At 41.9% G+C, this 57,671-nt stretch carries 48 protein-coding genes (1 of these 48 only partly in view); 39 read left to right on the forward strand and 9 right to left on the reverse strand.

Annotated elements, in window-relative coordinates; genetic code table 11:
* From pstB to ACI3E5_RS03910, 5 genes are all read left to right on the forward strand, one after another.
* Positions 1 to 729, forward strand: the 3' portion of a protein-coding gene (gene pstB, locus ACI3E5_RS03890; protein WP_005225784.1) for a phosphate ABC transporter ATP-binding protein PstB. Its footprint begins 30 nt before the window's first position; only the last 729 of its 759 coding nucleotides appear in the window; the start codon falls outside the window, past its left edge; it ends in the stop codon at positions 727 to 729.
* Between the two features lie 11 nt (positions 730 to 740).
* The gene (gene phoU, locus ACI3E5_RS03895; RefSeq protein ID WP_142972897.1) at positions 741 to 1,418 is read left to right on the forward strand and encodes a phosphate signaling complex protein PhoU; all 678 of its coding nucleotides are present in this window, start codon (positions 741 to 743) and stop codon (positions 1,416 to 1,418) included.
* 528 nt (positions 1,419 to 1,946) lie between these two features.
* The gene (liaX, locus tag ACI3E5_RS03900; RefSeq protein WP_142972898.1) at positions 1,947 to 3,509 is read left to right on the forward strand and encodes a daptomycin-sensing surface protein LiaX; all 1,563 of its coding nucleotides are present in this window, start codon (positions 1,947 to 1,949) and stop codon (positions 3,507 to 3,509) included.
* 49 nt (positions 3,510 to 3,558) lie between these two features.
* Entirely contained in the window at positions 3,559 to 3,867 is a 309-nt protein-coding gene (locus tag ACI3E5_RS03905; RefSeq protein ID WP_005225787.1) for a PspC domain-containing protein, read from the forward strand.
* Complete coding sequence (locus tag ACI3E5_RS03910; protein WP_005225788.1) at positions 3,867 to 4,226, forward strand: phage holin family protein; 360 nt, start codon at positions 3,867 to 3,869, stop codon at positions 4,224 to 4,226. The genes ACI3E5_RS03905 and ACI3E5_RS03910 overlap by 1 nt, the downstream gene beginning before the upstream one ends.
* A gap of 63 nt (positions 4,227 to 4,289) precedes the next feature.
* Here ACI3E5_RS03910 and ACI3E5_RS03915 read toward each other — a convergent pair whose 3' ends face one another.
* Complete coding sequence (locus ACI3E5_RS03915; RefSeq protein WP_142967236.1) at positions 4,290 to 5,990, reverse strand: M3 family oligoendopeptidase; 1,701 nt, start codon at positions 5,988 to 5,990, stop codon at positions 4,290 to 4,292.
* Positions 5,991 to 6,147: 157 nt separating this feature from the next.
* Here ACI3E5_RS03915 and hprK point away from each other — a divergent pair, with 157 nt between their 5' ends.
* The 6 genes from hprK to ACI3E5_RS03945 all read left to right on the forward strand — a co-directional run bounded on the left by hprK (position 6,148) and on the right by ACI3E5_RS03945 (position 11,248).
* Positions 6,148 to 7,083, forward strand: coding sequence for an HPr(Ser) kinase/phosphatase (gene hprK / locus ACI3E5_RS03920; RefSeq protein WP_005225790.1), 936 nt, complete (start codon positions 6,148 to 6,150; stop codon positions 7,081 to 7,083).
* Between the two features lie 14 nt (positions 7,084 to 7,097).
* Positions 7,098 to 7,928, forward strand: a complete 831-nt coding sequence (lgt, locus tag ACI3E5_RS03925; RefSeq protein ID WP_142972900.1) for a prolipoprotein diacylglyceryl transferase — start codon at positions 7,098 to 7,100, stop codon at positions 7,926 to 7,928.
* 75 nt (positions 7,929 to 8,003) lie between these two features.
* A complete protein-coding gene (locus tag ACI3E5_RS03930; protein ID WP_142972901.1) occupies positions 8,004 to 9,032 on the forward strand; it encodes an NAD(P)H-dependent glycerol-3-phosphate dehydrogenase in 1,029 nt (342 codons plus the stop codon).
* A 17-nt stretch (positions 9,033 to 9,049) separates the two neighbouring features.
* Positions 9,050 to 9,967: a UTP--glucose-1-phosphate uridylyltransferase GalU gene (gene galU / locus ACI3E5_RS03935; RefSeq protein WP_074931604.1), complete on the forward strand. Its 918-nt coding sequence runs from the start codon at positions 9,050 to 9,052 to the stop codon at positions 9,965 to 9,967.
* Positions 9,968 to 10,127: 160 nt separating this feature from the next.
* Positions 10,128 to 10,553, forward strand: coding sequence for a DUF948 domain-containing protein (locus ACI3E5_RS03940; protein WP_005235398.1), 426 nt, complete (start codon positions 10,128 to 10,130; stop codon positions 10,551 to 10,553).
* 14 nt (positions 10,554 to 10,567) lie between these two features.
* Positions 10,568 to 11,248, forward strand: a complete 681-nt coding sequence (locus tag ACI3E5_RS03945; RefSeq protein ID WP_016610287.1) for a YtxH domain-containing protein — start codon at positions 10,568 to 10,570, stop codon at positions 11,246 to 11,248.
* Positions 11,249 to 11,331: 83 nt separating this feature from the next.
* Here the strand turns inward: ACI3E5_RS03945 and ACI3E5_RS03950 are convergent, their stop codons facing one another.
* A complete protein-coding gene (locus ACI3E5_RS03950; RefSeq protein ID WP_142972902.1) occupies positions 11,332 to 12,210 on the reverse strand; it encodes an NAD-dependent epimerase/dehydratase family protein in 879 nt (292 codons plus the stop codon).
* Between the two features lie 54 nt (positions 12,211 to 12,264).
* Entirely contained in the window at positions 12,265 to 13,365 is a 1,101-nt protein-coding gene (locus ACI3E5_RS03955) for a M24 family metallopeptidase (RefSeq protein WP_142972903.1), read from the reverse strand.
* A gap of 194 nt (positions 13,366 to 13,559) precedes the next feature.
* On the opposite strand from ACI3E5_RS03955, the gene ccpA reads away from it, so the two are divergent.
* Positions 13,560 to 14,558, forward strand: coding sequence for a catabolite control protein A (gene ccpA, locus ACI3E5_RS03960; protein WP_005225798.1), 999 nt, complete (start codon positions 13,560 to 13,562; stop codon positions 14,556 to 14,558).
* Positions 14,559 to 14,700: 142 nt separating this feature from the next.
* On the opposite strand, the gene ACI3E5_RS03965 is transcribed toward ccpA, so the two are convergent.
* The gene (locus ACI3E5_RS03965) at positions 14,701 to 17,145 is read right to left on the reverse strand and encodes a transglycosylase domain-containing protein (protein WP_086338345.1); all 2,445 of its coding nucleotides are present in this window, start codon (positions 17,143 to 17,145) and stop codon (positions 14,701 to 14,703) included.
* A 262-nt stretch (positions 17,146 to 17,407) separates the two neighbouring features.
* Here ACI3E5_RS03965 and tyrS point away from each other — a divergent pair, with 262 nt between their 5' ends.
* The 4 genes from tyrS to ACI3E5_RS03985 all read left to right on the forward strand — a co-directional run bounded on the left by tyrS (position 17,408) and on the right by ACI3E5_RS03985 (position 21,065).
* Entirely contained in the window at positions 17,408 to 18,670 is a 1,263-nt protein-coding gene (gene tyrS / locus ACI3E5_RS03970; RefSeq protein ID WP_086338344.1) for a tyrosine--tRNA ligase, read from the forward strand.
* A 69-nt stretch (positions 18,671 to 18,739) separates the two neighbouring features.
* Complete coding sequence (locus ACI3E5_RS03975; protein ID WP_005225801.1) at positions 18,740 to 19,651, forward strand: AEC family transporter; 912 nt, start codon at positions 18,740 to 18,742, stop codon at positions 19,649 to 19,651.
* Positions 19,652 to 19,739: 88 nt separating this feature from the next.
* A complete protein-coding gene (locus ACI3E5_RS03980; protein WP_005225802.1) occupies positions 19,740 to 20,633 on the forward strand; it encodes a deoxyribonuclease IV in 894 nt (297 codons plus the stop codon).
* A 45-nt stretch (positions 20,634 to 20,678) separates the two neighbouring features.
* Positions 20,679 to 21,065 carry a cytidine deaminase family protein gene (locus ACI3E5_RS03985; protein ID WP_034858030.1) on the forward strand — a complete coding sequence of 129 codons (387 nt, stop codon included), beginning with the start codon at positions 20,679 to 20,681 and terminating at the stop codon, positions 21,063 to 21,065.
* Between the two features lie 135 nt (positions 21,066 to 21,200).
* On the opposite strand, the gene ACI3E5_RS03990 is transcribed toward ACI3E5_RS03985, so the two are convergent.
* Positions 21,201 to 21,818 (reverse strand): FMN-dependent NADH-azoreductase, encoded by a 618-nt coding sequence (locus ACI3E5_RS03990; RefSeq protein ID WP_005225804.1) that lies wholly within the window; start codon positions 21,816 to 21,818, stop codon positions 21,201 to 21,203.
* Positions 21,819 to 21,980: 162 nt separating this feature from the next.
* Between ACI3E5_RS03990 and ACI3E5_RS03995 the strand changes: the two genes are divergently transcribed.
* The 11 genes from ACI3E5_RS03995 to garR all read left to right on the forward strand — a co-directional run bounded on the left by ACI3E5_RS03995 (position 21,981) and on the right by garR (position 36,306).
* Positions 21,981 to 22,676 (forward strand): response regulator transcription factor, encoded by a 696-nt coding sequence (locus ACI3E5_RS03995; RefSeq protein ID WP_005225805.1) that lies wholly within the window; start codon positions 21,981 to 21,983, stop codon positions 22,674 to 22,676.
* Entirely contained in the window at positions 22,673 to 23,620 is a 948-nt protein-coding gene (locus tag ACI3E5_RS04000; RefSeq protein ID WP_086338343.1) for a sensor histidine kinase, read from the forward strand. Before ACI3E5_RS03995 ends, ACI3E5_RS04000 begins: the two co-directional genes overlap by 4 nt.
* Before the next feature lie 89 nt (positions 23,621 to 23,709).
* Positions 23,710 to 24,486, forward strand: coding sequence for an ABC transporter ATP-binding protein (locus ACI3E5_RS04005; RefSeq protein ID WP_016610278.1), 777 nt, complete (start codon positions 23,710 to 23,712; stop codon positions 24,484 to 24,486).
* Positions 24,458 to 26,548: an ABC transporter permease gene (locus tag ACI3E5_RS04010; protein ID WP_142972904.1), complete on the forward strand. Its 2,091-nt coding sequence runs from the start codon at positions 24,458 to 24,460 to the stop codon at positions 26,546 to 26,548. The genes ACI3E5_RS04005 and ACI3E5_RS04010 overlap by 29 nt, the downstream gene beginning before the upstream one ends.
* Positions 26,549 to 26,853: 305 nt before the next feature.
* Complete coding sequence (locus ACI3E5_RS04015) at positions 26,854 to 28,377, forward strand: Ig-like domain-containing protein (RefSeq protein WP_142972905.1); 1,524 nt, start codon at positions 26,854 to 26,856, stop codon at positions 28,375 to 28,377.
* A gap of 686 nt (positions 28,378 to 29,063) precedes the next feature.
* Positions 29,064 to 30,416 (forward strand): enolase C-terminal domain-like protein, encoded by a 1,353-nt coding sequence (locus ACI3E5_RS04020; RefSeq protein ID WP_498820839.1) that lies wholly within the window; start codon positions 29,064 to 29,066, stop codon positions 30,414 to 30,416.
* A 109-nt stretch (positions 30,417 to 30,525) separates the two neighbouring features.
* The gene (locus ACI3E5_RS04025; RefSeq protein WP_142972906.1) at positions 30,526 to 31,836 is read left to right on the forward strand and encodes an SLC13 family permease; all 1,311 of its coding nucleotides are present in this window, start codon (positions 30,526 to 30,528) and stop codon (positions 31,834 to 31,836) included.
* Between the two features lie 120 nt (positions 31,837 to 31,956).
* Positions 31,957 to 33,285: an enolase C-terminal domain-like protein gene (locus ACI3E5_RS04030; protein WP_185939941.1), complete on the forward strand. Its 1,329-nt coding sequence runs from the start codon at positions 31,957 to 31,959 to the stop codon at positions 33,283 to 33,285.
* A gap of 49 nt (positions 33,286 to 33,334) precedes the next feature.
* Complete coding sequence (locus tag ACI3E5_RS04035) at positions 33,335 to 34,231, forward strand: dihydrodipicolinate synthase family protein (RefSeq protein WP_086338337.1); 897 nt, start codon at positions 33,335 to 33,337, stop codon at positions 34,229 to 34,231.
* Positions 34,232 to 34,263: 32 nt separating this feature from the next.
* Positions 34,264 to 35,409 carry a glycerate kinase gene (locus tag ACI3E5_RS04040; RefSeq protein WP_498820840.1) on the forward strand — a complete coding sequence of 382 codons (1,146 nt, stop codon included), beginning with the start codon at positions 34,264 to 34,266 and terminating at the stop codon, positions 35,407 to 35,409.
* A 12-nt stretch (positions 35,410 to 35,421) separates the two neighbouring features.
* Positions 35,422 to 36,306 carry a 2-hydroxy-3-oxopropionate reductase gene (gene garR, locus ACI3E5_RS04045; RefSeq protein ID WP_498820841.1) on the forward strand — a complete coding sequence of 295 codons (885 nt, stop codon included), beginning with the start codon at positions 35,422 to 35,424 and terminating at the stop codon, positions 36,304 to 36,306.
* A 319-nt stretch (positions 36,307 to 36,625) separates the two neighbouring features.
* On the opposite strand, the gene ACI3E5_RS04050 is transcribed toward garR, so the two are convergent.
* Positions 36,626 to 37,753 (reverse strand): CdaR family transcriptional regulator, encoded by a 1,128-nt coding sequence (locus tag ACI3E5_RS04050; RefSeq protein WP_142972908.1) that lies wholly within the window; start codon positions 37,751 to 37,753, stop codon positions 36,626 to 36,628.
* Between the two features lie 303 nt (positions 37,754 to 38,056).
* Between ACI3E5_RS04050 and ACI3E5_RS04055 the strand changes: the two genes are divergently transcribed.
* From ACI3E5_RS04055 to ACI3E5_RS04095, 9 genes are all read left to right on the forward strand, one after another.
* On the forward strand, positions 38,057 to 39,109 hold the full coding sequence (locus ACI3E5_RS04055) for an LPXTG cell wall anchor domain-containing protein (RefSeq protein WP_208769552.1): 1,053 nt from the start codon (positions 38,057 to 38,059) through the stop codon (positions 39,107 to 39,109).
* Positions 39,110 to 39,406: 297 nt separating this feature from the next.
* Positions 39,407 to 40,930, forward strand: coding sequence for a helix-turn-helix domain-containing protein (locus tag ACI3E5_RS04060; RefSeq protein ID WP_142972910.1), 1,524 nt, complete (start codon positions 39,407 to 39,409; stop codon positions 40,928 to 40,930).
* A 240-nt stretch (positions 40,931 to 41,170) separates the two neighbouring features.
* Positions 41,171 to 42,079 carry an ABC transporter ATP-binding protein gene (locus tag ACI3E5_RS04065; RefSeq protein WP_142972911.1) on the forward strand — a complete coding sequence of 303 codons (909 nt, stop codon included), beginning with the start codon at positions 41,171 to 41,173 and terminating at the stop codon, positions 42,077 to 42,079.
* 2 nt (positions 42,080 to 42,081) lie between these two features.
* Entirely contained in the window at positions 42,082 to 42,885 is an 804-nt protein-coding gene (locus tag ACI3E5_RS04070; RefSeq protein ID WP_005225815.1) for an ABC transporter permease, read from the forward strand.
* Positions 42,886 to 42,992: 107 nt separating this feature from the next.
* Entirely contained in the window at positions 42,993 to 43,211 is a 219-nt protein-coding gene (locus ACI3E5_RS04075; RefSeq protein WP_005235432.1) for a YneF family protein, read from the forward strand.
* Between the two features lie 199 nt (positions 43,212 to 43,410).
* Positions 43,411 to 45,159, forward strand: coding sequence for an ABC transporter ATP-binding protein (locus ACI3E5_RS04080; protein ID WP_042890950.1), 1,749 nt, complete (start codon positions 43,411 to 43,413; stop codon positions 45,157 to 45,159).
* The gene (locus tag ACI3E5_RS04085) at positions 45,159 to 46,934 is read left to right on the forward strand and encodes an ABC transporter ATP-binding protein (protein WP_498820846.1); all 1,776 of its coding nucleotides are present in this window, start codon (positions 45,159 to 45,161) and stop codon (positions 46,932 to 46,934) included. The genes ACI3E5_RS04080 and ACI3E5_RS04085 overlap by 1 nt, the downstream gene beginning before the upstream one ends.
* Positions 46,935 to 47,239: 305 nt before the next feature.
* Entirely contained in the window at positions 47,240 to 48,082 is an 843-nt protein-coding gene (licT, locus tag ACI3E5_RS04090) for a BglG family transcription antiterminator LicT (protein WP_005225819.1), read from the forward strand.
* Positions 48,083 to 48,281: 199 nt separating this feature from the next.
* Positions 48,282 to 50,201: a beta-glucoside-specific PTS transporter subunit IIABC gene (locus ACI3E5_RS04095; RefSeq protein ID WP_498820849.1), complete on the forward strand. Its 1,920-nt coding sequence runs from the start codon at positions 48,282 to 48,284 to the stop codon at positions 50,199 to 50,201.
* A gap of 78 nt (positions 50,202 to 50,279) precedes the next feature.
* On the opposite strand, the gene ACI3E5_RS04100 is transcribed toward ACI3E5_RS04095, so the two are convergent.
* Positions 50,280 to 51,200, reverse strand: coding sequence for a MurR/RpiR family transcriptional regulator (locus ACI3E5_RS04100; RefSeq protein ID WP_498820851.1), 921 nt, complete (start codon positions 51,198 to 51,200; stop codon positions 50,280 to 50,282).
* A 260-nt stretch (positions 51,201 to 51,460) separates the two neighbouring features.
* On the opposite strand from ACI3E5_RS04100, the gene ACI3E5_RS04105 reads away from it, so the two are divergent.
* Both ACI3E5_RS04105 and ACI3E5_RS04110 read left to right on the forward strand, forming a co-directional pair.
* Positions 51,461 to 52,852 (forward strand): 6-phospho-beta-glucosidase, encoded by a 1,392-nt coding sequence (locus ACI3E5_RS04105; protein WP_005225822.1) that lies wholly within the window; start codon positions 51,461 to 51,463, stop codon positions 52,850 to 52,852.
* 20 nt (positions 52,853 to 52,872) lie between these two features.
* On the forward strand, positions 52,873 to 54,306 hold the full coding sequence (locus tag ACI3E5_RS04110) for a 6-phospho-beta-glucosidase (protein ID WP_008378424.1): 1,434 nt from the start codon (positions 52,873 to 52,875) through the stop codon (positions 54,304 to 54,306).
* Positions 54,307 to 54,542: 236 nt separating this feature from the next.
* On the opposite strand, the gene ACI3E5_RS04115 is transcribed toward ACI3E5_RS04110, so the two are convergent.
* Together ACI3E5_RS04115 and ACI3E5_RS04120 are read right to left on the reverse strand one after the other, a co-directional pair.
* The gene (locus tag ACI3E5_RS04115) at positions 54,543 to 55,013 is read right to left on the reverse strand and encodes a glutathione peroxidase (RefSeq protein WP_005225824.1); all 471 of its coding nucleotides are present in this window, start codon (positions 55,011 to 55,013) and stop codon (positions 54,543 to 54,545) included.
* Positions 55,014 to 55,165: 152 nt separating this feature from the next.
* On the reverse strand, positions 55,166 to 56,551 hold the full coding sequence (locus ACI3E5_RS04120; protein ID WP_498820854.1) for an MATE family efflux transporter: 1,386 nt from the start codon (positions 56,549 to 56,551) through the stop codon (positions 55,166 to 55,168).
* A gap of 185 nt (positions 56,552 to 56,736) precedes the next feature.
* Between ACI3E5_RS04120 and trxB the strand changes: the two genes are divergently transcribed.
* Positions 56,737 to 57,669: a thioredoxin-disulfide reductase gene (gene trxB / locus ACI3E5_RS04125; protein WP_194185278.1), complete on the forward strand. Its 933-nt coding sequence runs from the start codon at positions 56,737 to 56,739 to the stop codon at positions 57,667 to 57,669.
* The last annotated feature ends 2 nt before the right edge of the window (positions 57,670 to 57,671 follow it).

Raw genomic sequence — 57,671 nt, forward strand, 5'->3', positions numbered from 1 at the left:
CTGCATTTATACTACGGAAAAAAAGAAGCATTAAAAGGAATCGACCTTTCCATCAAAAAAGGCGAGATCACTGCAATGATCGGACCTTCAGGTTGTGGGAAATCGACCTACTTGCGTTCTCTTAATCGAATGAATGATTTGATCCCTGGTGTGACAATTACAGGAAGTGTTGTCTATAAAGGGAAAGACATTTATAGTCCAAAGCAAGACATCGTTGATTTGCGCAAAGAAATCGGGATGGTTTTTCAACAACCGAATCCTTTTCCCTTTTCAATTTACGAAAATGTGATTTATGGGTTAAAATTAAAAGGAGTCACGGACAAGGAGATTCTTGATAAGACGGTAGAAGAAAGCCTGAAAGCAGCTTCTGTCTGGGAAGATGTCAAAGACAAACTTCACCAAAGTGCGCTTTCTTTATCAGGTGGACAACAGCAGCGGGTTTGTATCGCTCGGGTATTGGCTGTCGATCCAGAAATCATTTTGCTGGATGAACCAACCAGTGCGTTAGACCCCATTTCATCAGGGAAAATCGAGAATACCCTTCTAGCACTGAAAGAACGCTACACCATGATCATCGTGACTCACAACATGTCACAAGCTTCAAGAATCTCAGATAAAACCGCGTTCTTTTTGGACGGCAACTTGATCGAGTTCAATGACACGAAAAAAGTGTTCCTAAGTCCAAGCAAAAAAGAAACAGAAGATTATATCTCAGGAAGATTTGGTTAGGAGGAAAAGGGATGTTGCGTACACAGTTTGAAGAAGAATTATTAAATTTACACAATCAATTTTATGAAATGGGGATGCTAGTCAGCAGTGCCATTCATAAATCTGTGCGAGCATATGTCAGACATGACAAAGAAATTGCGCACGAAGTAATTGAAAATGATTTGGCGATCAACAATATGGAAGTTCGTTTAGAAAAAAAGAGCTTTGAGATGATTGCTTTGCAACAACCAGTAACGACCGATCTACGAATGATCATTACTGTAATGAAAGCCAGCTCTGACTTGGAGCGGATGGGGGACCATGCGGTATCCATTGCGAAGTCAACGATTCGGGTCAAAGGCGAAACGCGGATCGCCGAAATCGAAAAAGAAATCTCAGATATGTCGGATTACGTCAAAAAAATGGTTGATAATGTCTTAGTGGCGTATGTAAAAACCGATCAAGATGATGCTCGCATGATCGCTCAAATGGACGATCGGGTCAATGAATATTACAAAGACATTTATTATAAAACGATCGAGAGTATGAAAGAAAATCCAGAAACAGTTGTCAGTGGGACCGATTATTTATCCGTTGCTCAATACTTGGAACGAATCGGTGACTACGTAACGAATATTTGTGAATGGATCGTGTATCTTGCTACTGGGAAAATCAGTGAATTGAATACAAACCGTACGGAAATGATTTAAGAAACCAGCTTGGGTTCTTGATCACATATCTCTTTTAAAAGAGATGGGACGGACCGTCGAAAGCAGTTGTCCTTTAAGGAGTAACTTCTCTCGGCGGTCTTTTTGATTTGAAAGAATCGCTTCAATCGATGACGTGAACAGGATAGGCAAATTAGAAAATGGCTCCTCCATAAAGATGGCCAATGGAAATCGATTCTATCGTCCCTGAAATTTACTAGTTGAGCCGTCTATTCTTTTCGTTGCTGACCTGCAGTGAAAGGAGCAATCACTCATTTACTCTAGCAGGCCTATTCCTTAAGAGTTCTACTAGCTGAAACTTTTGTTTCTATTGGTTTTTCGTGGTACTGTTAATAATAGGAAGATCGTTTTGAGCCTAGAGGAATGAAGAAAAAGTGTCGGTTTTGCTTGCCAATCTGCAGATTGAGAAAAACTTGGTACTTAAGACCTATGACACTTTTGCAAAAACAAGGCATAATAGGTTCGTAAGCTAAACTTGCAATCACACATTTGCTGAAGGAGGCAATTTCCATGAACGAAAGAGAACGTATATTGGATCTAGTAAAAAAAGGTGTGCTTTCTACAGAAGAAGCCTTGGATTTACTAGAAGGTATGGCAAAAGCCAAAGACGAAAAACAAATTAACAAAGCTGCTGCTGAGGTAACCGCGGATAAGAATGCGACAAGCCCATTTGATGATACTGAAAACGACGATGAGATGTTCACGTTTGACAGCGAAGAAAAACTTCGTCAAAACGAAGCGCAAGACAAAGAAAATCTTGAAAAGATTCTCGATGGTTTAGCAACGGAAGCCAACCAAGCATCTGCTGAGTTGGACGAAATCAATGCTGAAATTCTTGGCGTCAAAGAAGAATTAAAAGAAGCACAAGAAACACTGATGCAATTGAACACCAAAGAAGAGTTGGATCAATTGTCAAAAGATGAATTGGCTACGCGTCACGAAACAGAAGCGACCATTACTGCCTTGGAAGAAACCTTAGATGGTTTATCTGAAGAAAAAGCAGAATTGGAAGCAAAATTAAAAAATATTCGCAAAGACCAATGGTCTCAAACAAAAGAAAAAATTTCTCAAAAATTAGATATTCCAGAGGATTGGAAAGAGCAAGCGACTGACACCTTTAACCAAGTAAGTGAAAAAATGGTCGATGCCAGCACACACTTCGGACACTTCTTGAAGAAAACGGTTCGAGCAGTGACAGAGTCAGTCAATGACAACATGGAATGGAAAGACATCAACTTGAAAGTTCCTGGTGTTGCAGCGACAAAATTTGAGCACACATTCAGCTATGATGAAACGGCAGCGACATTGATCGATGTGAAATTGGCAAACGGCAATGTTTCCTTCCAATTATGGGATGAACCAGGTGTCAAAGTAGATGCCAAAATCAAACTATATGGTAAAATGGATGCGGCGGAGCCTTTCGATGCTTTTGAAGCAAGAAGCCAAATCAATGTCGATGATGAACGCATCTCTTTCCAAATTCCCAACAAACGCATTCGTGCCGATCTCGTTTTCTACTTGCCAAAACGTACCTATGATCATGTGGCAGTGAAATTGCTGAACGGCAATGTTACATTCAATGAATTGGATGCGAAAGATGTCTATACAAAATCAACAAACGGCAATATCGATTTCCGCAAAGTAAACGCATCGATGTTAGAGATTGAGGGCGTGAATGGAACGATCACTGTTCAAGAGGGTGAGATTTTAGATGCCATTATTGAAACGGTGAACGGCGACGTTACGTTGACAGCAACGCCACAAAATACCGGTATTTCTTTAGTTAACGGCAACATCCGTGTGACCTACAAAGAAGAAACGGTCCAAAAATTAAACGCCAGCTCTGTAAATGGGAATGTCAAAGTAGCATTACCGACAGGAATCGGTTTTGAAGGGATCGCAAAAACAAGTTTAGGTAGCATCAACAATCGTTTAAGCGAGATGGAAGTTGTGCGTGAGAAAAAAGAACGCCTAAACCAACTATTGCAATTCCGTCGAGTTGCCGATAAAGTCGCTCAAATCGATCTATCCACAACAACAGGAAATGTCTTTATCAAAGATACAGACAAATAAGAATCGCTGGGTTTACACTCATTAAAGAAAAGAAGGAAGGTGTAGATAAATGAACAAAAAATTAACAAAATCAGCCAATAACGTTGTCATTACAGGTACTCTAGGGGGTCTGGCAGAATACTTGCGAATCGATCCAACCATCGTTCGCGTGATCTATGTCTTTCTATCTTTAGTGACTGCTGGGTTCCCTGGAATCACTTTATATATCATCATGGCGGTCTTGATTCCTTCAGGACGCAAGAGCACCTCAGGATATGGCCACGACAATCACTACTACAAGCAAAACAAATACAATGAAGCAAATCGTCCCCGTAAAGAAGCGGAAAAGGTGGAGGATGAGGACTGGAGTGACTTCTAGTGTCTTATTTTCAACGGCTTATCATGAATACATTGACGTTTGTCACATTGGCGGTTCTATTACCAAATATGATCCATGTTCAAAGCATTATGACTGCAGTGATCGCCAGTTTCGTACTGTCGATCCTGAATGCTTTGATTAAACCAATTCTGATCGTCATTTCATTTCCATTGACTTTACTGACGCTTGGTTTCTTCACTTTTGTGATCAATGCGCTCATGCTGAATTTGACTTCATATTTTGTTGGGTCAGCCAACTTCGGCTTCTCCTCGTTTGGGGCAGCGCTATTAGTGGCACTGATCATGTCAGTGATCAATATGATCGTGACCGAACACCATATCGAAAAATATTCACGTTAAAAAGACGTTTCACGTTTTCTCCCACTAGCTATGAAGCTAGTGGAGAAACGGAAACGTCTTTTTTTAGTTTAACTGTTCTTCTTTGATAGCAGCAAGGTACGTATCTACTGCCTGTAACGTCTCATCAAGCGCCCCTTTTTCAAAAGGTGAACGCAAATGAGCAAGAGACAAGATCTCAAGGAATGTTTTCGTGCCGCCGACTTCGCAGATGGCCAAATAATCTTGCCAAGCGGTTTCGTCTTTTGCCACGATGAATCGATACCAAAATTGGAACGCACACACTTGCGCCAATGTATAATCGATATAATAGAAAGGTGATTCAAAAATATGCCCTTGTCTAAACCAATACAAGCCACGATCAAGGTCAGGATATTCTGAATAATCCCGTTCTGGGCAATACTGGCGCTCTAATTCCCGCCAACGGGCTTTGCGCTGTGCTGGTGACCACTCAGGGTGCTCATAAACGTCTTGTTGGAAGTGATCCACTAAAACGCCATAAGGCAAAAATTGCAGGCTGCTAGCAAGATGCGCAAATTTGTATTTTTCTGTTTCTTCTTCAAAAAAGGCATCCATCCATGGCCAGGCGATAAACTCCATCGACATTGAATGGATCTCGCAAGACTCATAATTGGGAAAGAGAATTTCCGGTTCTTTGATCCAACGAGAGCGAAAGGCTTGAAACGCGTGGCCAGCTTCGTGGGTCAAAACATCGACATCACCAGAAGTGCCGTTAAAGTTGGCAAAGATAAATGGCGATTGATAGTCTTGGATAAACGTACAATAGCCGCCAGATTGTTTGCCTTTTTTGCTTAGTAGATCAAGTAGGTCATGCTCGACCATAAAATCAAAAAATTCGCCAGTTTCAGGGGATAGTTCCTGATACATCACACGGGCTTTTTCTACTAGTTCTTCAGGTGTTCCTTTAGGCTCTGCGTTACCACTAGGATAAACAAGCGGCAGGTCGGTAAAGGTTGCCTGAGTCAATTGATTACGCTGCGCCTGTCTTTGGTACAGTTTTTGGGTAATTGGGACGACTTTTTCTAAAATTTCCCGACGATAGGTCTCGATCATTGAACGATCATAGTCCCAACGATTCATTTGGGTATCCGCAAAGGCAACATAATTTTCAAAGCCGAGCTTGTGGGCGATCTCGGTACGAACCTTGACCATCTCATCATAAATTTGATCAAAACGGTCTTCATTTTCCGTGAAGAAAGCCGTTTGTTTTTCAAACGCTTCTTTTCGAACACTGCGATCTTTGTTTTCGGTAAATGGTCGCAGTTGTGCGAGGGTATAGGTTTCTCCTTGGAAGTCGATTTGGGCAGAAGCGACCAATTTGCTGTAATCAGAAGCCAATTGGTTTTCTTTTTGAAATAATTCGATCAAGGCCTCATCAAAAAGCTTCACACGGCTTTCGGCAAATAAAAAAAGTGTTTCTGGATATTCGGCTTTTAATTCATCTAAGACAGGTGAAGCCAGAAGTGCTTGATAGAATTGAAAATCCAGAGCTTCAAAATGAGGCTGGTATTCATTCCAAAAAGTGTCTTCTGCTTCATAAAAGGCATCGTTGGTATCGATCGAATAGCGGATCGAAGCCAAGTTCATTGCAGTATCGATCGTTCCTCTTAGTTCGTTCAAAGCATCAAGGGCTTGCTTCGCCTCCGAGAAGGTATCGGCTGACTGAAGGTTTGCTAATGCTTTTTTGAATGTTTCTTGATAAACTGGAAAATCAGGGCGTTGATACTTGTATGCTGAAAATTTCATTAAAAATCCCTCCTTAGTAAAATAATAACACAAACGAAAAAGAATGAGGACTTCTATCGGCGAAGGTAGTAACTTTACTGATAGAATGATAAAATAGAACCAGAGTGTCGTTTATAAGAAACAGCGGCAAGAATCATTGAGAAAAGAGGGAAAACCTATGGCAGAAACCGTCAAAGTCAGCGAGCTGGCGGAGGCTTTAAATTTAGAGATAGTTGAAGGAACTGAAAACAGTTTAGAAAGAGAAATCATTACCGGCGATATTTCCCGACCTGGTTTGGAATTGACGGGTTATTTTAATTACTATTCCCATGATCGTCTGCAATTATTCGGCAGCAAAGAGATCACCTTTGCGGAACGGATGATGCCAGAAGAACGCTTGATGGTGATGCGCAAAATGTGTGCCGAGGATACCCCAGGGTTTATCGTTTCTCGCGGCTTGGAAGTACCAGCAGAAATGATTCAAGCCTGCAAAGAACATGAGATCACAATTTTGCGTTCGCCCATCTCAACCTCACGTCTGCAAGGAGAGCTTTCTAGTTTCCTCGATGGGCGCTTAGCCACAAGAACCAGTGTCCATGGGGTATTAGTGGATGTCTATGGGCTAGGTGTTTTGATTCAAGGCGATAGCGGAATTGGGAAAAGCGAAACAGCCTTAGAGTTAATCAAACGTGGGCATCGGTTGATCGCTGACGATCGGGTGGATGTGTATAAGCAAGATGAATTGACTTTGGTAGGGGAACCGCCGAAAATCTTGCAACACTTGATCGAGATCCGCGGAATCGGAATCATCGATGTCATGAATCTTTTTGGTGCCAGTGCCGTACGAGGTTATATGCAGGTTCAAGTAGCGGTGTATTTAGAAGCTTGGGCGAAAGACAAAAAGTATGATCGACTAGGAACCGATGATACGACGGTTGAAATTGGTGGCGTCGATGTACCACAAATCAAGATCCCCGTAAAAACTGGTCGAAATGTTGCGATCATTATCGAAGTCGCTGCCATGAATTTCCGAGCGAAAACGATGGGCTACGATGCAACGAAGACCTTTGAAAATCGATTGACGCAATTGATCGAAGAAAATTCTGGAAACTAGAGAGGATAAGATAGATGATAGGTTTAGTAAATCGAGTCGCATTTGAACTATTTGGTTTGCCGATTTATTGGTATGCGATCATTATCGTATCAGGCGTGATCATTGCTATGTGGTTAAGCACGAGAGAGGCGGTTCGTGTCGGGCTCAAGCCAGATGATGTGACTGATTTTATGTTGATTGGATTGCCAGTAGCGATCATTGGTGCGCGGCTTTATTATATTCTGTTTGACTTGCAATACTACATTGATGACCCAAGTCAAATTTTCAATATTCGCTCTGGTGGGATCGCGATCTACGGCGCACTGATCGCCGGGGGGATTTGGCTATACTTTTTCTGCCAACGAAATTTTATTTCTCCCTGGACCTTCTTAGACATCGCCGCACCAAGTGTCTTATTGGCACAAGGCATCGGGCGTTGGGGCAACTTTATGAACCATGAAGCATTTGGCGCTGAAGTCAGCCGCTCCTTCTTAGAAAGTTTGTATATACCGAAATTCATTATCGATAATATGTATATCGATGAAGCGTATCGGCAGCCGACCTTTCTTTATGAATCGGTTTGGAACGTGATTGGATTTATCGTTTTGATCTTCTTGCGTAAGAAAACTGGGTTATTAAAAGAAGGCGAAGTCTTCTTGAGCTACTTGATTTGGTATGGATTCGGGCGCTTCTTTATTGAAGGAATGCGTACTGATAGTTTATACTTATTTGGTGGAATCCGTGTGTCACAGGCACTTTCCGCTTTATTGTTCTTCGGAGCGATCGCTTTAATGATCTGGCGCAGGAAAAAACAAGCGTTAAAGGATTACAACCGCAGCTTTGGTAAGAACCAAACGATTATCTAAACAGTTATTTTATCGAAATTATGGTAAAATGATGAAGTGCATGAATTTGCGAAAAGGATAGAGGAGGTTTCCATAGTGAAACAGAAAATCGCCGTCTTAGGTCCCGGATCATGGGGGACTGCTTTGGCACAAGTCTTGTCTGAAAATGGACATGAAGTGACTATTTGGGGGAACAATCCCGCCCAAATCGATGAAATCAATACGTATCATACGAATCGGCATTATTTGCCAGATCTGAAATTACCTGAAAATATTTTAGGCTGTAAAGATTTAGAAGAGGCGATCCAAGGGGCAGATGCCGTCTTGTTTGTCGTACCAACCAAAGCGATTCGTGCCGTGGCACAAGAGTTCGCTGAAAAGACAACTGGCAAGCCAGTCATCATCCATGCCTCAAAAGGGTTAGAACAAGGCAGTCACAAACGAATCTCAGAAGTACTTGCCGAAGAGATCCCAGCTGATAAACGGCAAGAAATCGTTGTCTTGTCAGGACCATCTCATGCCGAAGAAGTCGCTGTCCATGATATCACCACGATCACGGCAGCTTCAGAAAATGAAGCGGCTGCTAAGTATGTACAAGAGCTATTTATGAATGATTACTTTAGAATCTACACGAATAACGATGTGATCGGTGTCGAAACTGGCGCCGCTTTGAAAAACATCATCGCCATTGGTGCCGGTGCTATCGCAGGGCTAGGCTTTGGGGATGATGCGAAGGCTGCAATCATGACCCGTGGGTTAGCTGAAATCAGTCGTCTTGGTGTGGCAATGGGTGCCAATCCTTTAACCTTTATCGGATTGAGTGGGGTTGGCGATTTGATCGTCACTTGTACCAGTGTCCATTCGCGGAATTGGCGTGCAGGAAACCTATTAGGAAAAGGCCATAGCTTAGATGAAGTGTTAGACAATATGGGGATGATCGTTGAAGGAGTTTCAACCACCAAAGCTGCCCGCGAATTAGCAGAAGCTTTGTCGGTGGAAATGCCAATCACAGAAACGATTTATTCGGTCTTGTATGAAGGCAAAGACATCAAGCAAGCAGCTAAAGATATTATGTTGCGAGACGGCAAAGAAGAAAACGAATTTACGGTAGATCAATCATTATGATTAAAGGAGCGAGTCACATGAATGTTAAAAAAGCAGTTATCCCAGCAGCTGGTCTAGGTACCCGATTTTTGCCAGCTACAAAGGCAATGGCAAAGGAAATGTTGCCGATCGTTGACAAACCAACGATCCAATTTATCGTGGAAGAAGCTTTACAATCAGGGATCGAAGATATTTTGATCGTAACAGGGAAAGCAAAGCGTCCGATCGAAGACCATTTCGATGCCAATTTAGAATTAGAGATGAATCTAAAAGAAAAAGGCAAGACGGAGCTTTTGAAATTAGTGGAAGAAACAACTGACGTAAATCTTCATTTCATTCGCCAATCTCATCCGAAAGGACTAGGCCATGCCGTATTACAGGCTCGGGCATTTGTCGGAAACGAACCGTTCGTAGTTATGCTAGGTGATGACTTGATGGAAGATCAAGTACCATTGACGAAACAGCTGATCGATAATTATGAAAAAACGCATGCATCAACGATCGCTGTCATGGATGTTCCTCATGAAGATACATCAAAATACGGGATCATTGATCCTGGTATGGAAGTTGAAAAAGGCTTGTTCAATGTCAAAAACTTTGTGGAAAAACCAGCGCCAGAAAATGCGCCAAGTGATTTAGCAATTATTGGCCGCTACTTACTGACCCCTGAAATTTTTGATATTTTAGCCAATCAAGAACCAGGTGCTGGTGGTGAGATCCAATTGACGGATGCCATCGACACATTAAACAAAACTCAACGCGTCTTTGCTCATCAATTTACCGGCAAGCGTTACGATGTAGGAGATAAATTCGGTTTCTTAAAAACAAGTATCGAGTATGGTCTAGTGCACCCTGAAGTCAAAGACAACTTGAAAGAGTATTTGATCGAGTTAGGAAAAGAACTAGCTCCGGCTCAAAAAGAAGTCAAAGAAGCACCGAAAGCGTCAAAAAAATAACAAAAACTCCTAAGCAAGGCGATTTCTGATGAAATTGCTTTGTTTTTCTATTATTTCCTGTTGAAAGCGGATAATTTTCTTAAAAATGCAGTCTTTTATTTGTAGAAAGTGCAGTGAAATGCTATTCTTAATATAAGTAAATGGGGAAAGGAGCCATTCTATGTCAGGAGGAGAACTAGCTGCATTGATTGCTGCGATCGCATTTGTCGTATTGGTCATTTTCGTCGTTCGTTTGTTGATGCAAGTCAGTAAGACAATGACCAAAGTAGACAAAACGGTCGAAGAGGCAAACACAACCATCCGTGTCATTACCAAAGACGTTGATATTCTTTCAAAAGAGGTTGAAGGTCTTTTGGTAAAAACGAATGAGCTTTTACAAGATGTGAACGGAAAAGTCGCAACCATCGATCCTTTGTTCACAGCAGTTGCAGATCTAAGTACCAGTGTTTCAGAACTAAATGTTTCTGGAAAAAATTTAATTACGCGCGTGGGTAGTCTTGGCCGGACCACTGCCAAAGCAACGGTAGCTGGAAAAGTCGGTCAAACAGCCATGAAATTTTTCAAAGACAAAAATAACCAAAAATAAAAGGAGGACTTTCAATGAGTAAAAAAGGCGGATTTTTATTAGGAGCAATCATCGGAGGAACAGCGGCAGCAGCAGCAGCACTTTTGTTGGCGCCAGAATCTGGTAAAACATTAAGAAATAAATTAGCAAAACAAGCAGACGATTTATTAGATAAAGCATCTGATTATGGTGATTTAGCCAAAGAAAGAAGTACGGATCTTGTCGATATCGCTAAAGATAAAGCGGCAAAACTAAGCGAGCAAGCATCTGACTTCACCGGTTCTTTAACAGCGAAAGTCGATGACTTAAAAGAAACAGCAGCTGGTTCATCAGAAGAAACCGTTGAAGAGTTAAAGAAACAAGCAGGTGATCTATCAGAACGCTTCAAAAAATCAGCGAACGAGGTCAAAGAATCAGCGAAAGATGCCAAAGTAGACGCTGATGACACGGTGCAAGATATCATCATTGATGCAAAATCTTCTGCAGCGGATATGAAACAAACCGTCAAAGAAGGGGCACAAGAAGCAAAACCTGTAGTTGAAGAAGCCAAAAAAGACGGTCAAGCAGCCGCAGCTGATTTGAAAAAAGAAGCTGGAAAAGCAGCAGATGATGCCAAAAAAACAGCGAAAGCAGAAACAAAAGATGCCAAAGCTGACTTAGAAGATGCGAAAGAAGAATTAAAAGATACATTAGAAAAAAACAATCCTGAAGCATAAGTAAGGATACAAAAATTTGATTACTTCAAAAGATAAAACGTTCGCCAGTTAAATCGGCGAACGTTTTTTTGTGATTTGGGTAGTTATTCGCTTGATGCTTGGGTGACTTCCCAATCGCAAAGTTGATAGAGCCAATCCTGCAGGTGACTGAATGGAAAGCCAATTTCCTCAGCGAGACCAACATTGATCGAATAAGCAGGTGTACCATTATAAGGGCCTTGATCGCCTGTTTCTGAAAAGAGCGGGGAAAGACCAGTTTTTTTCGTTACGTATTGCAGCACTTCTTCTAAGGAAACTGTACCTTTTGACGCACCATTGATGGGTCCGGTGAACGAGCTAGTACCTAGAAACGCTAAAAATTTACCAGCCTCTTGGGCATCCACAAAGCCCATTTGATGCGTTAGATTATCGACAGCCATTGGCTTTTGCTTTATCAGATGGTCAATGTAAAAGGTAAAACGTTTTGTGTAATCATCTGCACCGATCACATAAGGAAAGCGGACAAAAACGGACGGGATTTGACTGTATTTTTGGGTCAGGATCTCTTCCACGGTTCGCTTGCCTTGTGCATAATCGACCTCCTCAGAGCCAGCCAGTCTGAAGGGTTCTTTAGCAGGGTCAAAATCCGCTTCAATCAAATTGAAGTGTAATTCATGGTACGCAGACATTGAGCTAGTAACGATGTAGCGCTTCGGTGTGACATGACGCAGTAGAATCTCAATGTCGTTGGAAGTATAAGCAATATTGTCGTAAATGACCTCATAGGTTTCTTTTGTTAATGCCGTTTTGATACTTTCTTCGTCGGTGCGATCGAAGATGATTCTGTTGACTTGATCGCCAAAAGAATCTTTCGTGTTCCCTCGGGTAGCGATCGTCACGTCCAATCCTTGATCAATTAGTGATTGGACCAAATATTTACCGAAAAAACGCGTGCCGCCTAAAACCAACACTTTTTTACTCATAAGAACACTCCTTTTCATGTAATGCCAACATGTTGCGCCGTTTCATTAGGAAAATCAAGATAAGATCAATAATTCTTTTGCTGTCTTGGTAAAAGGTACACAGCCATCTGCAGTGACATACACACAGTCTTCAATGCGGACACCGACCTGATCTGGTAAATAAATGCCTGGTTCGATAGAGAAGCACATGCCTTCTTCGATCACTAAATCATTGCCAGTGATCAAAGAGGGGAACTCATGAACCGTGGTCCCGATGCCGTGACCTAGACGATGGTTGAAGTAGTCGCCGTAGCCATAGCCAGTAATCACATCACGAGCAATCTTGTCTAATTCTCCAGCGGTAATCCCAGGTTTGACCGCTGCTTGCGCTGCTAGTTCAGCTTCAAGAACGATGTCATAAATTTTTCTTTGTAATGCAGTCGGTTCTTTATAGGCAACCGTTCTGGTTGCATCACTGCAATATCCTTTCCAAACGACCCCTAGGTCAAACAAGACGAGTTCATTGGCAGTCACTTTGCGGTCACCAGATACGCCATGAGGACTTGCTGCATTGGCACCAGCTAACACCGTCGTATCGAAGGACATATGGGAAACCCCACGCTTTTTCAACTCGTACTCAATTTCCGCAACGATTGACATTTCGCTGACGCCTTCTTTGATGGCAGCAAATCCAATCTCAAAAGCAACGTCTGCCCACTTGCCAGCTTCTAGCAAGGTGTCAATTTCAGCAGCCGTTTTGGTTAACTGCATTTTTTGAATGACCGGAGTCACATCTAAAGAAAAATCGGTCTGTGGCAAAAACCGTTTCAATGCTTCATAGCGCTCGACGGAAAGGTCATTTTTTTCTAGTGCCAAGGAAGAAACTTGGTAACGAGAGGTCAATTCCTGACAGATTTTCGCCCAAGGGTCTTCGCTATCGAGATAACCGATAATGTCAAAGGGCCAGCCACTATTTTTTGCTTCTTCTACTTCCAGAGCTGGTGTGAAAAGAAAGGGATCTTTTCCAGGTGCGACAAACAAAGCAAGGACCCGTTCATGAGGTTCACTTTTAAAACCTGAAAAATAAGCGATCGTTGCTGGATTAGAAATATAGGCAACATCTGCGCCATTGGTTTTCAACCAGCCATTTAACTCATTGATTTTTTTATCATTCATTTGAAAAAACCTTCTTTCAAGTATTCTTTTTCTATTTTATCATGCTTTAGAAGAGAATAGGGGCGGGGAAAGTAGGAAATTGCTAAGTTTTCATGAAAACAAAATTAAAACGGTTGCAAATGCGGAAAAAATTTGCTATCCTAACAAAGAAATGTAAATAAGATTTTCTGAAAATAGAATAAGGGAGATATATCATGGAAAAACAAACAATTACGATTTATGATGTTGCACGGGAAGCGAATGTATCGATGGCAACTGTTTCACGGGTAGTCAACGGAAATCCAAATGTAAAACCAGCAACTCGTAAGAAAGTGCTGGAAGTGATCGACCGCTTGGATTATCGTCCAAACGCAGTTGCTCGAGGGTTAGCAAGTAAAAAGACCACGACTGTTGGTGTCATCATTCCTGATGTCAGCAATATGTTCTTCTCATCACTTGCTCGTGGGATCGATGATGTAGCGACCATGTATAAATACAATATCATCTTAGCCAACTCTGATGGCGATACAATGAAAGAAGTCAACGTTTTGAACAACTTGTTAGCAAAACAAGTGGACGGCGTTATCTTCATGGGTCATCGCATCACGGATGAAATTCGCGGGGAATTCTCTCGCTCAAAAACACCAGTCGTTTTAGCTGGTTCGATCGATCCTGATGAACAAGTAGGAAGTGTCAATATCGATTACACAGCAGCTGCCAAAGATGCTGTTTCATTATTGGCGAAAAACAATCAAAAAATCGCTTTTGTCAGCGGTGCTTTGATCGATCCAATCAATGGCCAAAACCGCTTGAAAGGCTATAAAGAAGCCTTGAAAGAAAACAACCTTGAATATTCTGAAGGGTTGATCTTTGAATCACCATACAGCTTTAAAGAAGGCTTAGCCTTAGTTGATCGCATCATCAACAGTGGTGCAACAGCAGCTTATGTCACAGACGATGAGTTAGCCATCGGCGTCTTAGATGGTTTGTTAGACAAAGGTGTTAAAGTTCCTGAAGATTTCGAGATCATCACCAGCAACAATTCATTATTGGCTGAAGCAGCTCGTCCACGCTTATCAAGCGTGACGCAACCATTGTATGATATGGGTGCCGTTGCGATGCGTCTATTGACAAAAATGATGAACAAAGAAGATGTAGAACAAAAAACGATCGTCTTGCCTTACGGTATTTCAGAAAAAAGCTCTACGAAATAAGCAGCGATTTGATCAAACGATCAGTGGAACAACGCCTTGTTGTTCCACTTTTTGCTTCAACGATCGTTCGTGTGGGGAGAAAATCTATGGATTTTCTCCTCACACTTTTTTTGCATAAAAAAACTGATCAGCACAAGGCTGATCAGTCATCATTATTGTTGGTATTTTGTTGATTATTGTCTTGCTGTTCCTCATCGTCATCCTCATCATTTGCCGTAGGTGTAACATTGTTGGATGTGTTATTCGATGATGTATTCGACGAACGATTTGTTGAACGGCTAGAAGATGCTTTTCTCCAATAGTCAGCGTAGTTTGCATCTGAACCACCGAGTCCAAATTTGAAATCGACCGTATCTGGTCCGCCAGTGGCCCAATACGAAGTAACGGTACTGCTTGGATTGGTATAGGTTCGATTATCGACTCGCACGGTTCCTCCTGGTTGGGTACCAGTAAACTTGGAAACTTGAGCTTTTTTGACATCACTAGAAAGTTCAAACTTCTGATTCACACCAAAGACTTCTTGGTTTGTTTGATAAATACGATTGATCAAGTAAGCCATATAGTTGGCTGTCCGAGTTCCTGCAGCGCTATCGGTCCCTTTATTGTCATCTCGACCTGACCAGCTGCTGATGGTGATCGATGGGGTGGAGACGACTAGCCAAGAGTCCGACCAGTTGTTGGTGGAACCAGTTTTTCCGACCCAATCGGCATTTCCGAGGTTCCAATCCAATCCGCTGATAACCGATTTAAAGGAACTGGTTTTTTGCTCATCGATGACACTGCGCATCATGTCGGTCATGATGGAAGCCGTCGCTTCTGAAAAGACTTGGACAGGTTTGGCTTCATGCTGGTAAAGCACTTCGCCTTCATTATCTTTGATTGATTCGATGATATAGCCTTGCTGATAAACACCATTATTGGCAAATGTTTGGAAGCCATTCGTTTGATTCAAGACTGTGACATCTGTAACCCCTAATGGCGCTGATTCATACGCCCAGCTATTATCTTCGGGATAGCCCATTTTGCTTAAATAATTTGTGTAGGCATAAAAATGATCGCCTTCTTTTTCCCAAAGATCTTGGAAAATATTTGTCGCTGCGATATTACTGGAAACCTCCAATGATTCACGAATCGACATGAAGGTATTGGTTCCACGGTTTGTGGCATTGACGATCGGCTCACCGGCGTTTTCTCCTGTCCGCCATTTTGCGGCATAGTCAGAAACCATCGATTCAGAGCCCATTAAGCCACTTTCGATCGCCGGTCCGTAAACCAGCATGGGTTTGATACTTGAACCTGCTTGGCGTTTGGCATCAAAGGCATGGTTGAATTGATTGTCAGCATAGTTACGTCCGCCAATAAAGCCTAGTACTTTCCCAGTGGCGTTGTCCATCATGACATTGCCGACTTCGATGGTGGAGTCACCCCAGTTGTCTAGCATATAGCCGTATTTGTCGACGGCATCTTGCATCGCATTATAAATATCTTTATCGATCGTTGATGTGACGGTATAGCCGCCATTAACAAGTTTTTGCTGCGCCAATTCGAAGTATTTTTGATAGGTTTCCTCTTTGGCGTATTCTTCGTCACTGACATCATCTTCATCTGCCAGCTGTTTGGCAATAATGTCTTTTGCTTCATTTAACACAGTGTAATAAAGGAAGCTTTGATCCGTTTGTTCAATGGCTTCTTGTTTTTTGAAGTCTTGCTTCAAGTCATAATTAAGCGCCTCTTCGTATTCTTCTTTCGTGATATCGTGGTTACGATACATACTGAAGAGCACGAAGTCTTTCCGTTCTAAGCCAGCGGTCAAGTTTTCCTTGATCTCACCCGTATTTGTATAAGGGCTGTAGACGATCGGGCTTTGTGGCAGACCCGCAATAAAGGCTGCTTGCGGTAAAGACAGGTCAGCTGCGTTGACGCCAAAAATTCCTTGCGCCGCTTCTTGCACACCTGCGATATTTTGCCCTTTATTGTTTCGACCAAAAGGGGAGATGTTTAAATACATGGTGACGATCTCATCTTTATCGAAAAATTTCTCCACTTCCATGGCTAATAAAATCTCATTGGCTTTGCGTTTAAAGGTCGTTTCACTGGAAAGGATTTGTTGTTTTACCAGCTGCTGGGTCAAAGTGGAACCCCCGCTGCCGCCAAAGCCTGTCGCTTCTGATAATAATGCTCGCACGACTGCTTTTGGTACGACCCCATTATGAATATTAAAATATTCGTCCTCTGTTGCGATGATCGCTTTTTTCAAATAATCTGAAATTTGATCGGAATTAACCGACGTTCGCATTAGGTCCGAGCGAATCGTTGCGATTTTGCTGCCATCAGCGTATGCGAGTTGAGAAGTCTCTGTGATGTCGGTCAATTCTTTTTGTAACTCATCTTTAGAAGGAGCTGCGGTATCTTCCACAAGAAAAGCAAAGTAGCCGGCACCGATCCCTAAGGCTAAAGAACCGCCTAGAACCAGCAAAGAAATAGCAACTAAGAACAAGGCATGTAAAACCCTAAGACTGATGTTGAAATAGAACCAGCCTCTATTTTTGTTTTCTGTATTCTTTTGATTTTTCGTTTTCTGGGACAAAAAGAGTCACCTCAATAAATTAGAATAGATTCCGTGTAATTATAGCAAAAAACAAGGCACTTGGGTAGCACCCTATCTGTTATCGAAAGAAGTGTGGGAGAAAATGCCAGTTGGTGTTTGTATTGAACCAGCGATAATAAAGGAAAATGAACGGATTTGCCTAAAAGTTTCTTTTTTGGTAAAGGACTTTGAGAGAAAGACTTTTCATTGACCTCTTTTTCAGTTAAGATGAACAATGAAGCAATTATTAGGAGGAGAAAGAATGAGTACAGACTTTTTTGAAGAGCTAAAGCAACGCGGATTAGTTCATCAGACCACAGACGAAGCAGCCTTGACCCAACAATTAAATGAAGAGTCTGTGAAACTATATATCGGCTTTGATCCTACCGCAGATAGCCTGCATATTGGTCATTTATTGCCTATTTTGATGTTGCGCCGTTTCCAACAAAACGGACATGTGCCGATCGCATTAGTAGGCGGCGGTACAGGAATGATCGGTGACCCATCCTTTAAAGATCAAGAACGTCAATTAAACACACTAGATACCGTTTTAGAATGGTCACAAAGTATCAAGAGCCAATTATCTCGCTTCATTGATTTTGATGACCAAGAAAATCCTGCCATCATTGCCAATAACTATGAGTGGCTAGGGGAATTGAAACTGATTGATTTCTTGCGTGACACTGGGAAAAACTTTACGATCAATTACATGATGAGCAAAGAAAGTGTCAAACGTCGGATCGAAACTGGGATCTCCTACACGGAATTTGCATACCAGCTATTACAAGCCTATGACTTTTTGAATCTTTACGACAACCACGGTTGCTTGTTGCAATTAGGCGGTAGCGATCAATGGGGGAATATCACCTCTGGGATCGAATTATTACGTCGTGAGCGTGAAGTCCAAGGGTTCGGTTTGACTATGCCATTGATCACAAAAGCAGATGGAACGAAATTTGGGAAAACAGAAGGCAATGCGGTTTGGCTAGATGCCAAGAAAACGACGCCTTACGAGTTCTACCAATTCTGGATCAATACGGATGATCGTGATGCAGTCAAATTCTTGAAATATTTCACCTTCTTATCATTAGAAGAAATCGCTGCGATCGAAGCAGAGTTTAACGCTGCACCAGAATCTCGAGCAGCACAAAAAGCTTTGGCAAAAGAAGTCACTACTTTGGTTCATGGGGCAGAGGCTTATGAACAAGCCGTACGTATCTCAGCAAGTTTATTCAGTGGCAATATCAAAGAATTGAACGCTGAAGAGATCGAACAAGGCTTCAAAGGGGTGCCAAGCCATCAGGTAACAGCAGATGATTCTTTGAACATCGTTGAAGTGTTGACGACTGCTAAAATCGAACCATCAAAACGTCAAGCAAGAGAAGACGTTCAAAATGGTGCCATCTACATTAATGGGGAACGCGTCCAAGACCTAACGTACGAGCTCCAAGCAAGTGATCGGATCGGTGGAAAATACGTCGTGATTCGTCGTGGCAAGAAAAAATATTTCTTATTAACATTTTAATCGCAAAAAGCGAACCGCCTTGTTGGTTCGCTTTTTTCAAATTTTTGTAGAGGAAGGGTTTTTGTTGGAATGGGAAATATAGTGTTGAATGCCGCCGGTTTATTTGCCATGATCTTCTTAGGGTATTTTCTTAAGCGGCTAAATGTCCTTTCAAAAGCGGATGGCTCGATCTTATCCAAAATTATTTTGAATGTGACGTTACCGGCAGCAATCATTTTGAATTTAGCTTCAATGCAAGTACAAGTCAGTGCGCTTAGTTTGATTGTGATCGCGTTGATCATTACGATCGTCCAGATCCTCTTCGCATTTTTCTTGACCAAAAAAGAATCGAACACGCTGCAGCAGTTTGCGATGTACTGCGGTTCAGGCTTTAATATCGGCAATTTTGCGATTCCTTTTGCCCAAAGCTTTTATCCTTTAGGGATTCCGCTGATTTCGCTGTTTGATATGGGGAACAGTATCATGTTGGCAGGGGGAACGACGATTTTCATCGAATTCTTGATTGGAAAGCGGACGACGTTTGAACCAGGGAAAATCTTTTTGAATCTCCTGCGTTCGCCAACGTTTACTATTTATCTAGTGATGCTGATTATCCGCAGTGCGGATTGGAGGATTCCCGAAGCGGCATTGGCGCTTGTCCAACCAATCGGGATCGCAAATACGTTTTTGTCCATGTTTATGATTGGCTTATTTTTGGATTTCCGCTTACCGAAGCACACCACCCAAACCGTGATCAAAATTTTAAGCTTGCGGTACGGACTGGCATTCGTGCTGTTCGCAGCTTTCTATGTTTTACCAATCCCAGTTTTATTAAAGCCAGTTCTTTGTTTGTTAGTGTTTGCTCCAATTCCTTTATTCGGTGTCATTAATTCCGTGATTGCTGGAATGGAGGAAGAAGCGGTGGGGTTCGTTTCTTCCATTAGCTTTTTGATAAGTATGCCGCTAATGACGGGTGTCCTGATGTTATTTGGACTCGCTTGATAAAAAAATACGGCAATGAGCAAAATAATCGCTTTACAAGGCGCTTTTATCGATAATAGAGAAGACTAGATTTAGGAGGAAAAGAAAAATGTTGATTGGTTCACACGTTTCAATGAGCGGCAAAAAAATGCTTTTAGGGGCAGCAGAAGAGGCAGCTAGCTATCAAGCTACTACGTTTATGATCTATACCGGAGCTCCGCAAAACACGCGGCGCAAACCGATCGAAGAGATGCAGATCGCAGCTGGACAAGATTTTATGACGGAAAAAGGAATTTCGAATATCGTCGTCCATGCCCCGTACATCATTAATTTAGGCAATACCATTAAACCAGAAAACTTTGGCTTTGCTGTTTCGTTCTTACAAGAAGAAATCCAACGAGCCCAAGCTTTAGGTGCAACTCAAATCACATTGCACCCCGGTGCCCATGTCGGTGCAGGACCAGAAGCTGGGATCAAGCAGATCATTAAAGGCTTGAACGAGGTCCTTGAAAAAAATCAAACTGCCCAGATCGCATTAGAAACAATGGCAGGTAAAGGCACCGAGATTGGTCGCAGCTTTGAAGAATTGGCAGCAATTATCGATGGTGTCACCTTAAATGAAAAATTATCCGTTACACTAGATACTTGTCACACGAATGATGCTGGCTACAATGTCAAAGAAGACTTTGACGGCGTGTTAAACGAGTTTGACAAAATCATCGGGTTGGATCGCTTGAAGGTCATCCATGTCAATGATTCAAAAAATCCACAGGGCAGCCACAAAGACCGACATGCGAATATTGGTTTTGGCACGATCGGCTTTGAAGCCTTGAATAAGATCGTTCATCATGAGCAATTATCAGCGTTACCGAAAATTTTGGAAACACCCTATGTTGGCGAAGACAAAAAGAATAAAAAAGCCCCTTATGGCTATGAAATCGCGATGCTGCGGGAAAAGACCTTTGATCCTGAGCTATTGACGAAAATCATGGCGGGTGCTTAAACGGTTCATTTAACCATGAGCCAGCTTATTATTGGAGGAAGAAAAATGGACTTTCAGTTGCTGATCGATGCCGCGAAGCAAAAACTGGGATTCAGACAGCTCTCTCAATTTGCAGAAGCAGGGAGTGTCGCGGCAGCTCTGGCTACTGCAGATGGACAGATTTATACAGGGATCTGTATCGATACCAGCTGTTCTATGGGTTTTTGCGCCGAACAGGCTGCGGCTGCGCAAATGATCACCGATGGTCAGCAGCGGGTGTTACAGATGGTTGCAATCAATTCGGCAGGTGAGCCGATCCCACCTTGTGGTCGTTGCCGTGAATTCATCAGCCAGCTGGATCCTGCCAACCATAACACGCAGGTCATGATCGCAGCAGGAAAAATTATGACGCTAGAAGAGCTGTTGCCTGTTGATTGGAAAGCATCAAAATAAAAAGAGTCCCCTTAGACCGCTGTGTTCTAAGGGGACTCTTTATTTTATCGATCCCATGGACGAGCTACGCTTTTGGATAAAAAAACTCCTCAACAAGCAATAGCGCTTTGTTGAGGAGTTGATCGATAGCAATGATTAGAATTTTTTCGCAGCAGCTGCTACGCGTTCTAAACCTTCAGCAATGATTTCTGCTGTTTTAGAAGGATCTGCATTGTGGCCTTCAATGATTACTTCTTCTGTGATGTTCATGCCGAACATACCACCGAAAACTTTTTCCATAAAGGTTACAGCGTTTTCCATTGCGCTCATTTCGCCTGAGTAAACACCACCACGGGCATTCAATAGAACGATTTCTTTGTCTTTCAATAATTGGTTCATTGAACCATCTTCGTTATAAGAAAAAGTAAAGCCAGCTTGGAAGATATAGTCGATGAATGTGTGCAAGGCAGCAGGAATCGTTAAGTTCCACATTGGGAAAGCGAAAACGATGGTATCCGCTGCTGCGAATTTGTTCATCACGTCTTGACGGACAGTCATCAATTCTTGTTCTTCTTGGTTTAATTCTTGTTCTTGTGAAAGTTTGCCAAATGCTTCAAATAACGTTTGACCGATATAAGGCATTGGTTGTGCGTACACATCAAAGGTTACAACGTCCACATTGTTGGTATCAAGATTTTCAACGAACGTATCAAACATTTTTGCAGATACTCCATCAGGACGGTTATTGGCTTTAACAACTAAAATATTTTTCATTTTTTTCCACCTTTACTTTAAGTAAGTTTTAATCACAAAACGTAGTATACTATAAAATAATTTTGCTTACAATAAATAAGTACACTTTTTTTAAAAAAGCTGGAATTTTACAGTTTTTTTCACACAGATTTGGTAAACTTTAGAGAAAACAGGAGGATTTCTATGAAAATATTCGTGGTCGAAGATGACAAATCGTTAGTCAAAATGATGGAAAACCAATTATCCCGCTATGCGTATCAAACCTTTGTTCCTGAAAATTTCGCTGCAGTTTTAGATGAATTCTTGATGATCCAACCTGATTTGGTTTTGTTGGATGTCAATCTACCTTATTATGATGGGTTTTATTGGTGCCAAAAAATCAGGGAACGTTCGTTGGTTCCAATTCTCTTCATCTCCGCCCGTGACGGCAATATGGACCAAGTGATGGCTCTAGAATATGGTGCTGATGATTATCTAGTCAAACCTTTTTCTTATGACTTGCTGCTGGCAAAAGTAAAAAGCCACATTCGCAGAGTCTACGGGGATTATGCACAGTCTGATCGGGCGAGAAGTTTGAAAGCCGGCGAATTGATCTACTATCCCGAAGCATTGAAGATGGTCTATCGTGAAGCCAGTGAATGGCTGACTGTTCGAGAAGGAGAATTATTGACCCTGTTAATGTCGGCACACCCAGAGATGGTCAAACGGGAACGGATCTTAAATCTATTATGGGATGATGAACGCTTCGTTGATGACAATACGCTTTCTGTTAATGTCGGCCGTTTGCGAAAAAAACTGGCGGCAATGGGCATCAATGATCCGATCCAAACGATTCGCGGAAAGGGCTACGCTTTATCAGTGATAGGTACGGAAGAATGAAAGCATATGCAAGTGTTCATTTACCTAAACTACTCGTTACCTTCTTAGCCATTTCATTGTTCGTTTTAGTGATTTGGTTGGATGGCTATCGAAATTACCTCGTAATTGGTTATGGTCTGCTTCTATTTGGGCTGTTCATTGTTCTTGTTTATTTGGTAGATTACCTTTCCAATACTGCGTTTTATCAGTATATCAAGCATGGAAGAGCGACACACCGAAGCAATGGCTACCTTTCCAAGCAATGGCGCAAGCAGTTCGATGCCCATGAACAGAAAGAGCAAGAGCGGCTGACAGAATTAGATCAGCACCATCAAAATCATATTCGTTTCATGAATATCTGGGTTCATCAAATGAAAACACCTGTCTCAGTTTTGGCGCTAATGGCTGAAAGTGAAGAAGTCGATAGCTATGATCTTTTGGCTGAAACAGATCGCTTAAAAAGTGGCTTGGCGACTGCGCTGAATTTTGTGCGCTTGGAAGATTTCACGGAGGACTTCGTTATCGAATCAGCCTCATTGTTGGAATTGTTAAAACACAGTATCGGTGACCAGAAGCGAAATTTTATTCGCAGTGAAGTCTATCCGAAGCTGATGAGTGAAGCAGATATCACGGTGACAACAGACAAAAAATGGCTAGGTATTTTGCTCTTTCAACTCATCAGCAACGCCATCAAGTACTCAAAGCCAGACAGTAAAGTCTATTTTGAGATCGATCCTTTTTCTAGAAGCTTAACGATCGCAGATGAAGGCTGCGGGATTGCAACAGCGGATCTCCCGCGAGTTTTCCGCCCCTTTTATACAGGTCAGAATGGGCGGCAAACAGGAGAGGCAACTGGGATCGGTCTTTATTTAGTTGAAACGATCAGTACGCAATTAGATATCGATGTGGCGCTTGCCTCTAAGGAGAATCAAGGCACGACAGTTACCTTAACATTTCGGAGGTGAAGGCTTTCTTACAATTTTGTAAGCTTTCTATCATGAAATCGATAACTGATTGCGGTGCCGCCTGCTAAACTGGTAGCAAAGGAGTGAAGATGATGGCTTTACTAGAATTGAAAAATGTATCGAAAACCTATACAGGGGAAGTGTCTGTTGAGGTTTTACAACAAATCGATCTCAAAGTGCCAGAAGGAGAATTTATCAGCATTATGGGTCCATCTGGCAGTGGCAAGACCACCATGCTGAATTTGGTGGCAACATTGGATAAACCGACTTCAGGTTCGGTGATCCTCAAGGGAGAGCAGCCACTAGAATTATCTAAGCAAAAACTCGCGGAGTTTCGTCGTCGGCAACTAGGCTTTGTTTTTCAAAACTACAATTTACTTTCGCCATTGAGCGTGCTTGAGAATGTGATTTTACCACTGACATTGGATCGGGTGGCAGTTCCTGAGATGAAAGAACGTTCGGAGCAGCTATTACGTGAACTTGGGATCTATGAGAAAAAAGACAAACGCATCTATCAGCTTTCCGGTGGAGAGCAGCAGCGAGTTGCGATTGCTAGAGCTTTGATCCATCAACCAGAATTGCTTTTAGCAGACGAACCGACGGGTAATCTTGATTCCAAGGCAGCACGAGATGTCATGGAAATACTAAGTCAGATGAACAAACAGCGAAAAGTCACCACTATGATGGTCACCCATGATCCGTATTCCGCCAGCTTTTCTGATCGGGTCGTTTTCATCAAAGACGGAAAGCTGTATAACGAAGTCTATCGTGGTGCTGATCAACAGCAATTTTATCAAAAAATTCTTGAAGTCCTAGCACATTTAGGAGGTCGCCGTCATGAATTTCAGACAGTTGATCATTCGTAATCTGCGGGGGAATTTTCGAACCTATGCAGCATACTTCGTCAGCAGCGCCTTTGCGGCGATGGTGTTTTATATCTTTAGTCTTTTGCTCTTTCATCCGCAATTGGAAGAAAACTTATCTAATAGCGATACAATTTCAAGCTTAGCTAAGGTTGGTCTATCCGTCGCACTCGTGGTGATCGCCTTACTGTCGCTGTTGTTTTTATGGTATACATTTGTGGTCTTTTTGAAACGACGCAAACGTGATCTGGCGATCTACTTGATTTTGGGGATCGAAGAAAAAGATCTGCGAAAGATTTTGTTTGTCGAAAATGCCCTTTTAGGAACATGTGCCACAGTATCTGGTATTGGGTTAGGGATTTTAGTGACGAAATTGTTGCTGCTGATTGCGCAAAATGTCATGTATCTAACAGAAGGACTGAAATTTATGGTTCCTCTGGAAGGTTTAGGATTGACCTTTGGGATCTATGTCTTTATTTTCCTCTTGATCTCCTTTTTCAGTACTCGGGCCTTGCAAGGAGAACAGATCATCTCATTGATCAAGGAAAATGAAAAACCACGTCCTGAGCCAAAAAGTCATTGGGCATTGGCATTTTCAGGAATTATATTATTGGTGGCGGGCTATGGATCGGTCTTTTATTTTAGCTACCAAACATACTCAATGCTGCCACTTATGCTAGGAGTCTTGTTGACTGTTGCAGGCACGATCTTGTCATTCCATCAGTTCAGCGTATTTCTATTGAAACGATTAAAAAAACGCCCGACCTTCTTACGTGGGACTCGGATGCTGACTATCAGCGAATGGATCTTTCGCATGCGAGACAATGCGGCGATGTACAGTCTGATCGCTATTAGTACCTCCGTGGCATTCGTTGGGATCTCCGTGATGCTGGCGATCGGCAGTTCTTCTTTTTCTTCAATCCAAGGAATCAGTGTAGCCTATGTGTTTCCGTGGTCTGGGCCAGAAGACCTCGATCATTCTGAGGGGAAAATGAATGAAATTAAAACTGCCATAGAAGAAAAAGGGTACTCACCTGTAACGGATAGTGTTTCCTTACTATGGGCCTATGCAAATCTTGATGAATCTGCAGTTATGAATGATTCATTTTATACGACGAATGGCTTTTCAATTATGCGAGAAAGTGACTATCAGAAAATGATGAAACAAATCGGTGAGGAAGCTGATTCCGTTGCAGATAATCAAATAATGACACTTAGTGCTAATTATTCACGTCGAAAACAGCTTCTAGAAGTCCCTGAGAACGAACGCACAAGTATCTATCCACTTGAATTAGGTTCAGAAACCGGTATAAAAAAGGATATTACGATTGTCCACAGCCCCTCAATGCTTTCTCTGAATCACTTTGGTTTGTCAGTTGTGACAGATAAGACCTTTGAGGAATGGCAAGCTCTCTTACAAGAATCTAACGATGATATGGAATCTGGTTTTATTTGGTTAGACTATCCAGAATGGGCTGAAACACCTGAATTGGTATCTGATTTCAATGGAAAGTTAGATAAAGAAAATGCCTTGATCGATCAGCAATACGAAGAACTCAGTCGGGAGTTTGAAGCCAAAGGTGACTATACAGATGAAGAGTGGTCAGAAGCGGCAAAAGACATTCCGATGCGTACGTCTTATACCTCGAAATACCAAGTTTTCCAAGAAAATCGTCAAGGAAATGGCATCATTTTAATGATCACGGTATTACTAGGTTCGGTTTTCTTTATTTTCTCCGCTTCGATTATCTATTTCCGTTTATTTGCAGATTTAGATAAAGATGGTGCGTATCATCGTTCCTTGCATATTTTAGGTGTGTCGCCGAAGGAGCGTCACAACGTTCTGAGACGCCAGCTGCAAGTGATGTACTTCTTGCCAACAGTTGTGGCAATGATCCATTTTGCGGTGGCAATGACCGCTTTGCGTATTTTAGTAGAATTGCCTGTTTGGCAATACTATGGTGTGATCGTTAGTCTCTTTTTGATTTTCCAAATCGTTTTTTACTTTGTTTGTCAGTATCGGTACTTCCAGCAAATTGATCGGATCGCCGATCCGACAGAGTGATTTATTTTTTAGCCAAATCCCTTTCAATCAACACAGATTGGGATTTGGTTTTTTTGTTTGCTGCATTGTTATTTTCTTTCACCAATGAAGCGTTTTAATTGTGTAAATCACCGAAAAGCCGATAAAATTAGTTAACACTGATTCTATTAGGCAGTCGCGGATACCCTGCAAGAATGTGGCAACTGGAAGTCTATTTTTCTCACCGTGAAACGAAAAGACAACTGTTAATGAAAATATTCATGTCGAGTACAGTAATTGCTGTGACCGATGGGTTTAGCTAAGCGATCACTTAAGGGAGGAAACCAATGATCAAACGTTTAGGAAAAGCATTTGCTGTCTTGCTGCTGTTGATTCCTGTTTTTGCTGGTATGCGGGTTGTTTATGGGGAAACCGATGTGGGTGCCAAGCTGATCACCAATGTATCGATCGTTAATAGCCACAACGAGGTCATCACAAGTATTGAAAAGGATGATTCCTTCAAAATAGATATGACCTGGAGTTTGGAGGACTTAGGTGATTTAAAAGCAGGTGACAAAGCGACCGTCACCTTGCCAGCTGAGATTGAAGGCGTTAATAATACGTATGCTTTATACGATGAAAATAACAACTTAGTGGTCAATGTTACCCAAGTTGGCAATCAGCTGACCTTTGTTTTCACGGAATTTGTCGAACAAAATACCAATGTACATGGGGACTTTTATTTTTGGACAAAGTTCAGTGATGACGTGATAGAAAACCAGATCAACAACATCAACTTTGAAACGGCAAATGGGACGCAATCGGTGCCTATTTTTATTCAAGCAGTGGATGATTCAGGGGAGGGTGCCTTACTCACCAAACAAGGACTGTATTTAGGTACGCAAGAACCCAAACGGATCATTGATTGGCGAGTGTATATCAACTCGTTTGACACGGACCAAGTGACGATCAAAGATGGAACGTTTATTGACTTTTTAGGTCCTCATCAGACACTAGTCAGTACGAGTGCTCGAGTGGTCTATGGACCCAGCGTTTCCAACCCAACGTATGTCGAGCAAGTACCGATCGTTTTAAATAGTGACGGCTCCTTTGAAATTCCTTTGCGGGATACAGAGGAACGGATCTACATTACCTACAAAACAGAAACGGATGGTTCATTGGAACAATATACCAATCGGGGCATCCTTGATGCTTTGGTCAATGATGTGCCAAGAACAAGCAGTATTACTGGCTATACGCCACGCTATGGTGGCGGTGGTGGCGGAACCGGTGAACCAGGAGAGTCCAGTAGTACGGAACCAAGTAGTGAAAGCAGCACCAGCAGTAGCACGGAACCAAGTAGTGAAAGCAGCACTAGTAGCAGCACGGAACCAAGTAGTGAGAGTAGCACAAGTAGCAGCACGGAACCAAGTAGCGAAAGCAGCACAAGTAGCAGCACGGAACCAAGTACTGAAAGTAGCACCAGTAGCAGCACGGAACCAAGTAGCGAAAGCAGCACAAGTAGCAGTACGGAACCAAATAGCGAAAGCAGCACAAGTAGCAGCACGGAACCAAGTAGCGAAAGCAGTACAAGTAGCAGTGCGGAACCAAGTAGTGAAAGTAGCACCAGCAGTAGCACGGAACCAAGAAGTACAAGCAATACAGTGGAAGGTTTGCTAAATAATAGTGGGTCAAGTCACTCTTCCAGCTCGGCAAGAAGTGATGGTGCCAACCATAATAAGCAGAAGCTTCTCCCGCAGACGGATGAAGTCTTGAATGATCGGTTGATTTTCTTAGGGATAGTCATACTGTCTATCATTACCTATATGACGCTAAAAAAATCAATGGGGAAAAGTCCCTTCAACAGATAACAAAAGTCTACAACGGGCAAAAACAAACATTATTATCCAATGGGGACTTGGGTTAGCAGAAAACAGAATAAAAAGTAGCGACAAAACCGTTCATGTGTTTTGATCGACTGATTCAGTAAAATTTAGTTTTTTTTGCTGAAAGAGGTCATCAAGGGCATTATCGGTTTTTTTTTGCTATTTTCTCGATGGGTTGACCTACCGTTTTTACGCTTGTAGCCCGTCGATTACAGAAAAAATTTGGCTGTTTTGGAATTCATAAAATGGTTTCTGTAACATTTATCAAGCAGAAACGATGCGGATAACTATCTCACATACCCTTTTTATTCGCGAAGAATATTTGTATTCTTAGAGCAAGTTAATGATCATAAACCGCTTCCATACGCTGACGCTTTTTCGACATATGACTGGAAATGTGCGAGAAATATCAGAAGTTCCCTTAGTCTAGTTAGTGTTTCGGACCCTTTTTTCTAGAAACTGATTTTTGTTTCGATTGCTCGAAAAATGAGCAGAATTCTTCAAAAACATTTACTGACCAATGAATTGTGATTTTGTTAACAAGAATGAGCGAAGAAGGGTTTAGTGGTATGCACAAGAAGCAATTTATAAAAACCTAAAGCGTTTTGATTACGAAGCAAGTTTTTCTTCAAACTGAACAAACCAAAAATAATAGAGAAGGTGGAATGAATATGAGTAAAAATGGTTCTCCAAAAGTGACAAAGATGCAGGTGTTTCCGATTGCTGGGTATGACAGTCCGACCCTTACCTTAAGCGGGTGTCATGCACCTTATTTTACGAGGAATATTGTTGTATTAGAAGACGAAACTGGGAATAGAGGCATTGGTGAGATCCATGGCGGTGAAGACATCACCAAAATGCTGGAGAGTTACATTCCTTTTGTCGTGGGTCAAGAAATTGCCAATTATCGTAATGTGATTACAACGATTCGCAAAAATGCAGCGGCGATGAAAGGAAATGATGGGGAAGGACTTCAAGGGTTGGATTTAAAAAATCTGAAATTTGTCGTCCAAGCGGAGGCAGCGGTTGAATGTGCGATGCTGGATCTGCTTGGCAAGTTTCTAAATAAACCGATGTGTGCATTATTAGGTGATGGTCAGCAGCGTAATGAAGTTGAAGTGTTGGGGTATTTGTTTTATATCGCCGATGCAGGGAAAACCGATCTGCCTTATCGCATAGAGGAAGAGCCAAAAGATGAGTGGGAGCGCATTAGAAGACAGGAAACCTTAACACCAGAGGGAATGGTGCAGCAAGCAAAAGCACTTGAGGCACGCTATGGGTTCAAAAATTTCAAAGTCAAAGGTGGCGTGCTGAAGGGAACAGAGGAAATGGAAGCAGTAGTTGCTTTACATGAGGCGTTTCCAGAAGCGCGAATCAATATTGATCCTAATGGTGCTTGGTCGTTAGCAGAGGCAATCGAGCTTTGCAAAGACAAATTAGACACGATTTCTTATGTGGAGGATCCATGTGGTCCTGAAGCAGGTTTTTCAAGTCGTGAGATCATGAATGAATTCAAAACAGCCACGAGACATCAAGTGGCAACAAATATGATTGCGACCAACTGGCGACAATTTTATCATGCATTAAATTCAAAAGCAGTAGATATCGTTTTGGCTGATCCGCATTTCTGGACATTAAACGGAAGTGTTCGCATGGCCCAAATCTTGAATGACTGGGGATTGACTTGGGGTTCTCACTTAAATAACCATTTTGATATTACGTTGGCAACGTTCGCACAGTGTGCCGCAGCTGCACCAGGAAATATTACACCAATCGATACACACTGGATTTGGCAGGATGGACAAGAACTTTGCGATGACACTGTCTTGATTCAAGATGGCGTGATCAAAATCACCGATAAACCTGGCCTAGGTATTGAAATCAATATGGAGAAATTGCTGGAAGCACATCAATTGTACCAGTCAATGGACCCCAAATACCGTGATCGTGATGATTCAATTGCGATGCAATACTTTATTGAAGATTGGCAGTTTGACTCAAAAAAACCTTGCTTTGTGCGCTAAAGGTATTTATTGAAGGACTACTTGATGTCAGAGATATAGCTGAAATTTTTGATTGAAGTTTCGGCTATATTCCTCTTTGACTGATCTATTATTCGGAGGGATATAAAAAATGAGCTATTTAGCTATTCTTGGCTTTGTCATGATGACATTGATCACGGGGTTATTACTAAGAAATAAAATTAATATACTTGTCTGTTTTGCATTGATACCTGTCGCATTTTCTTTCTTAAGCGGGGCAAGCTGGACAGCGACGGAAGGATATATCGCTGACGGTCTTGATATGACACGAGACATCTTTTTGATGATCATGTTTTCATTACCTTATTTTTCTCTGATATCTGATGCAGCAGTCTTCGATATTATGGTATTCAAGTTTTTGAAAAAAGTAAAAATCAAAGCGCCGATTCTCTGCAGCTTGACTGTGTTTATTTCGGTGATCACCACATTAGATGGAAGTGTCATGTCGACCTATCTAATTGCGATCCCGTTGTTTTTGCCGCTATTTAAGAAGTTGAAAATCGATCCGGTGATACTCGTCTTTCTTTGCTCAGTCGGTATCATGTTAGGATCGATCACACCATGGAACGCACGGATCTTACGAGCTGCAAGTCTGCTTCCAGATGTACCTAATGCACCGATGACCTTATTTACCACCTTGCTACCTGTTTGGATCACTGTCTTTATCGGAACGATGATCCTTGGTTATTTCTTAGGTCTAGGTGTCCACAAAAAGCATATGGCAAATGGAGAAAAATTTGAAGGGATCGCTGATTCATTAGCGAAAGAGCAAAACTATGGACCGCTTGCTCGTCCCAAGCTATTTTGGTTCAATCTGATCTTGACCATCCTCTTAGTGATCGCTTTGTCGTTTTCAAACCTGCCTTCTTACTATATTTTCGCAGCTGGTTTGATCATCGCTTTATGCGTGAACTATCCAGACTTCAAAGATCAAAATCAATTGATCAGTAAATATGCTTCAAAAACATATCCGATTGCGCCCATCGTTTTGCTTTCTGGGGTTGTCGTAGGGATCTTGCAAGGAACGGGCATGATGGATGCGATGGTTCAAGTTCTCGTGAATATTATTCCCGCAGCTGTTGGTCCCTATGTTCATATTGCGATCGCTATCTTTAGCACGCCATTGATGCTGTTGTTTACCAACGATACTTGTTTTTTTGCGCTCATTCCGATCATTGCAGCTTTAGCAGGAGAATATGGTGTTGCTCCAGATATTGTTGCCTTGACATTATTCTTTAATATTGGTGCGTTTGCTTCACTGATTGCCCAACCACAAATCATCATGGCTTGTGATTTAGGGGAAACCAATGTACGAAAATTCTTGCGTTATTCCTTCTTTAAATTCTGGGGAATCAGCTTGGCATGGACGCTAGTAGGGATCGTATTGGGGATCTTTATTTAAAAATGTTCTTTAGCACATAAATTCACTGTTTTTCGACGAAAAGTCTGCACTCGATACTCTGTATTCTTTTTTGGGGAAACAGTATATTAAAAACTATCAATTTGACTAGGAGAGATTTTGATGATTCCAAAAATCGTAAAAATGGAAGTTGTCCCTGTAGCAGGACATGACAGTATGCTATTAAATCTAAGTGGAGCCCATAGCCCTTTCTTTACTAGAAATATCGTTATTTTAACTGATGACACAGGTAATACAGGTTTAGGAGAAGTGCCAGGTGGTGAGAAAATTCGTCAGACATTGGAAGACTGCCGTGAATTAGTTGTGGGTCGGACTTTGGGCGAATACAAAAACATCGTAAAAGAGATTCACGAACGTTATGCGCAGTTGGATGCTGGTGGGCGCGGGAACCAAACATTTGATTTACGAACGACGGTTCATGTTATGACTGCTGTTGAAGCGCCATTGTTGGATTTACTAGGACAGCACATGCAGGTGCCCGTTGCCGCTTTGTTAGGTGAAGGACAAGTGCGCGAATCAGTGAAGTTTTTAGGTTATCTGTTTTATGTAGCAGATCGCAACAAAACAGACTTGCCTTATGCTTCTGACAATACGCTCGATGATTCATGGGGAGCACTACGTCGTGAAGAAGCGATGACCCCAGAAGCAATCGTCAAGTTAGCGAAAGCTGCCTATGAGCGCTATGGTTTTGAGGACTTTAAATTAAAAGGCGGCGTGTTATCAGGGCAAGAAGAAGTACAAACCGTCAAAGCGTTGAAAAAAGAATTTCCCAATGCTCGGATTACCCTTGATCCGAATGGCGGATGGTTACTAGATGATGCAATTGCGCTTTGCAAAGACCTTCACGGCGTATTAGCGTATGTAGAAGATCCTTGTGGTGCAGAAGGTCGCTTCTCTGGTAGAGAAACGATGGCAGAATTCCGCCGAAAAACAGGATTGCCGACGGCGACGAATATGGTAGCAACGGATTGGCGAGAAATGAAAGCAGCGATTCGCTTAGATAGTGTGACGATTCCGCTGGCAGATCCGCATTTTTGGACGATGCAAGGCAGTGTACGTGTGGCGCAGTTATGTCATGACTTAGATTTGACTTGGGGTGTGCATTCCAATAATCATTTTGATATTTCTTTGGCGATGGTCGCTCATACTGCAGCGGCAGCACCTGGGGAAGTAAATGCCGCAGATACCCACTGGATTTGGCAAGATGGCGAAGGCTTGACCAAAAATCCGCATCAAATCAAAAACGGTGAAATTACCATTCCAAGAAATTCCCATGGCCTTGGGCTGGAACTTGACCGAGAAAAGCTAGATGCGGCGCATCAACTGTATTTAAAAGAAGGCTTAGGGGCGCGCAATGATGCGATTGCCATGCAGTACTTGATTCCTGGCTGGACATTTGACAATAAGAAACCAGCTTTAGTCAGAGAGTAATCGAGAGAATACAAATTAATCGAAGCTTTGAGTGAGAGGATTGACCATAATGGAAAAAGAAAAGATTAAAGGGATCATTGTTCCTTTACTCACGCCAGTGAATGAAGAAGAAATGATTTGCGAAACTAAGTTGCGAAAGATCGTACGGCATGTGATCGATCATGGTGTTCATGGCATTTTGGCTTTTGGCAGTAATAGTGAGTTTTATATGTTCGAACATGATGAAATGCTTGCAGCAACAGAAATCATTTTAGATGAAGCCGCTGGAAAAGTACCTGTTTTCTTTGGGATGGGCCCAATACGTACGAAACATGCGGTGGCACTTGCCAAACGGGCAGCAAAATTGCCGATCGCTGGTATTTCCGTTTTACACCCAATGTTCATCAAACCCACAGAAGAAGCACTGTACAATCATTTTAAAGCAATCGCAGACGCGGTTTCCGATACGATGGTGCTTTTGTATAACAATCCAGCAAGAGCTGGGTATTCGTTGAGTCAACCATTGATCGAAAAGCTGGCGCATACCGTTGAGAATATCGTAGGGATCAAAGATTCAAGCGGAGATTTGACCTTCCTAAGCGAATTGGTTCGACGGAATGCTGATGTTGGCTTTCGGGTGATTGCAGGAAAAGATACCATTGTTTATCCTTCACTCTGTGTGGGAGCAGTCGGCGGTGTGTGTTCAACGGCAAATATTTATCCTGAATTGGTTTGCGGTATTTATGACCAGTACGTATCTGGTGATTTTCAAGGCGCGCTAAAGAACCAATTTACCCTGAACCCGATCCGTTTATCGCAAGATGCAGCAAGTTTCCCTTCAGCTACCAAAGATATGGCAAACTTGATGGGCTTGAATGTGGGACCTTCGATCTTGCCGACGGAAGCAAGTAAGGGCGTTGTCTTAGACAAGATGATTGATGAAATGAAGAAGGCGGGTTTCTTATAATCAAGCCTAACTATAGAAAAGGGGGTGGATTCATGGAAGAACAGCGAATTGTGATTGCAGCAGATTCTTTCAAAGGAAGTGCCTCCAGTAAAGATATCTCAATGTGGTTAGAAAAAGGGATTCGTCGGGTTTTGCCCCATAGTCCTATCGATAAATTTTCAGTCGCCGATGGTGGAGAAGGCACAGTCGAAGCTTTAGTTGATGCCTTGGCAGGAAAACGAAAAAGGATAACTGTTCAAAATCCATTGGGAAATCCTGTGAAGGCGCAATATGGTGTTTTACCTAATCAAATCGTCGTATTAGAAATGGCAGAAGCAAGTGGGATTACTTTAATCGAGCAAAATGCTGAGAATGCCTTAAACGCTTCGACTTACGGGGTAGGGGAGTTGCTTTTGGCTGCCCTCGATGAAGGCGCAAAAGAGATCTACCTTGGCATAGGCGGCAGTGCAACGAGTGATGGCGGGACTGGAATGGCAAAAGCATTAGGAGTCTCCTTTTACGACGATCAAGGAAAGGACATCCCGAGAGGATTAGCTGGATTAGCAAAGCTTGCTTCGATAGATATTTCTAAAATCGATCCACGATTAAAGGATGTAAAAATCAATATTTTATCGGATGTAACGAATCCGTTAGTCGGTGAAAAAGGTGCCATTGCTATCTATGGTCCTCAAAAAGGCATTCCGATTGACCAAACGAAAACCTATGATCAGTGGATGAAACATTATGCCTCTGTGATCAAAAAAGAGATGCAGATTGATATTGCTGACGCACCAGGTGCAGGGGCAGCAGGCGGTCTAGGGGCTGCATTGCAAGTGTTTTGCCAAGCCAAAACGTGCAACGGTATTGAAACGATCTTAGATTTAGTAGAAATTGAAAAGAAAATTGCCCAAGCTGCTCTCGTCATAACTGGCGAAGGCAAGCTTGACCAGCAATCGCTGAACGGCAAAGTTCCTGTGGGGATTGCCGAGCTAGCCAAAAAGCACCATAAACCGGTGATTGCTGTGGTCGGTAGTCGGGAGAAAGAGGTTTCGGCAGCTTATGCCGCTGGAATTAACCTTATTTTGCCAATTATCCATCGACCAATGAGTTTGCAAGAAGCAATGACACAAGTAGAGGAAAATGTGGTGATCGCTGGAGAAACCGCGATCCGAGCATATTTATTAAATCAACGAAAGTAGGAGATGGTATTGATGAAAGTAGGATTTGTCGGTTTAGGAATCATGGGAAAACCAATGGTGAAAAATATAGTAAAGAATGGCTATGAGGTTATTGTGTTTGATTTTAACCAATCCGCAATCGATGAAGTTGCTTCAGCTGGTGCACATGCAGCCGAGTCAGGCGCCAAGGTGGCAGAAGCAGCAGAAGTGATCATTACGATGCTGCCGAATTCTCCAAACGTAGAAGCGGCACTATTCAATCCTGGAGGGATCGCTGAAGGCTTGTCAGCTGGTAAAACAGTCATTGATATGAGTTCAATTGCGCCAAAAGCCAGCCAAGACTTTGCGGCTCGTTTGAAAGAACAAGGAGTCCATTTTATTGATGCGCCTGTCTCTGGTGGAGAACCAAAAGCCATTGATGGGACGATCGCGGTAATGGTTGGCGGAGAAAAAGCAGTTTTTGAGAAATATGAAGCTTTATTGAAGACGATGGCTTCTTCTGTGACACGAGTCGGTGAAGTAGGAGCTGGAAATATTACGAAACTTGCCAATCAAATGATTGTAGCAATCAACATCGCAGCTATTTCTGAAGCTTATTGTCTAGCCAAAAAAGCAGGTGTTTCTCCTGAAGCAGTTTATCAAGCCATTCGGACAGGTTTGGCAGGAAGCACAGTCATGGATCAAAAATCAGAAAAGATTTTTTCTGGTAACTTCGATCCTGGTTTCCGTATCGAATTGCATATCAAGGACTTGCAAAATGCATTAGACACCTCACATGATAGTAATGTTTCTACACCATTTACAGCATCTGCAATGGAGATTATGCAATCATTGAAAGCCTACGGATTAGAAAAAAGGGATCATTCTGCAATCGCAAACTATTATGAAACGATCAATGATTTAAAATTGCAAGGTTAACAGTAACAAATCGAGGTCATTTGTTTTCTTTTTCATTGAAAAGAGAGCACAAACTGCTCACAACTAAAAGACATAATAAAAGAGCGTTTCTTCTCAGAGGAACGCTCTTTTTGTTGCGTGTATTGAAACTCAAAAATACAGTGTAAAAACAATTTTGCGTCCACTGGAAGACAGAAAACAGGGAAACGTTGCTGGTGCTATGAGTTAGGCTGTTGATGGATGCTCAGGCTGATTGGAAACAGATGACTTGAACAAGAAATGATACCATCGATTTTAAATGCGAAGTTTGTTACGCTGAAGCATTTGCTTGTTCAACAAATCATCTCTCTAGATTAGACAAGCGATAACTCATAAAAGCAGCCGACAACACAGTAAAATCACTCAAATTACGTGGATTGTAGCCCGTCTTTTCCGTGATGCGATTCAGTTTGTTTTGAAAAGTATTCTTGTGTAAAAAAAGTGCCTCGGCACACTTCATAATACTACCATTGTAGCGTTTATACGTTTCAAAGATCAATTGGAACTGCTCAATCTCCTCAACTGTCAGACTGCCAAGCACTTTCTTTTGCAATTGTTTATTATCTTCTGCAGAAATCCCGACAAAGAGCAACCCATAATCCATTTCTTGATAAGAAGAGATGGTCGCACTTTTTTGATTGATCAACCAATTGACGGTTTTTTGCGCCTTTTCATAACTAGACCAATACTCATCGGTGGTTTCTGCTAAACCGCCGATCCCAAAGGACATTTGACGATCAAAACGCTTAGAAATATCCTTTTGCATTTGCATCAGTAGGGGGATCAGCGAAGCTTCTTCCTGCTTTTCGAAAAACAGGCAAATTTCTTGATTGATCAGCGAGAAGAAACTACCTGGAAAAATGTGCAAGTGCGATTGGATGGTATGGAGCAGTTTTTCATAATTCAGATTATTTTTTTCTCTAGTAAAAAGGAATTTCCCTATCACGAGGATGCGCGGTCGTTCCAAATCAATGTCCAAGAGCGAGGCTAAATAAGCCACCAAGCTATCATCTCTTTGAGGAGCGATCAGCATCGTAGCTAGACTGTGGTAGTTTTGCCGTTGATGGAAATTTGTCAATTGAATCCAGTTTTCTCGGATCAAAATCTCCGTCATTTTTTTGATAATATTCCCCAAAGGTTCTACCTTTGTACGCTCGCCAGTAATTCCAATAATTGCTACAACGGATTGATTAAAAAGGACCGGGATATTGATTCCTTTTTTTGCTCCTTTAAACTGATTGTCATGTTCAATCGTTAATGTCTGTTGATTTTTGGCTGCTAAACGGGCGCCTTCATGACTGGTACCAATCCGCACGGTATCTGTACTAGCTATGATCGTACCCGAGGTATCAAAAAGATTGATTTCATGGTTGATGATATCTTTTAAGCTTTTAACAATCAATTTTGCTACTTTTGGCTCTAATTCCATCGATCACGTACTCCTAAAGATTGATTTGCTTATACTTGAATTTTAGCACAAAAATGGTCATATATTATATATAATATATATTTAAATGATAAATATTAAACTGTTTTGTTGGCGGAGGTAAAAGTTCGAGAGAGTTTCAAATGCGGAAGAGGGTGGTAAATATCTTTTCTATGTATAATACTCGAAATTAAAGATGCCATTTTATGGCCACTTTCCTTTTTTTTTCGGCGCATGTTTTCTCTGAGAATTTATTATAATTTCCTTATCAAGTTATCTTGAAATATTCATTTAGGAAGTGAGGAAATGAGAAAACTGGTTGGAATTGTGTTGATTTTGCTGTTAGCGGGATTATTGCTGCTGGTGTTTGGTTTCGATCATTCTTCAGCAAAAGAACGAGCCGGAGGGAATTTATCGTTTTCTGTCCAAACGAATCGAGTGATCTATGATGAAACCTTGAAAGTCATTACGATCCCGGTACGGCCGAACAAAACGCTGACTTCACAAAACGTTTGTATCCGTTTAACTTATGGTTGGGATGGCAATGGACACAGTGAAAAGGTGATTGGTGAAACGTATCTAACAAATGTCGATTGGTTTTCAGGTGTTGAAAACTACTTAAGGATCTATGCTGAGATGGCCATCGATGAGATCAAAAGTGTGGATAAAGTAGATTTAGTTGTGATTTATGACGGTGAAACAACGATTACTGAAAACTTGAAGCCTAGTCAATGGCAGGTAATAACACCCCCGAGCTCTAGTGAGACCACGAACTCTGAGATAAGCGCAAGCTCTAAGGTGTCTGAAGAAACAAGCTCTTCCTTTAGTAGTATCGAACCAAAATTTAGCGACTCTCAATCGACGGATCCAAGGACTTCTACTACGGAAAACACAAGTCAGGATTCTCAAAGTATCGAAAGTAGTCACAATGCAAGTGAGTCAGAAAACTTCAACACCCAACCAGTTAGTGAGAGTGAATCGACTCAGATAACTAGGAGTCGAGAAACCACCGCAACAACAGGAACAACGACCGTTAGTGAAGCGGCATCTGAGAATCTTTCAGATTCAGAAACGAAACCAAACAAATTAGCGCCGAACCAAAGTCAGTCAAGCAAGCGAAGTGTTTCCTCCAATGATCCCGCAGGCAAACAACTCGCTAAAGCATCGTCTTCAGTGAAAATGGAACAGGAACAACGTACGGAGACAAGCAGTGCTAAGGAGGTCAATGGAGCCTTACTACCGAAAACCGGCAGCAAAAATACGAGTATTCGCTATTTACTCTTTGGTCTAGGCGTGGTTATCCTTACTGTCTTCCTTTACTGGCTGAATCGAAAGTTATTTTCTGATGAGAGACAGTAAAGAAAAAAGCCGAGGATAATGAGAGAATTGATAACCCACGATTGGAATTTTCTTCCCCAGAAAGCACAATCACGTTTTGTTTTACCGTTTTTAACAAAAAGTCTGACGATCGTTTTGAGGCGTCAGACTTTTTTTATGAAAATATACAGATAACGAAAGGAAAATTTGTTAAAAGTGATTTGACAGAAAAGAGCGCACGGTGGTACGATCACCAAACACTGCCAGCTTACAATTTTGTAAGATGACAAATTTAGGATAAAAACAGCGTTTGCTGATTATACGAGCGAGGGAAATTTCATGTTACAGGCACTTTTGGATACGACAGAAAAACAAATTTATGCGTTTCTAAGTTATTGTTACGAAACGAACAAGAAAGACTATACAATTAAAGAGCTCTCAGGTGTTTTCGATAGGAAAACCAACAAAATGCAGTCGATCGTTCAGCAAGTAGAGGTGTTTCGTGCACGCTATCCTCAGTTTACTTTGACCTATGATCGGTTGGAAAAAGAAGTGTCGATTACTTTTTCTCCACGATTTCTATTGAGCCAAGCCTATAGTGTATTGTTGCAGGGAACCGTTGGGTTTATCTTGCTGGATGCACTCTTTCAGGGGGATTATCATTCCCTTGAACAACTCAGTCACAAAACCTTTAGCAGTCCCCGCACGATTCAACGAAAATTGCAGGAGTTAAATCATGTTTTGGCGAATTATCATTTGTCCTATAGTTTAAAAAAGGGTGATCCTTTGGCAGGTGCTGAATATGCGATCCGCTATTTTTATCATCTTACCTATTGGCAAATTTTTGATGAGAAGGACTCACAAGTCTTGGCATCGATCAAGGAGAAAGAGCAGGCTGAAGCGTTGTTTGAAACCCATGCTTCTTATATGAGAAAAATCGATATCGATAAATTTCTTCATCTATTCGCTATCTCCGTGCAAAGAATCCATCAAAAGCATCCGCTTTCGTTTTTACCAAACGAAGTACTAACCTTTGAGCACCCATTAATTGAAAAAAATCAGTTTGATCAGGTCTTTTTGAACCCACTGTTTAACAGGAATCATCTGCCGTTTTCTGAAATTTCGGAGGTTGAACGCAGCTTCTTGTATTATATGTTTGGGGTAATGAACACCTATCTTGAGGAGGATCTCGATGCTGCTAACATCTCGTGGCTGACTCAGCCAAAGTACCAGCAAGAAGCGCAGCTTGTTGAAAAATTAGCCGTGTATTTTCGGTTGACGTTTACAGAAGCCGAAAAAAACTATTTATTGGTTAATCTGGTCATGATCCATTCCGCCTCTGGCTGTTTTGGTACGCGACAAAAAAGCGATAGTTTTGGCAAAACATCCGACGAGCAAGAGCTGCAAGCCGCTTTTCCAGTGCTTTATCCAACCATGAAACGGTTTTTTTTGGAAGCGACTGTTTCTTTACCAGACTTGCGTAGATTACTGCAAATGAATGATCGCTTGATTTTCCAATACTGTATGTTACTGAGAGTTATTTTTATCAAATATGAACAGCCGGTCACGTTCTCGATCCATTCGAAATACGGAAAAACGCAAGAGCTTTGGATCAAGAACCGCTTGATGAATGCCACGCATCGAGCAATGGCTCATTATTCGCTGTCTCAAAAACCAGATTTGGTGATCAGCGATTATCCGATCCATCAGGAATTTTCCGAGGAAGAACAGCCTTACCTCTTTTATTGGAATGGTCACCCAAGCGCAAAGGAATGGAAACAGCTCAAGCAAGTGATCAAACAGATCAGAAGTGCCAAGAACAAGGCAGCGTTCGCCCAGCTGGCATTCACCCAAACGGAGTGAGCCCGCTATAAGATCGAGCAAATAGAACTTATAATTTTGCCAAGCTTTTGACCAGCAGCAATAGGGCAAACGTGAAAAGCATCAGTGATAAACGAAGTTGTCAAGAAGCAAAAACAGGAGCATCGATGTTCCTTTTTCGCTTCTTGACTTTTTTTTACAGAGATGGCATGGTATACATATTATCATAACGTTTTTTATTTAAAATCGTTGCAGAAATGGTGTTAGGAAGAAGGGGTAACTTTGACAGAAGTATTAGCACTGCAAAATATTTCCAAATTGATTGGAACCAAACGAATCATTGATGATGTTTCCTTTGTGGTGGACCAAGGACAAGTCGTTGGTTTATTAGGGCCCAATGGGGCTGGGAAGACGACGATCATCCGAATGATCGTTGGCTTGATGAAGCACAACACAGGATCGATTGCCATTATGGGAAATTTATTGGATTCTTCTTTTAAACCAGCGATTGCCTCAGTCGGAGCGATCGTTGAGAATCCTGAGTTTTATAATTATATGACCGGTTATGAGAATTTGATGCAGTATCAGCGTATGGCGAAGAAAAAAGGCACAGCCTCTGAGCTAGAAGCCCTGATCCGTCAGGTGCATTTAGAAGGACATATCCATCAAAAAGTCAAAACCTATTCATTAGGGATGCGTCAGCGTTTAGGTGTTGCCCAGGCGCTGATCCATCAACCAGATCTATTAGTTTTAGATGAGCCGATGAATGGTCTGGATCCTAAAGGCATGCGGGAGTTTCGGGAAATGATTCTTTCTTTGCGAGCAAAAGGGGTCTCTGTTTTAGTTTCCAGTCATCAGTTAAGCGACATCGAGCAAATTGCGGATCATTTGATCGTGGTGCAAAAAGGAAAAGTCACCCATCAAGTAGCAATGGCAGAGTTGAAAGCAGAGAAAAATGTGTTGATCATCAAAACCGATGATAACTTGCAAACAGAAGCGCTGTTAAAAGCTTCCTTTGACGTCGAGGTCTTGCATGTAGAAGACGAATTGCACGTCACGCTGCAAACAGATCAGCGTTCTGAAATCGCTGCAGCGATCGTGACGGCGGGTATCGGCTTAAAAGAACTACGGACAAAGCAATCTTCTTTAGAAGATACATTCTTGGCTTGGACCGAAGAAGGAGGTTTGTAAGCATGCTGACATTGATTAAAAATGAATGGATCAAATTAACCAAAAAGCGTTCTACTTGGATCATGCTACTTTTATTGGTTTTAATGACGTTTGGCTTGACCTATGTTGTACGCTTAGGTAGTCCAGAAATTGGTGCCAATGATTTATTTGCTTCTTTAAGCGATATGACGTCGTTCTTAAACTTATTTGTAGTGATTGTGGCGGCTTCTTCAGTGGCGGAAGAGTTTAGTCGAGGAACGATCAAGTTCTTATTGATTCGGCCTTTTTCCAGAAGCCAAATCTTAGCAGCAAAAGCCATCAACACGTTTTTATTTGCGCTTTTAGGGACCGCTGTTTTACTAATCAGTAGTTTAGCAGCCGCCAATTTATTTTTAGCAGCTGAATCACCTTTTGCTGCTACTGGTTACAACGGGCTAGCGGCGATTCTCGTTGCCCTTGTTTTTGCGGGAACCAACTTGCTATTGATTGTCTTTTATATTGCATTGACCATCTTTATCTCAGCCGTCATTCGCTCTCAAAGCCTGGCAGTAGGCTTAGGCTTGGGTATGTTGTTTGGAAGCAGCATCATCAACTCGATCATGCTTTTTGCGCAAGAAAAATACCCATGGCTGAAGTGGAATCCATTTAATTTTATGAATATCAAAGAGCAGATACCGAGTGTATTAAATAGTCCTGACATGCAGATGACTGCTTTTGATCCGGGATTGGGCTATTGGGAAATGGCGATCGGGATCCTTGTTTACAGTGTTTTAATCTACCTTTTAACAAATTGGTTATTCAACAAAAGAGATGTCGCATTAAGTTGAGGAAACGAGTGAAAGTTTTTGGATAAATCCAGCTTTCACTCTTTCTTTTTGTGTTTTTTTCTAGTAAAATGATTCATTGAGAGTACAAGAGAAAGGAGAGTTTTCGAATGGTTAGTGTAGGAATCGTAATCGTGATCGCTGTTGTTGCAGCATTACTAGGCGCTGTCGGCGGCTTCTTTTTGGCGCGTAAATATATGCAAGATTATCTAAAGAAAAATCCTCCCGTTAATGAGGATATGCTTCGCTCGATGATGATGTCAATGGGTCAAAAACCTTCTGAGAAAAAAATTCGTCAGATGATGCAGCAAATGAAAAACCAAAAGTAGGTTTTTTCTAAAAAGCGGGCTGATTTTATCAGCTCGCTTTTTATTGCGGCAAAACGCAGCAACGAATAAAAAATATCCCCAGGCTACTTTATTTATTTCTGTTCTGTAAATAGCGGGGGAGTAAATGTAACTGAATCCAATGAATATTCGGAAAAATCGCAAAATTTAGGCAACAGGTCATAAAGAAATGGAGAGTGTTATGTCAATATTTAGGAAGTTAGGTTGGTTTTTTAAACAAGAAAAGAAACATTATTTGTTAGGCGTAGGCTCTTTAGTCTTGGTCGCCTTGGTACAGTTGGCACCTCCGAAAGTTATCGGGATCATCATCGATGAGATTGCGGAAAAAGAGATCTCGATGCAGACGATCTTTTTTTGGGTCATGATCTTGATTGCTTCAGCCATCGCTCAATACGTGTTTCGTTTTGTCTGGCGAACGCATATCTGGGGCAGTGCCGCTCGGCTAGAAAAAACGTTACGCAGACAGCTATTTGCACATTTTACAAGGATGGATCAGTTGTTTTATCAAAAGCATCGGACAGGTGATTTGATGGCCCATGCCACCAATGACTTGAATGCCATCCAAAATGTGGCAGGGGCAGGGATCTTGACCTTTGCCGATTCCTTCATCTCGGGAGGGGCAACCATCATTGCGATGGTTCTCTTTATCGACTGGCGGTTAACGATCATTGCACTATTGCCGCTGCCTTTCTTAGCAGTCATGGCACGGGTTCTTGGCAGCAAATTGCATGATGCGTTTCGTGACTCGCAAGAAGCCTTTTCTTCCATCAACGACAAAGCCCAAGAAAGTATTACTGGGATGAAAGTCATCAAAACCTTTGGACAGGAAAAAGAGGACATCGCTGATTTTCAAACCAAAATCGACCATGCCATCATCAAAAACCGCAAAGTCAATTTTCTGGATGCCTTGTTTGATCCGTTTATTACGATCATTATCGGAATCTCCTATGTGCTGACGATCATCGTTGGCGGCAATTATGTTATGGATGGTACCATCTCGATCGGTCAATTGGTATCCTTCATCAGTTATATCGGTATGTTAGTTTGGCCGATGTTTGCCATCGGACGTCTGTTTAATGTGCTGGAACGAGGCAATGCTAGTTATGATCGGGTTGCCGAATTGTTGGCGGCAAAGACCCATATTATTGAAGCTAAAGATGCGGTCGATGCCCCAGCCCAAGGAACGGTGAACGTTCAAATCAATGATTTTCACTATCAAGGAGATGATTTTGCCCTGCAAGACATCCACTTTACTTTGCCAGCGGGTCAGACACTAGGTGTCGTCGGGAAAACCGGTGCTGGAAAAACCTCTTTGATGAAGCTCTTATTGCGAGAGTATGATTCATTTGACGGGGCGATCACCTTCGGGGGCATTGACAGCAAGCAATACTCCTTGAATGCTCTTTTGGGGTCGATCGGTTATGTTCCGCAAGATCATTTCTTATTTTCCATGACGATTCGAGACAATATCCGCTTTGCGCAACCACGGGCTTCTCAAGCAGAAGTGGAAGCAGCTGCTGGATTGGCAGTGATCCACGAGGATATCAGTCAGTTTCCTGAAGGGTACGAAACGATGGTGGGGGAACGTGGTGTTTCTCTTTCTGGCGGACAAAAACAGCGGTTATCCATTGCCCGTGCTTTGATCACTGATCCCGAATTATTGATTTTAGATGACGCCCTTTCAGCAGTAGATGCCAAAACGGAAGAAGCTATTTTACAACAGTTGCGGACGTTCCGTCAGAATAAAACAACGATCATTGCTGCCCACCGCCTAAGTAGTGTCAAGCACGCAGAAGAAATTCTGGTGATCGACAATGGGAAAATCAGTGAACGTGGGACCCATGAACAATTATTGGCTGCAAATGGCTGGTATAAAAAAATGTGGGACAAACAGCAACTAGAAGCCAAAATCGAAGGGAGTGAAGCCTAATGCAAGAATCAGAATGGAGTAAATCGATTCCCTTTAAAGAGCAAAAAAACATCATCAAACGAATGTTTCTTTTTGCCAAGCCATTTCGGAAAACCTTCTATGCAGCGATCTTTTTTGCTTTTGTGTTATCAATCGTCAATATCCTGTTGCCTTTGATCATTCAAACCTTTATGGATAATTATTTGACCAATCAAACGGCGACCCAGCAAGTCATTTATTTCTTTGCTGCATTGTATTTCTTTGGGGTGTTAGTAAAAGCTGTGATTTGGTTTTTCCAATGGTTCCTTTATTCGATGGGTTCTTTAAAAACCTATCAGTATATTCGAGCAAAATTATTTGAAAAATTGCATAGTCTTGGGATGCGCTATTTCGATCAGACGCCAGCGGGTTCGATCGTTTCACGGGTCAGCAACGACACAGAAACGTTGTATGAATTTTGGTATGTCTTCTTGATGGTATTGACAGGAATTTTTGCGGTGGTTTCTTCTTTTGCCGCCATGTTCCGCATCAACGTCAAAATTGCCTTACTGAACTTGATTTTTCTGCCGATCCTAATGGTAGTCATCTGGTATTATCAAAAATTCAGCTCTCGTATCTATCGTCAAATGCGGGAAAAACTGAGTCAGCTGAATACGAAATTGAATGAATCGATTTCTGGTATGCAGATCATTCAGCAATTCCGTCAAGAGGCGCGGCTGAATGAAGAATTCGAAGCGACCAACGATGATTATATGAAAACCAGATACGCTATGATCCGCACAAATGCGCTACTATTATCACCAATCATTAGTTTGTTGTATGCCTTAGCGATCGCCTTGTCATTGACGGTCTTTGGGTTTGATGCCTTAGAATCGCCCATTGAAGTCGGGTTGATTTTCGCTTTTACGACCTATATTCAAGGATTCTTTAATCCCATGACACAGATGATGGATTTTCTCAGTGTCTTTACTGATGGGATGGTCGCCGGCAGCCGTATTTTAAAGATTATGGATAACGAAGAATACACGCCGCAGCAAAACCCCGATGCTAGTCAAACCATCACCAAAGGAAAAATCGAATTTCGCGATGTCAGTTTTTCCTATGATGGTAAAAACAACGTATTGAATCATATTTCTTTCATCGCCTATCCAGGTGAGACCGTGGCTTTAGTCGGTCACACAGGAAGTGGCAAGAGCTCGATCATCAATGTGTTGATGCGTTTTTACGAATTCGGGGAAGGGCAAATTTTGATCGATGATCAAGATATCCGCGACTTCACGATGGAAGAGCTTCGGAAAAAAGTCGGACTCGTATTGCAAGACGCCTTCATGTTTTATGGGGACATCGCTGACAATATCCGCTTATTGAATCAGGACATTCGTGAGGAACAGATCGAAGCAGCAGCAAAATTTGTTCAAGCAGATGCCTTTATTCAAAAATTACCTGGTAAATACCACGCCAAAGTGATTGAACGGGGCGCCAGCTATTCAAGTGGGCAGCGACAATTGATTTCCTTTGCCCGCACCATGGTGACCGATCCGAAAGTGCTGGTCTTGGATGAGGCGACTGCCAATATCGATACTGAAACAGAAGGGCTGATCCAAGAAGGGTTGGCAAATATGCGTCAAGGGCGAACCACGATCGCGATCGCCCATCGATTGTCTACCATCCGCGATGCCGAGTTGATTTTGGTGCTTGATAAAGTCTCGATCGTCGAACGAGGCACCCATGATGAACTTTTGGCTCAAAAAGGGTTGTATGCCGATATGTACCGTTTGCAGGCAAGTGAAGTTTAATAGTTTTGATAGAAACGCTAACCTTAAAGACTTTCGTTTTTAAGGTTTTTTTGTACGAAAAAAGAAAGAAGGGATGAATATAAAAATAACGAACAACGATTGACAGCGCTTTCTACCTTTGCTATGATAAAGATAATAAAACTGGTTCTAATGGATAGTGATTGTTGATTTTTAACAAGCTAAACCTGATGAAGCTGCGGTATTTGCGCTGCTTTCATGAGGTTTTTTCTGTGTTGACTGTTGGCTCAGCAATAAAGACAAGCAATGAACCATATCCGCAATGATAAAGTAAGTGGGGGTAGGACATGAAAATCAGTAAAGTGTTAAACAATAATGTTGTGATCACTACCGATCAAAGTCAAAACGAGATTATTGTTATGGGGCGGGGGATTGCATTTAAGAAAAAAGTGGGAGATGAAATTTCTTCAGAAACGGTCGATAAAGTGTATCGCTTAGAAAATCAGACGATCTTATCTCAATTTCAAGAGCTGCTTGCTGACTTACCACTGGAATATCTTGAATTATCCAATGAGATCATTGAGTATGCTCGGCGAGAATTGTCATCCCCCATCAATGATTCCATCTACATCTCGCTGACAGATCATATGCACTGTGCCATTGAACGATCGAAAAAAGGAATGACGGTCAAAAATGTCTTATTATGGGATATCAAGCGTTTTTTCCCCGATGAGTACCAAATAGGCTGCAAAACAGTAGAGAAAATCAAAGAACATTACGGGATTCAGCTGCCAGATGACGAGGCTGGCTTTATTGCTCTGCATCTCGTCAATGCGCAAACTGAGAATGGTGACCAAGGCAATATTGCTGAACTAACCCAAACGATGCAAGACATCATAAACATTGTTAAATATTTTTTCAAAACAACCTTTGATGAAGAGTCCGTTTATTTTTATCGCTTCACTACGCATTTGAAATTTTTTGTTTCAAGAATGCAAAACCATACTACTCATGTGGATGAAACCGATGAAGATCTTTTGGCTATGGTCAAAGTGAAGTATCGAAATGCGTATCAATGCGTACAAAAAATCGCTGAGCTATTAGAAAATCAGTATCAGTATCAAATGTCCAGTGACGAAAGTTTGTATTTAACGATTCATATTGCCAGACTTGTGCAAAAGAATCGTTGATTGAAAAAACAAGAAAGGAGAAGGATTTCTTGATTCATGAGAAGGTGTCGAAAAAGAAGAATTTCTTCGCAATGATTCTTATCAAACGTCAGCTTCAAGGCATCTGACCATGTAGCAAGAAATCAAAAAAAGAAAACATTTTGGATAGTGACATTCAGTTGGCTAAACCTTCAATACAAAAAAATTGGAGGAATCAAAAATGGGAAAATATCGTGAATTAGCAGAAAAAATCGTAGCAAATGTTGGTGGGAAAGAGAACATCAATAGCTTGACGCATTGTATCACACGCCTGCGTTTTAAATTAAAGGATGAAGGCGTCGCAAATGATGAAGTCTTAAAGAACATGGATGGGGTCGTGACGGTCATGAAGAGTGGCGGTCAATACCAGGTGGTTATCGGAAACCATGTACCTGATGTCTATGCAGAAGTGATCGATGTAGCAGGAATCAGTGGTGATGCTGAAGAAACAGCTTCAGGTGGCAACTTGTTTGATCGTTTGATCGATATTTTGAGCGGCTGCTTCCAACCCTTCTTAGGGGCTTTGTGTGCGGCGGGGATGATCAAAGGACTAAACGCACTGTTGCTTTTTATTGGTACAACAGGCTTGATCGATTATACAACGACGACTGGTACCTATGTGATGTTCAATGCGATCGGCGATTCGATCTTCATGTTTATGCCAGTGATCTTAGGGTATACGTCAGCGAAAAAGTTTCGCTTAAATCCAATGGTGGGAATCATGATCGGGTCAGCGCTTTGTTACCCAACGATTCAAGGATCTGCTTTGCAAGCCGCATTTCTTGCAGGCGCTGGCGAGGGAGCTGCTGCACCGTATAGCTTGTTAGGCTTGCCTGCGTACGAAACGTTTTTAGGGATTCCGTGGGTTGGCGCAACGTATACTAGCAGTGTGGTGCCGGTCATCTTTATCATTGCCTTTGCTGCACAAGTTCAAAAACTTGCGAAAAAAATCATTCCTTCTGTTGTCCAAACGTTCTTAGTGCCGTTCTTGGTTCTCTTGATTGCATTGCCAATTGGGTTTTTGGTGATTGGACCTGTAATCAGTATGTTGACGGATCTTTTGAGCTCAGGATTTGAAGCGTTGATGGACTTCTCACCAGTTGCCTATGGCTTGTTGCTAGGTTTCTTCTGGCAAGTATTGGTTATTTTCGGTCTTCACTGGTCAGTCGTACCGTTACACATTATGCAAATCACGCAACTTGGTTATAGTCAGATTTTGGTAGCTACGTTTGGTGCCAGCTTTGCTCAAACAGCCGTAGTGATGGCGATGTACTTTAAACTGAAAGATAAAAAACTGAAAGCACTATGTCCACCAGCTATTATCTCAGGGCTTTTCGGTGTAACGGAGCCAGCGATTTATGGGATCACGTTACCGAAAAAAATGCCGTTCTTCTACTCAATGATCGGTGGTGCGGTCGCAGGTGCCTTCTTGATGATTAATGGAACAACGAGCTACACCTCTGGTGGGTTAGGGGTCTTTGGCATTTTCAACTATATCACTCCAGAAGGCGACGCTAGTGGCATGTGGTTCTCTGTCTTCGGAATCTTGATTGCTGCAGCGATTGGCTTTGGTTTGACCATGGCTTTCTGGAAAGATGATGCAGTGGAAGAAGAAATCGCAGAAGGACAACCAGCGATGACTGTTCGAAAAGAAGTGATCACTTCTCCAGTAGAAGGAACGATCGCGCCACTAAGCAGTGCCAAAGATGAAGCTTTTGCTCAAGGAGTGCTAGGAAAAGGCATCCTGATCCATCCTTCAAAAGGCGAAGTTGTGGCTCCTTTTGATGGTACTGTGATGACATTGTTCCCAACCAAACATGCCATCGGGTTGATTTCTGAGAATGGTTTAGAACTTTTGATCCATATTGGTTTGGATACTGTTCAATTGAATGGTGAGTTCTTTGAAGCGCATGTGAAGCAAGGCGATAAAGTCACTCGTGGGCAAAAATTGATCAGCTTTGATAAAGATGCATTGATCAAAGCAGGATTCAATATTGAGACCCCAGTGCTAGTGACCAACTCAGCGGATTATTTGGATATCATCGAGTCTGACAAACGAGAAGTTGGTTGTTCCGATGATTTGATCACGGCTTTAGTTTAGGAAATGTTTACCTGCAAAACTGCTATATAAGGATAAAAGCGATCGGTCGTGAAGGCGCGATCGCTTTTTGACAGTCATTTAATTGGGAAACAGTGAGTCCTTATAATGAAGGTTTTTATCATAGGTTGGTTCAGCGATTATCGTTGATGAAGTGGGGCGCTTATCATACGCCATCCCAATATCGATCAAATGCTGCAGATTTTTCTCATAATGTTCCGAAAAGACGACTGCATACAACAAATCTAGCAAGTAGCAAACCGAGGTATTGATCGTAAAATTCGCAATCTTTGAATAAAGCCTTTCTCTTGTTGTGATATTTAAGACACAATCGCTTAATTTCGCTAACGCATTCTCGCCAATACTGGTCATCCCAATGATGGAGACCTGCCGTTCGGCGAGGATCTTACCGATTTCTTTAACCATTTTGTTTTCACCTGTGTAAGAAATCAAGATCGCGGTCGTATCGGAGGTACAGTTGGATGCCTCATAGGCACTTTCGCCGAAGGTATCGCAGACGTGGATACTTTTTCCTAAACGCCGTATCTTCAAAACAAAGTCTTGAGAAATCAAGGTGTTGGCATTGCTGGCGAAAATCCTGATATGGTTGGCATTGAGCAACGATTGTTTCGCTTTTTGTAATTCATCATGATGGATCAAGGAAAGCGTATCTTCAATCGTTGTTTGTTCAAGCTTTGCCAACTTTTTGGCGATGGTCATAATCCCGTCATGGGAAGAGAAGGGAAAGTTCGCATCCACATCGGTAAAATGGCTGCTCATATAAGTTTGCTCTTCCACAAAGGCCGTTTTTAAGTCGAGCCAACCATTGAAGCCTAATTTTTTGGCGATCCGAATAAAAGTAGAAGGATGAACATAGGTTTTTTCAGATAATTCCTTGATGGTTTGATCCGCCATCGCGGTCGGATTGGCTAATAAATAATCAATCAACGATCGTTCGGCGGGTGCTAGTTTGATTTGGCGCATTTTTTCTTGTAACAACATGGTATATATGCTCCTTTTTACATTTTTTTATGATTATTTGTAAATGTTTTTTACAGAAATTCGTTTTTATTCAGTACCTAGCGAATCGTTTACATCCTCATTATTCCTTATTTGGTGCTCTTTGTAAATCTTTTTTACAAAATACCTGCAAGAAGAAACGAGATTTGCAAACGCTTTTTCTAAATATGCTATTTACATTGAATCAAATGTTTTTATGAATGATAATAAGAATGTAAATAAAATAGCAAAGGAGCAATACAATGACAAAAGGAATTAAAATTGCAACCATTGGTGGCGGCAGCAGCTATACCCCGGAGTTAATGGAAGGCTTTATCAAACGCTATGAAGAATTGCCGATTCGTGAGATTTGGCTAGTAGATATCGAAGCAGGAAAAGAAAAATTAGCAATCGTTGGTGCGATGGCACAACGGATGTGGGATGCGTCACCCTACGATGTAAAAATCCACATGACATTGGATCGAGAAGAAGCATTAAAAGATGCTGATTTCGTTACGACACAATTCCGAGTAGGATTGCTGAATGCCCGTATCAAAGATGAACGAATTCCTGCCTATTACGGCATGATTGGTCAAGAAACCAACGGCCCTGGTGGTATGTTCAAAGCGTTTCGTACGGTTCCAATCATTCTTGAAATCGTTGAAGACATGAAACGCTTGTGTCCCGATGCCTGGTTGATCAACTTTGCGAATCCAAGTGGTATGGTGACTGAAGCAATCGTGCGTTACGGAAAATGGGACAAAGTCATCGGGTTGTGTAACGTGCCTGTCATGGCAACGATGGTTGAACCTGCGTTGCTTGGCAAAGAACCTGACGAATTGATTTACAAATTTGCAGGATTGAACCACTTCCACTGGCACAAAGTTACCGACTCCCACGGCAATGACGTTACGATGGACATTATTGATAAAATGTATGAAGAAGACAATGGCTTACCGAAGAATATCTTTGATGTACCATTTTACAAAGAACAGCTGGAACAAATGAAGATGATTCCTTGCGGGTATCACCGTTATTACTATCGTCAAGAAGAAATGTTGAATCATGCGATCGAAGAGTACAAGACTGTCGGTACACGCGCACAGCAAGTGAAACAAACCGAAGCCGAATTGTTTGAGTTGTACAAAGATCCTGAATTGGATCATAAACCAGAACAGCTGCAAAAACGTGGTGGTGCTTACTACTCAGATGCAGCGTGTGAAACGATTGCTTCCATTTATGCTAATAAAAATACCCAAATCGTCGTTTCAACCAAAAATGAAGGCGCCGTTCCAGATCTTCCTGCCGATTGCGTAGTCGAAGTAACAGCTTACGTTGGCGGACAAGGGGCTAGAAATGTTGCCTTTGGTGAGTTACCGACAGCTGAAAAAGGTTGGTTACAGGTAATGAAAGCAATGGAATTATTAACGATCGAAGCAGCTGTGACGGGGGATTACAATATCGCATTACAAGCCTTCACCATCAACCCATTGGTTCCATCAGGTGATACGGCAAAACGTGTCATGGACGAACTGTTTATTGCCCACAAAGATCACTTGCCTAAATTTAAGGAAACGATCGCACGTCTTGAAAAAGAAGGCGTAGAAGTACAAGATGAAGTAGCCCGCGAACTTGATCGCGAACTAGTTAAATAAAGAGAAAGTAGGAAAGAAACATGGCATTTAGAAAAGACTTTTTATGGGGCGGCGCAACAGCTGCCAATCAATGTGAAGGAGGCTACCAAGAAGGCGGACGCGGCTTGGCAAACGTTGACGTGGTACCGATCGGCAAAGATCGTTTTCCAGTCATTACTGGTCAAATGAAAATGTTCGATTTTGATGACGAACATTTCTACCCAGCAAAAGAAGCGATCGATATGTATCATCGCTACAAAGAAGACATCGCGCTATTTGGCGAAATGGGCTTTAAAACCTACCGTTTGTCGATCGCTTGGAGTCGGATTTTCCCTAAAGGGGATGAAACAGAACCAAATGAAGACGGCTTGAAGTTCTATGAAGATCTTTTCAAAGAATGCCACAAATATGGGATCGAACCATTAGTAACGATCACTCACTTTGATTGCCCAATGCATTTAGTTGAAAAATACGGGGCATGGCGTTCTCGTGAATTGGTCGGATTCTATGAAAACTTGTGTAACGTGATTTTCAACCGTTACAAAGGATTAGTAAAATACTGGTTGACCTTCAACGAAATCAACATGATTCTCCATGCGCCATTTATGGGAGCAGGTCTTTACTTTGAAGAAGGCGATAACGTTGAGCAAGTGAAATACCAAGCGGCTCACCATGAGCTATTGGCCTCTGCGATCGCAACGAAAATCGCTCATGAAGTCGATCCTGAGAACAAAGTAGGCTGTATGTTAGCTGCTGGCGCATACTATCCATATACAAGCAAACCAGAAGATGTCTGGGAATCACGCAAAGCAGATCGCGAAAACTATTTCTTTATTGATGTTCAATCACGTGGAGAATATCCACAATATGCGCTGAAAGAAATGGAACGTAATGGGATCGAAATCAAAATGGAAGAAGGCGACCTTGAGCTGTTGAAAGCTCACACCGTAGACTTTATTTCCTTCTCTTACTATTCTTCCCGCGTATCAACCACGGACGCTGAATTATTAGAACAAACGGCTGGCAATATTTTTGCCTCTGTGAAAAACCCATACTTGGAAGCAAGTGAGTGGGGGTGGCAGATTGATCCACTTGGTTTGCGCATCACAATGAATGACATTTATGATCGCTACCAAAAACCATTGTTTATCGTTGAAAACGGCTTAGGAGCTGTGGATACACCAGATGCAGATGGCTATGTGGAAGATGACTACCGGATCCAATACTTGGCAGAGCATATTCAAGCAATGAAAGATGCGGTTGAACAAGATGGTGTCGACTTATTGGGTTACACGACTTGGGGTTGTATCGATTTAGTTTCAGCTGGAACAGGTGAAATGAAAAAACGCTATGGTTTCATTTATGTGGACCGTGACAATGAAGGAAACGGCACCTTGAAACGAACAAAGAAAAAATCATTTGATTGGTACAAACAAGTGATTGCTTCAAACGGTGAAGATTTATCGAATAACTAATTATAAGAAGCTGCAGTTGATCCCTTAGAGAAATCTAAGTAGATCGACTGCAGTTTTTTTAAAGTCTTTTTAAAAACTATTGAAACGAATGATTTGTAATAAGTAGAAATGGCTGTTCAGAGATTATTGATAACCGACAATGAGAGTGCTGTAAAAGGCTTGCGTTGCAGCAATTACAAAAAAAGGCGACCTTAAGCATGACATGTTTTGTCCTTAAGGTCGCCTTTATCCATTTTTTAAAGAACTTTTTCAATTTCTGGAATCATTTTTTGAGGATTGGTTTGTGGAGCAAAACGCTCCACGACTTTACCTTGGCGGTCCACCAAGAATTTCGTGAAATTCCATTTAATGGCTTTGCCTAATGTACCCGGTGCTTCTGCTTCCAAATAGCGAAACAAGGGATCTGCGTCTTTGCCATTGATCACCGTTAACTTGTGCATCGGAAAATCAACACCATAGGTGGTTCGGCAAGCGGCTGCGGCTTCTTCGGCTGAGCCGACTTCTTGTTTGAACTGGTCAGAAGGAAACCCTAGAACGACCAACCCTTGGTCTTTATAGGTTTCATAAAGACTTTGTAATTCTTTGAACTGCGGGCTCAACCCGCACTTTGTAGCTGTATTGACGATCACCAGCGGTTGACCTTCGTAGTTTGCTAGCGAATAAGTTTCGCCGTTTTCTAATGTTGCTTGGTAGTCATAGATTGACATAGCAAACGCTCCTTTTAATGTAAATCATAGTCGATAGTTTCTGAGATAAGTATAGAGCAAAGTCTTCAAAAAAACCAAGCAAACTTCTTGGCGCATTTTATTTCTTATAAAAAACAAAAAATCCAGCGGCCGTTGGGACCGCTGGACTCTTATTATGCTTCTGGTAAGACTTCTGGTTCTGCTTCTTGTGGATGAACGACAGATTTAGTTTTCCATACCCCAGAATGCCAGCGATAGATCATTAAGACGCTGCGCAATGCTTCGTCAATGGCATAAGCGATCCAAACACCGATCAAGCCAAATTTAAAGACGATGGCCAGTGAGTAGGAAAACGGTAAGCTGATGACCCATAGAACAATTAGGCTACAGATCAATGGGAACTTCACGTCACCACTTGCATTTAATGAACCAACTAGGATCATATTGACTGCACGCGCTGTTTCTAAGACGATCTCTACTAAAAAGACACCTTTAGCAATCTCGATTACTTCGGTATTGGAAGTAAAGATCCCCATGATCGGTTCAATAAATAGATAGGTCAATAAGCAGATCGTTACCGAGGCGATGATCCCGATCACCATCGTGCGCATGCCTCGCTGATGCGCACGATCGAATTCACCCGCACCGACATTGCGTCCAATCATGATTTGGTTTCCTTGACTTAATGCGGAGGCGATCAAATAAACAAATTGGGTGATAGCTGTTACGTAAGATTTTGCAATCAAGACACTTGCGCCAAGTTGAGCCACGATCATCGTCACTACGACTTGCGCTCCTTGATAGGAAAGAGACTCGCCAGAAGAAGGCAATCCGTAAGTCAAAATGTTTTTCATCACGCCCCAAGAGACATTCGAGAAACGGGCAGATAAAACAGAAAAATTCACATGTTTCTTCAGCAACATGGCGGCAATTAGAAAACCGATCGAATTACCGAAGACGCTAGAAAATGCCAATCCAGTCACACCGAAATTCGGTAAACCAAAGGGGCTGTATAAGACAAAGTAATTGCCAATGACGGCTAGGATACTAGCAAACATCGGTACCAATAACGCAGGTTTTGTGAAACTGTGGCTACGCATGACAGCAATTATGACCGCCGTGATCGATGAAAGGAACAGACTTCCGCCATATACTTGTAAGTATCCATGACCTAAAGCAACTAATTCAGCATCTAAGCCCATGAATCGCAAAAGGTAGGTTGAGCCGAAAAGGAACATCAAGCTGATCAAAATCCCGATGAACAATGACCCAAAAAGAGCGGTATTGATGACTTTCGGTATCTGGTCGCGTTTTTTCGCACCAATCAATTGTGCGATAATGATCTGAGTACCCACGGTGATGAAACCGTAAATAAAGACCGTTAAATTCAATAGTTGATTGGCAGCACTGACGGCCGCTACTGCTGGCTCGGAATAATGAGAAATCATCCAAACGTTGACATTCCCAATAACGACCCGCAAAAATAGCTCAACAAAAATCGGCCAGCTGAGAAAAATCAGTTCACGGTCTGATTTTCCTAAAAGTTTTTTCTTATTCAATTGTAAGGACTCCTTATTTTCTATATAATAGACGTATCTTGAAAATTTTACAAAAATTGAAAAGAAAGTCAATGTAATTTTCAAAAGTAAAAGCAGGAATATCTTATTATTTTTTGTAAGCAGATGAGTTGAAAGAATTTGCTTTTGAAAGTAAAGTATGGGTAGTCCAAATTGGAGGGAAATATATGTATGATGTAATTATCATCGGCGCAGGCCCTGCGGGGATGACAGCAGCGCTTTATGCGTCAAGATCGAATTTATCAGTACTAATGATTGAACGTGGAGCACCTGGCGGACAAATGAACAATACGGCTGAGGTTGAAAACTATCCTGGCTTCGAATCAATCTTAGGCCCTGAATTAGCATTTAAAATGTATGAAGGTGCCATTAAATTTGGTGTTGAAAATGCCTATGGGATCGTTCAAAGCATCACGGATCAAGGTGAGTTTAAAGAAGTTGCCACCGAAGACAAAACCTATCAAGGGAAAACAGTCATCATTGCCACAGGATGTGTACATAGAAAGTTAGGCGTCAAAGGCGAAGAAGAATTCGCAGGACGCGGTGTTTCATACTGTGCGGTTTGTGACGGTGCCTTTTTCCGTAACAAACGCTTGATCGTTGTTGGTGGAGGCGACTCAGCAGTCGAAGAAGCGATCTACTTAACGCAATTTGCTTCTGAAGTAACGATCGTTCACCGTCGTGACGAATTACGAGCACAAAAAATCATCCAAGACCGCGCATTTGCCAACGAGAAAATCTCTTTTATTTGGGATTCTGTTGTGGAAGAAATCAAAGGCAATGAGATGGTCGTAACTGGCGTGCAAATCAGAAACGTAAAAACGGATGAAGTGACAGAAGAAGCTGCTGGCGGTGTCTTTATCTATGTTGGTTTAGATCCGTTGACAGAACCATTCAAAGCCAGCGGTATCACGAATGATGCTGGCTGGATCTTAACAAATGATCAGATGGAAACTTCAATTCCTGGTGTTTACGCGGTTGGCGATGTTCGTGAAAAAGGCTTGCGTCAAATCACGACGGCAGTCGGCGATGGCAGTATTGCTGGTCAACAAGTGTTTGATTTTATTGAAACACAAAAGGATGCTCAATTAACAAAATAATC

It is taken from the genome of Candidatus Enterococcus avicola (assembly GCF_047470845.1).
Lineage (GTDB): Bacteria > Bacillota > Bacilli > Lactobacillales > Enterococcaceae > Enterococcus_D > Enterococcus_D casseliflavus.

What these genes read in the sequence shown, in the direction of transcription:
- phoU (WP_142972897.1), top strand. Translation starts at nt 741, where the DNA reads ATGTTGCGTACACAGTTTGAAGAAGAATTATTAAATTTACACAATCAA.
- liaX (WP_142972898.1), top strand. Translation starts at nt 1,947, where the DNA reads ATGAACGAAAGAGAACGTATATTGGATCTAGTAAAAAAAGGTGTGCTT.
- ACI3E5_RS03905 (WP_005225787.1), top strand. Translation starts at nt 3,559, where the DNA reads ATGAACAAAAAATTAACAAAATCAGCCAATAACGTTGTCATTACAGGT.
- ACI3E5_RS03915 (WP_142967236.1), bottom strand. Translation starts at nt 5,990, where the DNA reads ATGAAATTTTCAGCATACAAGTATCAACGCCCTGATTTTCCAGTTTAT.
- hprK (WP_005225790.1), top strand. Translation starts at nt 6,148, where the DNA reads ATGGCAGAAACCGTCAAAGTCAGCGAGCTGGCGGAGGCTTTAAATTTA.
- lgt (WP_142972900.1), top strand. Translation starts at nt 7,098, where the DNA reads ATGATAGGTTTAGTAAATCGAGTCGCATTTGAACTATTTGGTTTGCCG.
- galU (WP_074931604.1), top strand. Translation starts at nt 9,050, where the DNA reads ATGAATGTTAAAAAAGCAGTTATCCCAGCAGCTGGTCTAGGTACCCGA.
- ACI3E5_RS03940 (WP_005235398.1), top strand. Translation starts at nt 10,128, where the DNA reads ATGTCAGGAGGAGAACTAGCTGCATTGATTGCTGCGATCGCATTTGTC.
- ACI3E5_RS03945 (WP_016610287.1), top strand. Translation starts at nt 10,568, where the DNA reads ATGAGTAAAAAAGGCGGATTTTTATTAGGAGCAATCATCGGAGGAACA.
- ACI3E5_RS03950 (WP_142972902.1), bottom strand. Translation starts at nt 12,210, where the DNA reads ATGAGTAAAAAAGTGTTGGTTTTAGGCGGCACGCGTTTTTTCGGTAAA.
- ACI3E5_RS03955 (WP_142972903.1), bottom strand. Translation starts at nt 13,365, where the DNA reads ATGAATGATAAAAAAATCAATGAGTTAAATGGCTGGTTGAAAACCAAT.
- ccpA (WP_005225798.1), top strand. Translation starts at nt 13,560, where the DNA reads ATGGAAAAACAAACAATTACGATTTATGATGTTGCACGGGAAGCGAAT.
- tyrS (WP_086338344.1), top strand. Translation starts at nt 17,408, where the DNA reads ATGAGTACAGACTTTTTTGAAGAGCTAAAGCAACGCGGATTAGTTCAT.
- ACI3E5_RS03975 (WP_005225801.1), top strand. Translation starts at nt 18,740, where the DNA reads ATGGGAAATATAGTGTTGAATGCCGCCGGTTTATTTGCCATGATCTTC.
- ACI3E5_RS03980 (WP_005225802.1), top strand. Translation starts at nt 19,740, where the DNA reads ATGTTGATTGGTTCACACGTTTCAATGAGCGGCAAAAAAATGCTTTTA.
- ACI3E5_RS03985 (WP_034858030.1), top strand. Translation starts at nt 20,679, where the DNA reads ATGGACTTTCAGTTGCTGATCGATGCCGCGAAGCAAAAACTGGGATTC.
- ACI3E5_RS03990 (WP_005225804.1), bottom strand. Translation starts at nt 21,818, where the DNA reads ATGAAAAATATTTTAGTTGTTAAAGCCAATAACCGTCCTGATGGAGTA.
- ACI3E5_RS03995 (WP_005225805.1), top strand. Translation starts at nt 21,981, where the DNA reads ATGAAAATATTCGTGGTCGAAGATGACAAATCGTTAGTCAAAATGATG.
- ACI3E5_RS04000 (WP_086338343.1), top strand. Translation starts at nt 22,673, where the DNA reads ATGAAAGCATATGCAAGTGTTCATTTACCTAAACTACTCGTTACCTTC.
- ACI3E5_RS04005 (WP_016610278.1), top strand. Translation starts at nt 23,710, where the DNA reads ATGATGGCTTTACTAGAATTGAAAAATGTATCGAAAACCTATACAGGG.
- ACI3E5_RS04010 (WP_142972904.1), top strand. Translation starts at nt 24,458, where the DNA reads ATGAATTTCAGACAGTTGATCATTCGTAATCTGCGGGGGAATTTTCGA.
- ACI3E5_RS04015 (WP_142972905.1), top strand. Translation starts at nt 26,854, where the DNA reads ATGATCAAACGTTTAGGAAAAGCATTTGCTGTCTTGCTGCTGTTGATT.
- ACI3E5_RS04020 (WP_498820839.1), top strand. Translation starts at nt 29,064, where the DNA reads ATGAGTAAAAATGGTTCTCCAAAAGTGACAAAGATGCAGGTGTTTCCG.
- ACI3E5_RS04025 (WP_142972906.1), top strand. Translation starts at nt 30,526, where the DNA reads ATGAGCTATTTAGCTATTCTTGGCTTTGTCATGATGACATTGATCACG.
- ACI3E5_RS04030 (WP_185939941.1), top strand. Translation starts at nt 31,957, where the DNA reads ATGATTCCAAAAATCGTAAAAATGGAAGTTGTCCCTGTAGCAGGACAT.
- ACI3E5_RS04035 (WP_086338337.1), top strand. Translation starts at nt 33,335, where the DNA reads ATGGAAAAAGAAAAGATTAAAGGGATCATTGTTCCTTTACTCACGCCA.
- ACI3E5_RS04040 (WP_498820840.1), top strand. Translation starts at nt 34,264, where the DNA reads ATGGAAGAACAGCGAATTGTGATTGCAGCAGATTCTTTCAAAGGAAGT.
- garR (WP_498820841.1), top strand. Translation starts at nt 35,422, where the DNA reads ATGAAAGTAGGATTTGTCGGTTTAGGAATCATGGGAAAACCAATGGTG.
- ACI3E5_RS04050 (WP_142972908.1), bottom strand. Translation starts at nt 37,753, where the DNA reads ATGGAATTAGAGCCAAAAGTAGCAAAATTGATTGTTAAAAGCTTAAAA.
- ACI3E5_RS04055 (WP_208769552.1), top strand. Translation starts at nt 38,057, where the DNA reads ATGAGAAAACTGGTTGGAATTGTGTTGATTTTGCTGTTAGCGGGATTA.
- ACI3E5_RS04060 (WP_142972910.1), top strand. Translation starts at nt 39,407, where the DNA reads ATGTTACAGGCACTTTTGGATACGACAGAAAAACAAATTTATGCGTTT.
- ACI3E5_RS04070 (WP_005225815.1), top strand. Translation starts at nt 42,082, where the DNA reads ATGCTGACATTGATTAAAAATGAATGGATCAAATTAACCAAAAAGCGT.
- ACI3E5_RS04075 (WP_005235432.1), top strand. Translation starts at nt 42,993, where the DNA reads ATGGTTAGTGTAGGAATCGTAATCGTGATCGCTGTTGTTGCAGCATTA.
- ACI3E5_RS04080 (WP_042890950.1), top strand. Translation starts at nt 43,411, where the DNA reads ATGTCAATATTTAGGAAGTTAGGTTGGTTTTTTAAACAAGAAAAGAAA.
- ACI3E5_RS04085 (WP_498820846.1), top strand. Translation starts at nt 45,159, where the DNA reads ATGCAAGAATCAGAATGGAGTAAATCGATTCCCTTTAAAGAGCAAAAA.
- licT (WP_005225819.1), top strand. Translation starts at nt 47,240, where the DNA reads ATGAAAATCAGTAAAGTGTTAAACAATAATGTTGTGATCACTACCGAT.
- ACI3E5_RS04095 (WP_498820849.1), top strand. Translation starts at nt 48,282, where the DNA reads ATGGGAAAATATCGTGAATTAGCAGAAAAAATCGTAGCAAATGTTGGT.
- ACI3E5_RS04100 (WP_498820851.1), bottom strand. Translation starts at nt 51,200, where the DNA reads ATGTTGTTACAAGAAAAAATGCGCCAAATCAAACTAGCACCCGCCGAA.
- ACI3E5_RS04105 (WP_005225822.1), top strand. Translation starts at nt 51,461, where the DNA reads ATGACAAAAGGAATTAAAATTGCAACCATTGGTGGCGGCAGCAGCTAT.
- ACI3E5_RS04110 (WP_008378424.1), top strand. Translation starts at nt 52,873, where the DNA reads ATGGCATTTAGAAAAGACTTTTTATGGGGCGGCGCAACAGCTGCCAAT.
- ACI3E5_RS04115 (WP_005225824.1), bottom strand. Translation starts at nt 55,013, where the DNA reads ATGTCAATCTATGACTACCAAGCAACATTAGAAAACGGCGAAACTTAT.
- trxB (WP_194185278.1), top strand. Translation starts at nt 56,737, where the DNA reads ATGTATGATGTAATTATCATCGGCGCAGGCCCTGCGGGGATGACAGCA.